Below are 56,278 nucleotides of genomic sequence, written 5' to 3'. Positions count from 1 at the left end.
CCTTGAAACGCTGCTGCTCCTGGGCCGGGGCGCCGGAGAGCGCCTGCTCGGGGGTGAGCGACGGACGGACCTCGTCCGCGCGCATGACGTTCGTCAGCGGGAGCGGGTGCGAGGTCGGCGGTACGTCCTGGTCGGCGACCTCACTGACGCGTGCGACCGCGCCGATGATGTCGTCCAGCTGTCCCGCGAAGTGCTCGAGCTCTTCGGGCTTCAGCTCCAGACGCGCCAGCCGTGCGAGGTGGGCGACCTCCTCGCGCGTGATGCCAGGCATGCAGCGATCCTCTGGGGTGAGTGCGTGTGGTTTGGGGCCAATCCTATGGGTCAAGGCCGGACGGCCGTTAAACGGTCGGCCGTGGCCGACGTCAACGGACGGTCCCCATACCGCGCCAAAGGATGCCGGGACGGGTCACTCCGCCGCCGGCAGCGCCGCCCTGGGCCGTTGCCAGCCCCTCGATCCCCGTGCCAGCAGCCACGCCGTCGTCTCCTCGGGCGGCATCGCCGCCGCCACCAGCCAGCCCTGTACGGCGTCGCAGCCCATGTCGCGCAGCCGCTCCCAGGTCTCGTCGTCCTCGACGCCCTCCGCCACGACCAGGAGGCCCAGGGAGTGGGCGAGGTCGACCGTGCAGCGGACGATCTCCGCGTCCTCGGTGTCGACGGCCAGCTTGGCCACGAACGAGCGGTCGATCTTCAGTTCGCTGACCGGCAGGCGGCGCAGATGGACCAGGGAGGAGTAGCCGGTGCCGAAGTCGTCCAGGGACATCTTCACGCCGTGCCCGGTCAGAGCGGCCAGAGTGTCCGCGGCCCGCGAGGGGTCCTCCAGCAGGACGTGCTCGGTGATCTCCAGTTGGAGCGCTCCCGCCGGGACTCCGTGCCGGGCGAGACGCGCGGCCACCGAGCCGGCGAAGCCCGGAGTGTGGACGTCACGCGGGGAGACGTTGACCGCCACCGGGACGTAGAGCCCCTGCGCCCGCCACTCGGCGACCTGGGCGAGGGCCGTGTCCAGCACGTACTCGGTGAGGTAGGGCATCAGCCCGGACGACTCGGCGATCGCGATGAACTCGTCCGGCGGCACCTTCCCGCGTTCCGGGTGTACCCAGCGCACCAGGGCCTCCAGACCGGCGACCTGCCCGTCGAAGCGGACCTTGGGCTGGTAGTGCAGTTGTACGTCGTGCGCGTCCAGGGCCCGGCGCAGATCGCCGAGCAACCCGAGCCTGTCGGGGGTGTTGGAGTCCCGCTTGGACTCGTAGACCTCTACGCCCGTACGGTCCCGCTTGGCCTGGTACATCGCCACGTCCGCCCGCCGCAGCAGCCCCTCGGCGTCCAGGGCGTGGTCGGGGAAGACGGCGACTCCGGCGCTGGCCTCCAGGACGAGGGTGAGCCCGTCGAGGTCGAGCGGGGAGCTGAGGGCCGCGACCAGGTTGCGGGCGACCCGGGTCGCGGAGGTCGTGGAGTCGGCGACCGGCAGTAAGACGGCGAACTCGTCGCCGCCGAGCCGCGCCGCCTCCGCCCCGCGCGGCAGTGCGATCCGCAGCCGGTCGGCGATCTGGAGGAGCAGCCGGTCACCGGCGAGGTGGCCCAGGGTGTCGTTGACCGAGCGGAAGCGGTCGAGGTCGATGAGCATCAGCGCGGACCGGGCGCCGATGCGCTCGGCGTCGTCCAGGGCGGTCCAGATGCGCTCCAGGAGCCACTGCCGGTTGGGCAGTCCGGTCAGCGGATCGCGCAACTGCTCCTCGGCGCGGGCCCGGGCCATCCACAGGGTGGAGTCGAGGGCGATGAGGGGGATCGCGAACAACGGGAGCAGTACGGGCTTGGCGGCGGCGACCACGCAGACCAGCGGGGCGATGCCGAGCAGGGCGACCGCGACCAGGCCCTGTCTGACCAGGGCGGTGCGGGCGACGGTGGGCAGACCGGCGTGCCGGGAGGAGTGCAGATACCAGCTCAGGGTGCGGGTGACCGCGAGATAGGCCACGGCGACCAGGACCACCTCGGGGCCGGTGTAGAAGGTCCAGGTGTCGGGGTTCCAGGGGGTCTCGACGGACGGCGACTGGCCGAACGCGGCGAGAACCAGGGCGCCGGCGGCTATGCCGAGGAGGTCCACCGCGCCGTGCAGGATGCCCTGCCGCCAGCGGTGGCGCCTGGCTATGCCGACCAGCAGCACCACGGTGAGGCTGACCAGGCCGGCGGCCACCCAGCCGTACAGCAGGAGGACGGCGAGGGTCAGGGCGGCGCCGGAGCCGGTGCCGCCCCACCAGCGGGCCCGGCCGAGGGCGACCAGATGGCCGACGATGACTCCGGTCAGCACGGCCAGCGACCAGCCGACGGTGCCGGACGGGAAAAGGGCGTGGCCCCCGGTGAAGGCCCGGTAGAAGCCCGCGCCCAGCACGAATCCGGCGGCCGAGACGATCCCTGTGGGAAGCGCGGGCCACGGCAGTTGCCGGTCGGACTCGGAGTCCGGCATACCGGGGGTGCGTTCGGCGGTGAGCTGCGCGGCCCGGGGGCCGCCGACCGGGGAGTAGGGTCCGGCGGCGCGGGTCTCCGTGCCCGGATGCTCCGAAGGCCGCCCGGCCCACCGGCTCGCCCGCCACGCGCCGGTGAGCCGGCGCAGCCGTGAGTCCGGGGCGGCGCTCTCGGTCGGTTCCATTCCCGTCCCTCTCACAGCCGGCGGTGCCCACGCCTCGCGGCTCGTTCGCCCGACAAAACCCTCGACGGCGCCGCGTTGGAAAACCCTTCCCCTTGCTCTTCAGGAGCAAGGGAATGCCCCGACCGCAGCTGGGCACGGCAGGCGCACATCTCAACAGTAGGCCGCAGAAGGCTTCCACGGGCAGCGGTCGTCGACGGTTGCCCGAATGCGCCCCGGCCACCCGTATGCCTCTGGTATGCGCCGATCGGGTGGCCTTCAACCGCCGCTTCCCGCTACTCCTCCGTGGGAAGCGCCACATCGGCGGCCGCTTCGGGGCCCTGTTCCAGCAGGACGTCGAAGCCGTCCTCGTTCAGAACAGGCACCTTGACTTGCATCGCCTTGTCGTACTTGGACCCCGGATTGTCACCTACGACGACGAAAGACGTCTTCTTCGAAACCGAACCGGTGACTTTCGCCCCTCTGGATTGCAGCGCCTCCTTGGCCCCGTCGCGGGTGAAGCGCTCCAGGGTGCCGGTGACCACGACGGTGAGCCCTTCGAGGGGACGCGGGCCCTCGTCCTCCCCCGAGCCCTCCTCCTCCATGCGCACGCCCGCGGCCTTCCACTTGCGCAGGATCTCCTGGTGCCAGTCCTCCGCGAACCACTCCTTGAGGGACTTCGCGATGATCGAGCCGACGCCGTCGGTGTTCGCCAGCTCCTCCTCGCTCGCCTGCTCGATGCGGTCGATGGAGCGGAAGTTGCGCGCCAGCGCCTCGGCGGCGACCGGGCCGACATGGCGGATCGACAGACCGGTCAGGACGCGGGCGAGCGGGCGCTCCTTGGCGGCGGCGATGTTCTCCAGCATGGCGACGGCGTTCTTCTTGGGCTCGCCCTGCTGGTTGGCGAAGACGGTGGCGATCTTCTCCTCGCCGGTCTTCGGGTCCCGCTTGGGCAGACCGCTGTCCTGGTCGAGGACGTACGCCTTGATGGGCAGCAGTTGCTCGATGGTGAGGTCGAACAGGTCGCCCTCGTCGGTCAGCGGCGGGTCCGAGGGCTCCAGCGGCTTGGTCAGGGCCGTGGCCGCGACATATCCGAAGTGCTCGATGTCCAGCGACTTGCGGCCCGCGAGGTAGAACAGGCGTTCGCGCAGCTGGGCGGGGCAGGTACGGGCGTTGGGGCAGCGCAAGTCGACGTCGCCCTCCTTCATGGGCCGCAGCGCGGTGCCGCACTCGGGGCACTCGGCCGGCATCACGAACTCGCGCTCGCTGCCGTCCCGCAGGTCCACAACGGGGCCGAGGATCTCCGGGATGACGTCACCGGCCTTGCGCAGCACCACGGTGTCGCCGATGAGGACACCCTTCGCCTTGACGACGTCCTGGTTGTGCAGGGTGGCGAACTCGACCTCCGAGCCGGCCACCGTCACCGGCTCCACCTGGGCGTACGGCGTGATCCGGCCCGTACGGCCCACGCCCACGCGGATGTTGATGAGCTTGGTGTTGACCTCCTCGGGCGCGTACTTGTACGCGATCGCCCAGCGCGGCGCCCTGGAGGTGGAACCGAGACGGCCCTGGAGGGGGATCTCGTCGAGCTTGACGACGACCCCGTCGATCTCGTGCTCCACGGAGTGGCGGTTCTCGCCGAAGTAGGCGATGAACTCCCGTACGCCGTCGAGTCCTTCGACCACCTTGTTGTGCTTGGCGGTGGGCAGGCCCCAGGACTTGAGGAGGTCGTAGCCCTGGGAGAGGCGGGTCATGCCGGTGAAGCCCTCCAGGACGCCGATGCCGTGGACGACCATGTGGAGGGGGCGGGTGGCGGTGACGCGCGGGTCCTTCTGGCGCAGTGAACCGGCCGCCGCGTTGCGCGGGTTGGCGAAGGGCTTGTCGCCGGCCTCGACCAGGCGGGCGTTGAGCTCCTCGAACTTCTCCATCGGGAAGTAGACCTCGCCGCGGATCTCCACGAGGTCGGGGACCTTGTCGCCGGTGAGGCGGTCCGGGATCTCGGCGATCGTGCGGACGTTGGGCGTGATGTCCTCGCCGGTGCGGCCGTCGCCGCGGGTCGCCGCGCGGGTCAGGCGGCCGTGCTCGTAGGTGAGGTTGACGGCGAGGCCGTCGACCTTGAGCTCGCACAGCAGGTGGTAGTCGGTGGTGCCGACGTCCTTGGCCACCCGCTCCGCCCAGGCCGCCAGCTCCTCGTCACTGAACGCGTTGTCCAGGGAGAGCATGCGGGAGCGGTGCTGGACGGACGTGAACTCGGTCTCGTAGGCCCCAGCGACCTTCTGGGTCGGCGAGTCGGGGGTGCGCAGCTCCGGGTACTCCTCCTCGAGGGATTCGAGGGAGCGCAGGAGCTTGTCGAAGTCGGCGTCGCTGATGACCGGCGCGTCGTTCACGTAGTACCGGAAGCGGTGCTCCTCGATCTGCTCAGCGAGCTGCGCGTGCTTCTCCCGTGCCTCGGCGGGCACCGTCGTCTCCGCTTGCTTGTCGCCGGCCACCGTGTTGTCCTCCCGTTACTCTGGGTTGTCCGCGAGGGACCTCGCCGCCTGGGCGCAGTGGGCGAGAGCCCGGCGCGCGTACTCGGGGGACGCGCCCGCGAGTCCGCACGACGGAGTGAGCGTGACCGCCTCCGCGAGAAGTCCCGGATGCAGCCCCAGCCTGCGCCACAGCGTCCTGACACCCATGACGCTACCGGCAGGGTCTGACAATGCCGTGTCCGTGCCGGGCACGACACCGGCGAAGAGCCTCGTCCCCCCTTCCACCGCCTCGCCGATCACGTCGTCGTCACGCTCGGTGAGGAGCGAGAAGTCGAAGGAGACCGCCGCCGCGCCCGCCCTCCGCAGCAGGGCGAAGGGGACGTCCGGTGCGCACGAGTGGACCACGACGGGGCCGCCCGCGTGAACCCCGACGACATCACGCAGGGTGGCCTCGACCACCTGCCGGTCCACGGCCCGGTGGGTCCGGTAGCCGCTGGCGGACCTCACGTGCCCCCGCAGTACGGCGATCAGGGAGGGCTCGTCGAGCTGGAGCACGATCTGCGCGCCGGGGACCCTGTTGCGGACCTCCGCCAGGTGCAGCCGCAGCCCCTCGGCGAGCGAGGCGGCGAGGTCCCGGCAGGCACCGGGGTCGGACAGGACGACCTCGCCGTTCCGCAGTTCCAGCGCGGCGGCGAGCGTCCAGGGCCCGACGGTCTGCACCTTCAGCTGCCCCTCGTACCCCTGGGTGAACTCCTCCAGCGCGTCGAGGTCCTGCCCGAGCCAGGACCGCGCCCGCTTGGTGTCCCGGCCCGGCCGGTCCCCGAGCCGCCACCCGCTGGGCTCCACGCGCGCGTACAGCTCGACGAGCATTCCGGCGGTGCGGCCGATCATGTCGGCGCCGGGGCCGCGGGCGGGCAGTTCGGGCAGGAAGGGGAAGTCCTCGAAGGAGCCGGTGGCGGTCCTGGCGGCCTCCCGGGCGTCGCCGCCGGGGAGGGAGCCGATGCCGGTGGCGGGGGCGAAGCGGATGTCTGCGGTCACGTAGGAAGCCTACGTAGGTGACCGGCGTGGTTCTCGCGCGGTTCCCGCGTGGTTCTCGCCCCGCCGGAACGTCAGCGACCGGGGCGGACCGTCAGGTCGTTGATCTCCGCGTCGCGCGGGAGGTCGATCGCCGTCACGATCGTCGTGGCGACCGACTCGGGGTCGATCCATCGTGCGGGGTCGTACTCCTTGCCCTCCTGCTGGTGGACCTTGGCCTGCATGGGGCTGGCGGTGCGGCCGGGGTAGACGGAGGTGACGCGGACGCCGTTCGCATGCTCCTCGTGGCGCAGCGAGTCCGCCAAAGCCTTCAGGCCGTGCTTGGAGGCGGCGTACGCGGACCAGTCGGCGTGCGCTGTCAGCCCCGCGCCCGAGTTCACGAACACCACCTGGCCCCGGGCCGCCCGGAGTTGGGGCAGGAAGTGGCGGGTCAGCTCGGCCGGAGCGATCAGGTTGACGTTCAGCTGGTGACGCCAGGACTTCGGGGTCAGGTCGCCGACCGGGCCCAGGTCGACCACGCCCGCGATGTGCAGCAGGGAGTCCACCCGCTCCGGGAGCCTCTGGTGGGAGAAGGCCCAGCTCAGCTTGTCGGGATCGGCGAGATCCCCGACCAGGGTCCGCGCTCCGGGGAACTGGGCCGCCAGCTCCTTGGCACGGCCCGCGTCACGCGCGTGCAGCACGAGTTCGTCCCCGCGCGCGTGCAGACGCCGGGCCACCGCCGCGCCGATGCCGGAGCCCGCTCCGGTGATCACATGTGTAGCCATGCCGCCATGCTCGCATCACGGCGTCAGCGCGTACCGAGCGACTCCTCCAGGTACGCCAGCGCCCCCACCGGCTCCTCGGCGAAGAACACCAGGTCGGTGAGCGGGCGGGGCAGGAAGCCCTCGTCCTCCATCCGCCGGAACTGCTCCTTCAGCCCGTCGTAGAAGCCCGCCGTGTTCAGCAGGACGACCGGCTTCTCGGTGTGCCCGTGCTTCTTCAGCTCCAGGATCTCGGTCGCCTCGTCGAGCGTGCCCGTGCCGCCCACCATGATCACCACGGCGTCGGCCTTCTCCAGGAGCAGCTTCTTGCGTTCGGCGAGGTCCTTCGCGATCACCATCTCGTCGACGCCCGGGCGGACCTTGGCGGCCAGGAACTCCACGGAGACCCCGACGAGCCGTCCGCCCGCCTCCTGCACCCCGTCGGCGACCACCTTCATGAGGCCCACGTCCGAGCCGCCCCACACGAGCGTGTGCCCGCCCTTGCCCAGCAGCTTCGCGAACTCCCGCGCGGGGCGCGTGTAGCGGTCGTCGAGGTCGGCGGCGGAGAGGAAGACGCAGATTCGCATGAGGTCACCGTACGCGGGAAGAACCAGGGGCCCGCGAGTGCTTTTCCGGTATGGCCGAAGGACACACGATCACCATCGAGCAAACCGACCAGCACGTGCGCGTGGTGCACGGCGACCAGGTCCTGGCGGAGAGCGAACGCCCCCTCGTGCTGCGCGAGACGGGCTCTCCCGTGCGGTACTACCTCCCCGACGAGGACGTACGACTCGACCTGCTGACCCCCTCCGACACCCACACCTACTGCCCCTTCAAGGGCACCGCGTCCTACTGGTCCCTGCCGGACGCCCCCGACCTGGTGTGGTCCTATCCCGAGCCGAAGCCCGCCGTCGCCGAGATCAAGGACCACCTCTGTTTCTACGAGGTCGACGTGTCCTGACCGATGATTTCCGTGCCGTGCGGCAGTCTCCTCAGGCATGGAAAAGAAGACCCTCTCACGCGACGGCACACCGATCGCGTACGAGCGCACCGGACACGGCCCCGCAGTCATCCTCGTCAGCGGCGCGATGTCCACCGGCGGCACGGTCGCGCCCCTGGCCGTGCCGCTGTCCGAACGGTTCGACGTCCTCGTGTACGACCGCCGGGGTCGCGGTGCGAGCGGCGACACGGCCCCCTACGCGGTGGCCCGTGAGGTCGAGGACCTCGCCGCGCTCATCGAGACGGCGGGCGGCGAGGCGTGCCTGTGCGGTATCTCCTCCGGCGGTGCGCTGGTCCTGGAGGCCGCGGCGAGCGGCCTGCCGGTCCGCCGGGTCGCCGTGTACGAGACGCCGTTCGCCGACTTCCTCGACGGGGGCGCCGAGTCGAACGCCGAGTACACCCGGAGCCTCGAAGCGGCGCTCGCCGAGGGGCGGCGCGGGGACGCGGTGGAACTGTTCCTGCGGCTCACCGGCATGGGCGAGGAGATGATCCAGGGCGCCCGCCAGTCCCCCATGTGGCCCGGCATGGAGACGGTCGCCCCGACGCTCGCCTACGACAACGCGGTCATGGCCGGCGGCCTGGTCCCCCGGGACCGCCTGACCTCGGTCACGGTCCCGGTACTGGCCGTCGCGGGCGGCGCGAGCCCCGAGTGGATGCGCGAGGGCACCAGGGCGGTCGCGGAGGCGGCCCCCAAGGGCTCGTACCGCGTCCTGGAGGGCCAGACCCACATGGTCGACCCGAGCGCCCTGGCCCCGGTCCTGACGGAGTTCTTCACGGACTGACGATCCGATCCCCCCGGTACGCGCGCGTGGCGGGGCCTGTCCGTGCGTGCGGGCGCGGGACGGTCGGAGTGCGCGCCGACACCGCACCGGACGCACAAGGGCCGGCGGCAGCCACCGGCACGCGCGCGTGCGCGCCCGCAATGTCACGGGCCGGACGCGGGCCCGGCATTCATCGCGAGCCGTGCGTCCGGCAGCGTCGGCGTCTGGCGGGTCGTCAGGCCACGCCTGCCGTCACCCGCACCGTGGACGCGATCGTCGCCGAGCCCACCACGCGCGTGTCGTCGTACAGGACGATCGCCTGGCCGGGGGCCACTCCGCGGACGGGCTCCGCGAACGACACCCGCAACTCCCCGTCCACCAGCTCCGCCGTGACCTCGGTCTCGCCACCGTGGGCGCGGAGCTGGGCGGTGTAGGTGCCGGGGCCGGTCGGGACAGCCCCGCACCAGCGCGGCTTGACGGCCCGCAGACCGGTGACGTCCAGCGCGGCGGCCGGGCCGACCGTCACCGTGTTGTCGACCGGCGAGATGTCGAGGACGTAGCGCGGCTTGCCGTCGGCGGCCGGGGTGCCGATGCGCAGCCCCTTGCGCTGGCCGATCGTGAAGCCGTACGCGCCCTCGTGGGTGCCGACCTTCGCGCCCGACTCGTCGACGATGTCGCCCTCGGCCCTGCCCAGGCGCGAGGCGAGGAAGCCCTGGGTGTCGCCGTCGGCGATGAAGCAGATGTCGTGCGAGTCGGGCTTCTTGGCGACCGCGAGGCCCCGGCGCTCGGCCTCGGCACGGATCTCGTCCTTGGTGGTGAGGGTGTCCCCGAGCGGGAACAGGGCGTGCGCCAGCTGCCTCTCGTCCAGGACGCCGAGGACGTACGACTGGTCCTTGGCCATGTCAGAGGCGCGGTGCAGCTCGCGGGAGCCGTCCTCGCGGACCAGCACCTTCGCGTAGTGGCCGGTGCACACCGCGTCGAAGCCCAGCGCGAGCGCCTTGTCGAGCAGGGCGGCGAACTTGATCTTCTCGTTGCAGCGCAGGCAGGGGTTGGGGGTGCGGCCGGCCTCGTACTCGGCGACGAAGTCCTCGACGACGTCCTCGCGGAAGCGGTCGGCGAGGTCCCAGACGTAGAACGGGATGCCGATGACGTCGGCGGCGCGGCGGGCGTCGCGCGAGTCCTCGATGGTGCAACACCCGCGCGCGCCCGTGCGGAACGATTGCGGATTCGCGGAGAGCGCGAGGTGGACGCCGGTCACGTCGTGGCCGGCTTCGGCCGCGCGGGCGGCGGCGACGGCGGAGTCCACTCCTCCGGACATGGCGGCGAGAACGCGAAGGGGGCGCTGCGTGGTGTCAGTCATAACCCTTCAAGAGTAAGGGGGCGCGGGAACCGGGGCAGCCGGGTATCCGTTGACGACCACATGGGGGCGACAGAGGGTTCCAAGGACGCCGACCGGCGCATCGGCCGGCGGGCCCTGCTCATCGGCGGGACGGCGGCCGCCGTGGGCTCGGCGGTGCTGGCCCGTGACGAGCTGGCGCGGCTGTGGTGGCGGACGCCGGGGGTGGAGAAGCCACGGGTCGAGGGCGCGGTCGACTTCAGCGGGGCGCAGTGGGTGGCGGCCTCCGACGCGAACTGGCGGCGCGCGGACCGGCCCGACGACTACGGCATAGACATGGTGATCATCCATGTCACCCAGGGCAGTTTCGCGAGCGCCGTGAAGGTGTTCCAGGACCCGGGGCACAAAGCGGCCGCGCACTACATCGTCCGCAAGGACGGGCACATCACGCAGATGATCCGCGAGCTGGATGTGGCGTACCACGCGGGCAACCGCGCCTACAACGAACGCAGTGTGGGCATCGAGCACGAGGGATTCGTGGACCGGCCCGAGGACTTCACGGATGCGATGTACGCGGCCTCGGCGCGGCTCACGGCCCGGATATGCGCGCGGTACGCCATCCCCGTCGACCGCGAGCACATCATCGGCCATGTGGAGGTGCCGGGGACGGATCACACCGACCCGGGCGAACACTGGGACTGGGACCGGTACATGAAGCTGGTGCGGCAGAGAACCGCGGCCGCCGACAGGGCCAGGGCCGGGGGCACTCCCTGACCCGTGCGGTCCTCGGTGGGCTCACCGGCGTGCAGCGCGACGACGCCGCGTCGGGGCCCGTTACGTCAGCCCCGCCGCGCGGGCGCGTTCCACCGCCGGGCCGATGGCCTTCGCGACCGCCTCGACGTCCGCCTCGGTGGAGGTGTGGCCGAGGGAGAAGCGCAGGGTGCCGCGGGCGAGGTCGGGGTCGGTGCCGGTGGCGAGCAGGACGTGGCTGGGCTGGGCGACGCCCGCGGTGCAGGCGGAGCCGGTGGAGCACTCGATGCCCTGCGCGTCCAGGAGCAGAAGCAGGGAGTCGCCCTCGCAGCCGGGGAAGGTGAAGTGGGCGTTGGCCGGAAGGCGGCCGCCCGGCGCCGGGTCGCCACCGAGGATCGCGTCCGGGACCGCCGTACGGACCGCCTCGATCAGGGCGTCGCGCAGGGCGCCGATCTCGGCCTCGAACCACTCGCGCTGCTCGGCGGCGAGGCGGCCGGCCACCGCGAAGGAGGCGATGGCGGGGATGTCGAGGGTGCCGGAGCGGACGTTGCGCTCCTGGCCGCCGCCGTGCAGGACCGGGACGGGGGTCCATTCGCGGCCGAGGACGAGCGCGCCGATGCCGTACGGGCCGCCGATCTTGTGGCCCGACACCGTCATCGCGGCGAGGCCGGAGGCGGCGAAGTCGACGGGGGCCTGACCGAAGGCCTGGACCGCGTCGGAGTGCAGCGGGACACCGAACTCGGCGGCCGCGTCGGCGAGTTCGCGGACCGGCATGAGGGTGCCGATCTCGTTGTTGGCCCACATGACCGTGGCCAGGGCGACGTCGTCGGGGCTCTGGGCGATGGCCTCGCGCAGGGCGTCGGGGTGGACCCGGCCGTGCTTGTCGACGGGGAGGTACTCGACGGTGGCGCCCTCGTGTTCGCCGAGCCAGTGGACGGCGTCGAGGACGGCGTGGTGTTCGACGGGGCTGGCCAGGACCCGCGTCCTTGCGGGGTCCGCGTCGCGCCGGGACCAGTACAGGCCCTTCACGGCGAGGTTGTCGGCCTCCGTGCCGCCGGAGGTGAAGACGATCTCGCTGGGCCGGGCGCCGAGCGCCTCCGCGAGGGTCTCGCGGGATTCCTCGACCGTGCGGCGGGCCCTGCGGCCGGAGGCGTGCAGGGAGGAGGCGTTGCCCGTGGCGCCGAGGTGCGCGGTGAGTGCCTCGACCGCCTCGGGGAGCATCGGGGTGGTCGCGGCGTGGTCGAGGTATGCCATGGTGACGCCGATTCTACGGGTCGCGGGTGAGCGCCCTCGGGCCAGGACCGGCCGGTGCCGACGGCCTCAGAAGCTCCAGGACGGCGTGCTGTCCAGCTGCATGAAGGCCACCAGGACCAGGAGGTCGGCCACTCCGAGGCCGAGGCCCAGGTAGGCGCGGCCGCGGCGGGCGGTGCCGCGCCACAGGGCGACCGAGGCCAGGACGATGGCGATCGGGCCGAGGAAGACGTTGAGGACGAGCAGGCCGATGAGGCCGAGGATGAAGGACGCCACGGCCATGCCGTCGGCGTCACGGGCGCCGGTTCGGTTGGTGGCCTGCGCGGTGAGCTGCATGGTGATCAGTGCTCCTGGGGACGATGGGGCGGCGGTCAGTGGCTCGGGGTGCGGCGGCGCGAGTGACGCTCGCGGAGCGCGAAGACGCCCAGCCAGACGGCGATCACGGCGGCGGCGACGGCGGTGAAGGTGAGCGGCGCGTGGGCGACGGTGCCCAGGACGACGCCGAGCAGCATGAGTGCGGCGACGAGGAACAGCATGGGACGGATCCCCCTCCGAGACGGCTGTCGTTACGTTTGGGTGAACAGTTGTGGTTACAGTTGTTCACTGACTCTGAAGTCTAGCGTGTCGCACGGCTTTTCAATTACGGAGAACAGTTGTTAACTGGATGACATGAGTCACACCCTCGGCATTCGGCAGGCACAGAAGCAGAAGACCCGGCAGGCGCTCCTGGACGCGGCGCTGACCCTGCTGGAGGAGCAGAGCCTGAGCAGCCTGGGCCTGCGCGAGGTCACGCGTGCCGTCGGCGTCGCGCCCACTGCCTTCTACCGGCACTTCCGCTCCACCGCCGACCTCGGCGTGGCCCTCGTCGAGGAGGCGCTGGGCAGCCTGCACCCGATGATCCGGACGACGGTGTCCGCGGCCGACGACCACGCTCAACGGATCACGCGCGCCATCGAGTTGATCGCCGGTCACGTAGACGCGTACCCCGCTCATGTCCGTTTTATCGCCCGGGAACGACATGGCGGTGTCCAGCCGGTCCGGGAGGCCATCCGGGAGCAACTCGCGCGGTTCGGGCAGGAGGTGAAGGACGAGCTGGCCAAGGACCCGGTGTCCGAGGGCTGGAGCGAGGACGACCTGCTGATGCTGGCGAACCTCTACGTCGACCAGATGCTGATCACGGCCTCACTGTTCCTGGAGGCCCTGGAGGCGTCGCCGGAGGAGCGGGAGCGCGCCTGCCAGGTGGCGGAGCGTCAGCTGCGACTGATCAGCATCGGCCGCGAACACTGGCTGGACTAGGGCGAGTCCGGCAACGCACAGGGGCGGCAACCCCGTTCACCGGGAATGCCGCCCCTGTCGTACGACGTCCTGCGCCGTGTCAGCTCTTCGTCGCCGCCGCGCTGGGCGCACCGCTGGGCGCACCGCTCGGAGCCGCGCCGCCCCCGCTGCCGCCGGGGCCGCCGCAGCCGCCCATGCCGCCGCCGGGGCCGCCCTGACCGCCCTGACCGCCGCCGGGCCCGCCGCTCGGCATGCCGGAGGGGTTGCCGCTGGGCGCGCCCGACGGCCGCGCGGTCGCGTTGCCGGTGGGGGCACCCGAGGCGGCGCCGGTGGGCATGCCGGACGCGTTTCCGGTGGGGGCCTGACAGTTCTGCTGCCCCGAGGTGCCGCTGTTCGAGGTCGACGACGAGTCGCCCGAGCCGCAGGCCACCAGGGCGAGGGGCGAGAGCGCCAGCAGGGCCACGGCGGGGAGGAGACGCACACGCTTCATGAGAGACAGCTCCAGGGAGGATGAGGAAGTCCTGAGGCCGGGAACTCTCGCAACGGTCCCTGAGCCTTCGTTGAGTCCGGCCTGTCCCCCGCCTGTGCGGCAGGCAAAGCGCGACCAAAGCAGCCCCTCTGAGCTGGGGTTCCGCACGGATCGCTCACCTACTGGCTGGTACAAGCCCGTGACAGAAGCGAGCGCTCGTCGACCTGACGGCGCAACACCTCCCGGGGCGTGGGCGAGTTCACCCCCGGGCTACACCTGAGGGGTCGTCCGACTCCCCGCCGTGCCGGTAGCGCAGCCGCAGCCGCGAGGTGGCCTCCGCAGCCGGGCGGAACGGGCGAGCAGCGCGGCCATCACCTGCACGGCGCCAAGCCGAGGGCGCCGGCGGTCAGGCCGGTGACGTCCGCGCGGAAGTCGGCGAGGGGTTCGGTGCCGCCGTGTCGCTCGCGCTCGGCGTAGACCGGGACGCTCGAGGCGGAGAGTGCATCGATGTCCTGGACCGAACAGGAGACGGTCGGGCTTCATGCCACCAGGGCCCCAAGACCCCAAGACCCCAGGGCTTCGCTCAGCCCAGCCTCACCCGTGCCAACTGCCGTGACTGGGCGACCAGTCGGTCCTTGCTGTCCCAGACCTCGGCGTCCTCCTCCAGGAAGCCGCCGGCGAGGTTGCGGGTGGTGATGGAGACGCGCAGCGGGCCGGGGGCCGGGCGGCAGCGGACGTGGACGGTCAGTTCGACCGTGGGTACCCAGCCCTTGAGGCCGATCTCGAAGGCCGTGGGCGGCAGCGCGTCCACCGCGAGGAGCAGGGAGAAGGGGTCGGCGTCCCGGCCGTCGGCGAGCCCGAACCAGGACCGCATCTCGCCCTTGCCGGAGGGCGCGCCGAGGGCCCAGCCCAGGGTGGAGGGGTCCAGCTTGAGCATCAGCCGGTCGGTGATGGCGGAGCTGCCCTCGACGGGGGCGGGCCCGTCCTCGGGGCCGAAGCACTGGTCCATCGGCGGGATCACCGGCGGCTTCGCCGTCGTACGGACGTCGTCGGGGAGGGCGTCGAGGTCGCCGTAGGAGGCGAGGACGCGGATGCGCTCGACCTCCTTGCCCTCGTCGTCGTACTGGAAGAGCGAGGCCTGGCCGGTGGAGAGGGTGCGGCCGGTGCGGACGACGTCCGTGCGGATCACCGCGGGTCCGGGCTGGGACGCGGTCAGGTAGTGCGCGGAGATCGTGAACGGGTCGGCGTGCGGCAGGGCGTCCGCGAGGGCGCGGCCCAGGACGGCCAGGAGGTAGCCGCCGTTGACGGCGCTGATGATCGTCCAGCCCGCGGACAGGTCGATGTCGTAGACGCCGGGCGCGCGGCGGGTGACCGCGGTGTCGCGGTCGAACTCGCTGTCGCCGATCCGGGCACGGGTGACGGAGGCTGCTTCTGGCATGGCTGAACGGTACAACAACTCACTACTAAGCGGTAGCTTTGCCAGCTCGACCCCACCTGTCGTCCCAGGTGAGACCCGCGCTATTTCTCGGTAAGTGTCCGTACTCGTCCGTGACCGATGTCCGGGCCTTCCCCTCTACAGGGACATGAGCCTCACCGGGACCGCGTTCCTCTACACGCTGATCGTGCTGTCCGTCGTCACCCTCGTGCTGCCGCTCGCCCTGTGGTCGCGGCTGCGGGGACCCCGGGTCGCCCGCGCCGCCGCCCGCGTACTGATGGTGCTGTTCGCCCAGGGCACGGCCGTCGCCCTCGTCTTCGTGCTGGTCAACAACGAGAACAGCCTGTACGACAACTGGGCCGACCTGCTCGGCACCGGCAACCACGTCCAGCAGGCCGCGAACCTGGGCGCCGACGGCACCGGCGGGATCTCGCTGAAACGGTTGCCCAGGGTGAGGCAGCACTTCACCCACGCCTCGGGACCCGGTATGACGGGCGTGCGGGTCACCCAGCTCAAGGGCCGGGTCTCGGGGGTGAACGCCGAGGTCTACGTCTGGCTGCCGCCGCAGTACGCCGAACCCGCCTACCGGCACCACGAATTCCCCGTGGTGGAGCTGCTGTCGGGCTATCCCGGCTCGGCGAAGGCCTGGTTCGGATCACTGCACGCGGTCGGCCGGCTGCGGCCGCTGATGCGGGACGGCCGGGTGGCGCCGTTCATCCTGGTCGCCCCGCGCATGAACCTGCTGGCCGGGGTCGACACCGGGTGCGCCAACATCACCGGCACGGTCAACGCCGACACCTGGCTCAGCGTCGACGTGCCGAAGATGGTCACGGACAACTTCCGCGCCCAGTCGGGTCCCGGGGGCTGGGCCGCGGCCGGGTACTCGGCGGGCGGGCACTGCGCGACGAAGCTCGCGGTCGCGCACCCCGACCGCTACCGGGCCGCGGTCAGCATGTCCGGCTACAACGACCCGATCGGCGAACGCAACTCGCTGGCCGCCGAGACCCCCGCCCTGCGGCGCGCCAACAACCCCTACGTGCTGCTGCGCGACGCCCGCACCCCGCCCGCGATCGCGCTCTACCAGTCCGGCCAGCCGGGCGACGGGTACGAGGCAGCCATGGGCCTCGAACAGGTCGCGAAGGCACCGACGACCGTGCACGTGGTCTACATCCCGAAGAGCGCGGGCGGCCACAACATGGCGCTGTGGAAGCCGCAGGTGGTGCCGGCCTTCCGCTGGCTGACCGAGGAGATGGGGCTGTTGCACGGCCGGGCGGGCCCTACTCCTCACGCACGGTCGACCGGCGGTTCCACGCCCGCGGAGCTCGCCAGTGGAACCGCATCGCGAGCAGGCGCAGCACGAAGGCGGTGAGCGCGGCGAGCCCGCTGGTGAACGGGGAGAGAACGTCGTAACGGATGCACAGGGCGGCCATGGTGGCGCCGACGATCGCCGGGACCGCGTACAGGTCGCGGTCCCAGCGCAGCAGGGACGGGACCTCGTTGGCGAGCACGTCCCTGAGCACACCGCCGCCGACGGCGGTGGCGAGGCCGAGGGTCGCCGACTGGGTGAGGCCGAGCCCGTACTCGTACGCCTTCGTCGTCCCGGCGACGCAGAACAGGCCCAGGCCGGCCGCGTCGAAGACGTTCACGCCGGCCTGGATGCGCTCCACGTGCGGGTGCAGGAAGAAGACCAGGAGGGCGGCGAGCAGCGGGGTGATGAAGTAGCCCAGGTCCGTGAAGGCGGCGGGCGGTACCGCGCCGATGATCAGGTCCCGGAACAGCCCTCCGCCCAGCGCGGTGACCTCGGCGAGGACGGCGATGCCGAAGACGTCGAAGTTCTTGCGGACGGCCAGCAGCGCGCCGGAGATGGCGAACACGAAGATGCCCACGAGGTCGAGCGTGTGCTGGACGGAGGGACTGAACAGTTGCTGGAGCACACCGCATTCTTGCGCAGGGCTCCTACCGGACCGGTTTGCCCGTCGTGAAGAGCCAGGTGTGGAACAGGTCGTCCAGCTGCTGTCCGCTGACCTTCTCCGCGAGGCGGACGAAGTCGGCGGTGTCGGCGTTGCCGTAGCGATGGAGCTTGGTCCAGGCCGGCAGCAGCTTGAAGAACGCCTGGTCGCCGATCCGTTCGCGCAGCACCTGGAGGGTCATCGCGCCGCGCTGGTAGACCGCGGACGCGAACATCGTGTCGCGCTGCGGGTCGCCGACGGTGATCTGCCAGAACGGGTTGTCGGCGGGGCGGGCCTCGTAGCCGGCGAGGAAGGAGTCGTGGGCGCTGCGAGTGCCCTTGTGCTCGGCCCACAGCCACTGGGCGTAGGTGGCGAAGCCCTCGTTGAGCCAGATGTCCTTCCAGTGCGCGACGGAGACCGAGTCGCCGAACCACTGGTGGGCGAGCTCGTGCACGATCGTGGTCTCGTTGCGCACCGCCGAGTACACCGGCTTCGACTGCACCTCCAGCGAGAACCCCGCCTGCGGCATGTCGTCGACGATCGCGCCGGTCTCCTCGAAGGGGTACGGCCCGAAGACCTGCGACCAGTAGTCGGTGGCCTCGGCGGTGACGCCGTACACGTCGACGTTGCTGCTGTTCTCCAGGACCGGGTCGATGGCCGTGTAGATGGGGATCCCGCCGGGGGTCCTCCCGGTGCGGACGTCGAACTTGCCGATGGTGGCGGTCGCCAGGTAGGTCGCCATCGGCTTCTTCTCGCGCCAGTGGGTGTACGTCGAGCCGCCCTTGTCGTACGTCGACACGAGCCGGCCGTTGGAGACCGCGGTCAGGCCCTTCGGGGTCCGGATGCGGATGTCGTAGGTCGCCTTGTCCGCGGGGTGGTCGCTGGACGGGAACCAGGTGGAGGCGGCGTTGGGTTCACAGGCGACGAAGACGCCGTCGGGGGTCTTCATCCAGCCGTAGTCCGAGCCGAAGACGATGGGCCCGTTGAGGGGCTCGGGTATCCCGCCGTAGGTGACGGCGACCGTGAAGTCGCGGCCCTTGCGCAGGGATTGGCGGGGGCTGATGCGGATCTCGTCGCCGTCCCGCGTGAACCGGGCCCGTCTGCCGTCCACTTCGACTCTCGTGACCTGCAACTTCTGCAGATCCAGGTCGAAGGACGAGAGGTTCTGGGTGGCGCGGGCGGTGAGTGTCGTACGGCCGTCCAGCCGGTCGGTGTCCGGGTTGTACGCCACGTCGAGGGTGTAATGGCGGGCGTCGAAGCCGCCGTTGCCGAGGTTCGGGAAGTAGGGGTCGCCGATGCCGGGGGCGCCGGGTTTCGGGCCGGGGGCGGCGGCGATGACAAAGAAGGAAGCCGCCGCGGTCGCGACGGCTCCTAAACGTGCCGAACGGGAGAGTGCCATGGGTGTCGTCCCTTTCGAGCGTGTGCCGATAAGTCGGACACGGACGACTCTTCACTCTCCCGTTCGGGCATGTGCATGACTTTGCCAACTTGTCATGCGCTACTTGCCGGTTGGCTCCTGACGGTCGTCTTCCGCTTCGGGTGAGCCGGGGGTGTCGGAGACGGGCACCTCGGCGGGGGCAGGCACCTGGGCGCCGGCGGCAGGCGTGGTCCTCGCTCCCGGACCGGTCTTCCCGGCCGTGGTCTCGGCGTCCGCCGTGACTTCGACTGCGGGCTTCTCGGCCGCGGGCTTCTCGGCCGCACCCTCGGAGGGCGCTGCCTCCTTGGGGCCCTTCACCTCCGCCGCCACCGCCGCCGACGTCTCGGCCGACTCCGCCAGGACCTCCTCGGCGACCAGTCCGGCCGCCTCCTTGGCGACCGACAGGAGCACGGTGTCCTGCGGGGCCTGGTCCTCGAAGTTCTCGGGGTGGTGGCAGGCCACGCGCTGCCCGGGGCGCAGCTCGATCAGCGGCGGCTCCGTCGTCTTGCAGATCTCCGTCGCCTTCCAGCACCGCGTGTGGAAGCGGCAACCGGAGGGCGGGGAGATCGGGGACGGGACGTCGCCGCGCAGCAGGATGCGCTCGGACTTGGCGCCCCGGCGCTTGGGGTCCGGCACCGGGACGGCCGACATCAGGGCCTTGGTGTACGGGTGCATCGGCGCCTCGTACAGCGAGGTGCGGTCGGCGAGTTCGACGATCTTGCCGAGGTACATCACCGCGATGCGGTCCGAGACATGGCGGACGACGGACAGGTCGTGCGCGATGATCACGTAGGTGAGACCGAGCTCGGACTGGAGGTCGTCCATCAGGTTCACGACCTGCGCCTGGATCGACACGTCGAGGGCAGAGACCGGCTCGTCCGCCACCACCAGCTTGGGCTTCAGGGCCAGGGCGCGCGCGATGCCGATGCGCTGGCGCTGGCCGCCGGAGAACTCGTGCGGGTAGCGGTTGTAGTGCTCGGGGCTCAGGCCCACCAGCTCCAGCAGGCGCTGGACCTCCTTCTTCACCCCGCCCTCGGGCTCCACGCCCTGGAGCCGGAACGGCGCCGAGACGATGCCGCCGATGGTGTGCCGGGGGTTCAGGGAGCCGTAGGGGTCCTGGAAGATCATCTGTATGTCCCGCCGCAGCGGACGCATCCCGGCCGAGTTCAGCCGCGTGATGTCCTGGCCCTCGAAGTGGATCGAGCCGCCGGTCGGGTCCTGGAGGCGGGTGATGACCCGGCCCATGGTCGACTTGCCGCAGCCCGACTCGCCGACCACGCCGAGGGTCTCGCCCTTGCGCACCTCGAAGTCGATGCCGTCGACCGCCTTGACCGCGCCGACCTGGCGCTGGAGGACGCCCTTGCGGATCGGGAAGTGCTTCTGGAGACCCTCGACCTTGAGGAGGACCTCACGCTCTTCCGGAGCGACGTCGGTTTTCTTCGTCTCACTCACAGCTTCGGCGCAATCTCTTCGGTCCAGATCCGCGTGCGGTCCTCCAACGAGAGGTGGCACGCGGAGAAGTGCCCGCCGCCGACCTGCTGGAGCTCCGGGCGCACGGTACGGGTGACATCGCCCTTGGGGATGTCCGCGTACGGGCAGCGGGGGTGGAAGGCGCAGCCCGAGGGGACGTTGATGAGGCTCGGCGGCTGGCCCTTGACGGGGATGAGCCGCTCGGAGGTCTCCCGGTCGATACGCGGCATCGAGCCCAGCAGACCCCAGGTGTAGGGGTGCTGCGGCCGCTCGAAGACATCGTCGACGCTGCCCCGCTCCACGCACCGGCCGCCGTACATCACCAGGACGTCGTCGGCGATCTCGGCGACCACACCCAGGTCGTGGGTGATGAGGACGACCGCGGAGCCGAACTCCTTCTGCAGGTCCCGGATCAGGTCGAGGATCTGCGCCTGGACGGTGACGTCCAGGGCGGTCGTCGGCTCGTCCGCGATCAGCAGCTCGGGGTTGTTGACGAGCGCCATGGCGATCATCGCGCGCTGGCGCATACCGCCGGAGAACTCGTGCGGGTAGCCGTCCACGCGCTTGGCCGGCTCGGGGATGCCCACCCTGTCGAGCATCTCTATCGCACGCTTGCGCGCGATCTTCTTGCTGACGTTGTGGTGGACCCGGTACGCCTCCACGATCTGGCTGCCGATCGTGTAGTACGGGTGCATCGCGGACAGCGGGTCCTGGAAGATCATCGCCATCTCGCGGCCGCGCAGCCTGCGCACCTCGTCCGGGTCGGCGGAGACCAGTTCCTTGCCGTCCAGCCAGATCTCGCCTGACATCCGGACGTGCTTGCCCTGTGCCCCGAGCCGGTGCAGTCCCATGATCGCCAGCGAGGTGACGGACTTGCCGGAGCCCGACTCGCCCACGATGCAGAGGGTCTTGCCCTTCTCCACCTGGAAGCTGAGCCCGTCCACGGACTTGACCAGTCCGTCGTCGGTCGGGAAGTGCACCTTGAGGTCGCGGACCGCGAGGAAGGCGTCGGGGGCGTTCCCCGGAGCCGGCTCGCCCAGGGCGGCACCGGTCTTGGAGAGTTCGGTCACGAGAGCCTCACCCGCGGGTCGGCGGCGGCGTACAACAGGTCCACCAGGAGATTTGCGATCACGACGAAGAGAGCGGCGAGCAGGGTGACCCCGAGGATCGGGGGCAGGTCGTTGTCGGTGATGCCCTGCACCGCGTACTGGCCGATGCCGGGCAGCGAGAAGACCGTCTCGGTGATCACGGCACCGCCGAGCAGCAGACCCAGGTCCATGCCGAAGACGGTGATGATCGGGGTCAGTGCGGCCCGCAGCCCGTGCCGGGCCACGACGTTGCGCTCCCGCAGGCCCTTGGCGCGGGCCGTGCGGATGAAGTCCTCGTTCATCGTCTCCAGCATGCCCGAGCGGGTCAGCCGCGCGTAGATGGCGGAGTACAGGAGCGCGAGCGAGCACCAGGCCGGGAAGAGCGTGTTGGCCCACTGGGCCGGATTCTCGGTGAACGGTACGTAGGTCCGCCCGAAGATCGGCCACTGGTAGGTGAAGAGCAGCAGCGCCAGGTTGCCCGTGAAGAACATGGGCAGCGAGACACCGGCGAGCGCGACGCCCATGAAGGTGCGGTCGAAGAAGCTGCGGGGCTTGAGTGCGGAGATCACACCGATCACCACACCGGACACCAGCCACATCACGGCGGCACCGGCGGCCAGCGAGACGGTCACCGGGATGCGCGAGGTGAGCTGTGGCCAGACCGCCTGGTGGTTCTTGAAGGAGTAGCCGAAGCAGGGCGCATCGCAGTGCGCCGTCGTGGGGCCCAGGTTGTAGGTGGCGCCGGTCACGATCCCCTTGATGAAATGCCAGTACTGGGCATACAGGGGCTCGTCCAGACCGAGGTTCTGCTTGACCGCGAGGATGTCGGCCTTCGTCGGACTCTTTCCGATGTACTGCTGCGCGAGCTGGTCGGCGGTCTGGCCGGCCATCCGCGGCAGCAGGAAGAAGATCGCGAAGGTGACCGCGGTGACGACCAGCAGCAGGATCACTGCCGCGAACGTCCGACGGAGGATGTACGAGATCACGGGGATCGGCGCTGGTGCCCGCGGGCCGCGAGGCCCACGGGCACCAATGCCTTCACCTGCCTTCCGGGGCTACTTCTTGGTCGTGCCGATGTTGAGGTAGTCGTACTGACCGCTGAAGGCCGCCGTGGACACCAGGTTGGTGAAGCCCGCCGGGCGGTACAGCAGGACCTTGAAGTAGGTCAGCGGAACGAGCGCGGCCAGGTCCATCGCACGCTTGTCGACCTGCCCGTACAGGGCGTTGCGGGCGGTGTCGTCCTCGGTGGCGATGGCCTTCTCCAGCATCTCGTTGATCTGCTTGTCGTTCAGATACGAGAGGTTGGTGTTGCCGGAGGCACCGATCGCGTCACCGTGCAGGATCTGCTGCAGGAAGCCGTAGCCGGAGGGCCAGTCGGCACCCCACTGCATCATGTGCAGACCGATGTTCTGCTTCTTGTCGAAGGTCGGCACACCGGCGTAGTCGGTGAAGTACTTGCCCGACGGGTACTGCTTCAGGCTGGCGTTGATGCCGACCTTCTTCAGCGAGGCGATGATCGCGGTGGCCGCGTCGATCTCCTGCGGACGGTCGCTGCGCGCCGAGAGGTTGGTGTTGATCGTCGTCTTGCCGCAGGCCTTCAGCTGCTCCTTGGCCTTGGCGACGTCACCCTTGTTGCCGGTCGTCTCGTAGACGTTGGCCTTCTGGTAGCCGGTGATGTCCGGCGGCAGAACGGTGGTGGCGATGTCACCGCGGATCGGGCCGCCCTCGGCGGTCTGCACGGAGACCTTGTCGATGGCGTACTCGACGGCCTTGCGGCACTCGACCTTGTCGAACGGCGCGACCTGGTTGTTGATCGCCATGTAGACCAGACGGCCACCGTAGGTGTTGTCCGTGTTGGACTTCAGGTCGGCGCTGTTGACGACCTTCGCCTGGGTCGCGGCCTGAACACCGGTACCACCGAGGTCGATCGCGTCACCGGCCTGGACGTCCTGGTCGATGGTCTCCGGGCTGACCTTCAGCTTGACGACGATCTTGTCCGGGTACTGCTTGCGCAGCGGGTCGCTCTTCGCGTCCCAGTTCTCGTTCTTGACGAGGACGGCCTGCTTGCCCTCGTCGTAGCTCTGGAACTTGTACGAGCCCGAGGACACGATGCTCTTGACGTAGTCGATACCGGTGTCCTTGGCCTGCGGGACCGGAGCCGTCTGCGGCGTCGCGACCAGGTAGTCGAACTCCTGGAAGGGGCGGTTGAGCTTGAAGACGATCGTGGTGTCGTCCGGCGTCTGGATGGACTTCAGACCCTCGGCGCTCTTGTCCTTGTAGGGACCCTTGTACGCCTTGCCGCCCTCCATGAACTGCTGGAAGTAGTTCGGGCCGAGGGAGAGCACGTCACGCGCGAAGTTGGAGCGCTCGACGGCGTACTTGACGTCCTTCGAGGTGATCGGGGTGCCGTCCTGGTACTTCAGACCCGAACGGATCTTGTACGTCCAGGTCTTGCCGCCGTCGCTCGGCTCGCCCGCCTTCTCGGCGAGGTCCGGGACCAGCTTGTTGCCCTCCTCGCCCGGACCGGGCTGGAAGGTCATCAGCGGGCGGGCGTACAGCCGGCTGAGGTTGTACATGTAGGCGTAGTACGTGTTGCCGGGATCGAAGGAGTCCGGCACGTCCGAGAGCTCGTACGTGACCGTCCCACCCTTCTGGGTGGAGGCATTGACGACGCCCTTGGTCGCTGCGTTGGCCCCAGCCGACTTGTTCCCGTCTCCACCGTTGTCATCGGCTTTGCTGCAAGCCGAGAGCAACAGGCTCGCACTGCCGATGGCCGCCACTGCGGCCAGCGCTGACCTTCGCATGATGGTCTGCTTCCCCTTCAATTGTCGGAAATCTTGTGGACTCTCACCGCGGCCGCGGGTCAGCGGCTGCGCGGGTCGAGAGCGTCGCGGAGACCGTCGCCGAGCAGATTGAACGCCAGCACGGTCACGAAGATGGCCAGACCAGGCACGATCATGAACTGCGGGTCGACCTGGTAGAAGTCGACGGCCTGGTTGAGCATGCCGCCCCAGGAGGCCTGGGGGGGCTGAATGCCGACGCCGAGGAAGCTCAGCGACGCCTCGAAGAGGATGTTGGTCGGAATGAGCAGCGTCGAGTAGACGATGATCGGGCCGACGAGGTTCGGCAGCAGCTCCCGGAACAGGATGTACGGCCCCCTGGCCCCCATCCCGCGCGAGGCGTCGACGAACTCCCGCTCGCGCAGGGCCAGCGTCTGGCCGCGCACGATGCGGCCCAGGTAGGGCCAGTTGAAGAAGCCGATGACGAAGATCAGCACACTGATGTGCAGCGGCAGACCCTCGAGGCCGAAGGCGCCGCCCTGGAGCGTGGCCGAGATGGCGATGGCGAACAGCAGGAGCGGGAACGCCAGGAAGGTGTCCATCAGCCGGCTGATGATCGTGTCGACCCGTCCGCCGTAGTAGCCGGCGACCACGCCGAGCACGGCGCCGATCGTGTTGGACAGGATCGTGGCGCCGAAGGCGACCACCAGCGAGACCCAGGAGCCCTCGAGGATGCGGGTGGCGATGTCGCGGCCGAACTTCGGCTCCACACCGAGCGGGTGCGACCAGCTCATGCCGCCGAAGTCGCCCTTGGGCAGCGAGGTGTTCGGGTCGATCAGGTCCTGGTGCAGGGCGTTCGGGTCCAGGCCGAACATGGCCTGGATGGGCCGGGAGAGCACCGCGAGCAGGATCAGCAGGATGACGATCACGCCACCGGCGACCGCCACCTTGTCCTTCTTGAACCGGGACCAGGAGATCTGCCCCAGGGAACGGCCCTCGATCTGCCCCTTGTCGACGCCGACGAGGACAGCCTCCGGCTGCGCCTCGGCCTGCGCCCCGGTGGTCTCGATCGGTGCGGTCACAGTGACCCGACCCCTCTCGCCGGTGGTGACCGGCCTACACCTGCCGTGGATTACGGCTTTGTCGACTTGCTCAGCGCACAGGAACGTCTGATCCTGCGTCTGCCTGGGGAGTCTTCAGCTTCGCTGCGATCACCCGCCAGGCCTGACGAAGAAAGTATGCGTAACCGTGATGCAGTACGAAGGATTCCGTTATCCGAACAGCGGGTAACGCCTCCCGGACGCATGCCAGTTGGGACAGAACGGCACAATAGGCGACGATCGTGATGATCCGCCGCTATCTACGCGCGAAGAAATGTGGCCGTTACGTAAACGAGGCGAACGGGTTGTCATCGCTCTCAGTAACCGCCACGGGCCGGCGGGTAGCCGTACCCGGCTGCCGGCGCCTGGGCCGGGGATCCGTGCGCCTCACGGTCGTAGAACGGACGGGCCCCGGCGCGCATCCACAGCGCCACCGGGTCGTACTCGTCGGACATCGCCACGGTCGACACCGGCAGCCCGTCCGGGACGGCGCCGATGGACTGCTGCATCATCGCGCGCACCGAGTCCACGGCCGAGGGGCTGGTGTCGTACACGTCCAGGCCGATGGCCAGATACGGCGCCCCGAGCGCCGGCTGCACCCAGGCGCGGCGCAGCGAGCGGACCGCCGGGGTGCGGTGGGCGTTCTGCACCAGCAGGGCGTAGAACTGGGGGATCTCGATGCCGGGTTCCGACAGCCTGAGCGGCCCCGCGGGCTGGCGCTCCAGGCCGGTCGCGATGCGCCGCAGGTCGAGCCAGGGGATGCCGACCCCGCCGCCGGGGGCGTGCGGATTGAGCCAGAGTCCGTAGTGGTCGGGGTAGAGCGTGCGGGCCACGTCGATGCCGTCGACCACTTCGTACGAACGGTTCCAGCCGCTGGCGCTCAGCTCCTGGGCCGAGGTCACACAGGGGGCGTAGCCGTAGCCGCCGACCTCCATGTTCGCGTACTGGGCGTCCGGGGAGCCGGACTGGCCGTGCCACAGGAGCATCCAGATCTGGCCGGATCCGGGGGTCGCGAGTGCCTTGAGCAATGCCTCGTAGGCGTCGTAGCGCCCGGGCGTCACCTGGCGCAGCATGTGCTCGACCGTGCCGGTCGCGGTGCCGCTGGCGCTCACGTCGTATCGCCCCTTCTTGAAAGTTCCCCGAGTATGAAACCAGCTTAAGCGCCCACCAGCTCGGGACCTGTGCGTCGTCGGCGAGTGCGGGTCGTCCGTGCCTTGTCGCGCTAGGGCCCTTCTGATGGATCTCCGTGGAAGAAGGAGCGGCGTTCGGTGCGTGCGATCGGCGTGCGGCGTGGAGGGTCATGTGGCGGAGCCACCTGGCCCTTCGCGCCGTGCGGTGAGCGTGCGTGCCGGGCGTCGCGACGCCGCGGAGATCCATCAGAAGGGCCCTAGCCCCGCGTGTAGAAGGGCCGTACCTGCCCCCGCATCCAGTGGCCCACCGGGTCGTCCGCCACGTCGAGCAGGACCAGGTTGACCGGCCAGTGCACCGGGGTCCGCCCCAGGGCCCGGCCGAGGGCGTCCATCGGCAGGGTGCGCAGGTCGCCCTCCCACTGGGAGAGTTCCACGCCCACGAACATGACCGGGTCGGCGGTCTCGATGGCGGCCAGGCAGCGGCGGGCCGTGAGGACCACTCCCGTGGCCGCGAACTCGGCGGACGCGGCTGCCAGGAAGTCGACCGGGTCGTCCTGCCAGTCCGGCTCGTAGAGCTTGACCCGGCCGCCGGTGTTGGGCCCGTCCAGCGGGGTGCGGCCCACCCGGCACAGCTCGGCGACGGCGGCGGGCGGGAGGGGGACGCCGACCACGCCGTCGGGGTTCACCGCGACGCCCACGTGCGGGGGCAGGCCGCGGGCGAACTCGACCGCCGGGGCGATGGTGTACGACAGATGGCTGCCGACGACCTGGCGGAACTGCTCCTCGGAGCTGAAGACCGGGACGTACGCCTGGCCCTCGATCTCCAGGGTGGGCAGGTCGAGGGGGCCGCTGTGCGGGCCGCCGCCGTTCGGCAGGGGGATCCAGACGAAGCTGCGGCCGAGCACCTCGATGATCCGGGCGCCCGCCGAGGGCATGCCGAGGGAGGCCGAGAGCACCTCCTCCAGCTCGTTGCCGGGCCATCCGCCGTGCGGATGGGGGTGTGCCGACTGTGCCGGGAAGTGCGCGGGAAGATCCGCCGGGAAGTCCATCTGTGTGACCGCCTGCTGTGAACCGCTGATGTGGCTGAAAGGCTAGCGGGTGCGGAGGATGTGTGGCTCAGCCCGTGAACCCGATCCGCCGCAGGACGTCCGCCGCGTCCCGGTCGATCAGCACCGCCGAACCGCAGCCCTGGGGCAGGTCGCCGCGCTCCACGGAGCGGATCAGCCGGGCGGCCGCCCCCCGGTGCCGCAGGAAGGCGTACCGCGAGACCCCCCGGCCGCGCTCGCGCTGACCCTCCAGCGCGGTGTCCGCGGTGACGTCGAGCAGCAGCAGGTGCAGGGTGCCGCCCCGGCGCCGCGCCTCGCGGGCCAGCCAGCCCCGCACCCAGGCCTGCGTCCCGCAGTCGTGCACCACCACTCCCTCGCCGGAGCGCAGGGCGCGGCGCAGTGCGGCGTAGTGCGCGAGCCGGACCAGGGGGCGGTAGGCGGCGTACGGCAGTAAGCGGGCCAGCCGGCCGTCCCAGCGGTCGCGGGTGTCCTGGGAGTCGATCCGGATGCCTTTGACCGCACGCCTCATCAGCGTGGACTTGCCGCTGCCGGGCAGGCCGGTGATGACGACGAGGTCCCCGGGGCCGAAGAGCAGGGCGTGCGGACTGCGGCCCGCGCGGTCGCGCAGGTCACGGACGACCGGGCGGGCCCCCGGGGTCTCGACCGCCGGGGCCGCGGGCTGCTCGGGCAGCGCGAGCCCCGAGGTCGTCGCGTACGCCGTGGTCCTGTTCACCGTCATCGTCCTCCTCCGGGGTCGGGCTTCCCCTCCCCACCGAGCGTAAAGAGAAGGTAATGGATGATCTCTCGTGTTTCTGTACGCGTACCGTCACGAGCCGGTTACAGAAGGGAGGGGCCGAGGCGGCCCTGCCGTGGGCGTCGGATGCGTGCAATGATGTCGGCGCCAACTGCATACCGGCCGCTTGAATCCGCGCGGGAGAGTCCCGGGGTACGTGTACCCGGGCGCCGAAGGAGCAAGTCCCTCCCTTGAATCTCTCAGGCCCCGTTACCGCGCGGGCGAGGCACATCTGAAAAGCGGGCCGCCGACTCGACGGTGGCCCCACCCACGGTGCAAGCCACCGGCCACTCGTGTGGCCGGGGCGAACCTCTCAGGTTCCGATGACAGATGGGGAGGAATACCTCGCCCGTCACACCCATGTCCTGGGATCCTTGGAGACGACCGTCCGATGAGCAGTTCTGAACTCCGTCTCACCGCGCTCGATGCCCTGCACCGCTCGCTCGGTGCGACGATGACCGACTTCGCCGGCTGGGACATGCCCCTGCGGTACGGCTCCGAGCGCGACGAGCACACCGCGGTACGCACGAAAGCCGGGCTCTTCGACCTCTCCCACATGGGCGAGATCACCGTGACCGGGCCGCAGGCGGCCGGGCTGCTGAACTTCGCCCTGGTCGGCAACATCGCCTCGGTCGGTGTCGGCCGGGCCCGCTACACCATGATCTGCCAGGCCGACGGCGGCATCCTCGACGACCTGATCGTCTACCGGCTCGGCGAGACCGAGTACCTGGTGGTCGCCAACGCCTCCAACGCCCAGGTCGTGCTGGACGCGCTGACCGAGCGCGCGGCCGGCTTCGACGCCGAGGTGCGCGACGACCGGGACGCCTACGCGCTGATCGCCGTACAGGGACCGGAGTCCCCCGGCATCCTCGCGTCCCTGACCGACGCTGACCTGGACGGCCTCAAGTACTACGCCGGTCTGCCGGGCACGGTCGCCGGGGTGCCCGCGCTGATCGCGCGCACCGGGTACACCGGCGAGGACGGCTTCGAGCTGTTCGTGAAGCCGGAGCACGCGGTCGAGCTGTGGCAGGCGCTGACCAAGGCCGGCGAGGGCGTCGGGCTCGTCCCCTGCGGGCTGTCCTGCCGGGACACGCTCCGCCTGGAAGCGGGCATGCCGCTGTACGGGCACGAACTCTCACGGGAGCTGACCCCCTTCGACGCCGGGCTCGGGCGGGTCGTGAAGTTCGAGAAGGAGGGGGACTTCGTGGGGCGCGAGGCGCTCGAGGCAGCCGCCTCCCGCGCCGCCGAGAACCCCCCGCGCGTCCTGGTCGGGCTCGTCGCCGAGGGGCGCCGCGTCCCGCGGGCCGGGTACGCGGTCGTCGCGGGCGGCGAGGTGATCGGCGAGGTCACCTCCGGTGCCCCCTCGCCCACGCTGGGCAGGCCGATCGCGATGGCGTACGTCGACGCCGCGCACGCGACGCCCGGCACGACGGGTGTCGGTGTGGACATCCGGGGCAGCCACGAGCCGTACGAGGTCGTGGCGCTGCCGTTCTACAAGCGCCAGAAGTAGCCGCCGTAGGTGATGCTGGGCACAGAGTCACTGCTCACGCACGCCTTCCGCAGTCCCCCCTTCACCAGCACTCCCCCGCGTACAGGAGAATTCAGGCCATGAGCAACCCCCAGCAGCTGCGCTACAGCAAGGAGCACGAGTGGCTGTCGGGCGCCGAGGACGGCGTCTCGACGGTCGGCATCACCGAGCACGCGGCCAACGCGCTCGGCGATGTCGTCTTCGTCCAGCTCCCGGAGGTCGGTGACACGGTGACCGCCGGCGAGACCTGCGGCGAGCTGGAGTCGACCAAGTCGGTCAGCGACCTGTACTCCCCCGTCTCCGGTGAGGTCACCGAGGTCAACGAGGACGTCGTGAGCGACCCGGCACTGGTCAACTCCGCCCCCTTCGAGGGTGGCTGGCTGTTCAAGGTACGCGTCTCGGAGGAGCCGGCCGACCTGCTCTCCGCCGACGAGTACACCGCCTTTTCCGCCGGCTGAGGAGTCCGCACCCGATGTCCGCACTGAACACCCCCCTGCACGAACTCGACCCGGAGATCGCCGCCGCGGTCGACGCCGAGCTGGACCGTCAGCAGTCCACCCTCGAGATGATCGCCTCGGAGAACTTCGCTCCGCTCGCGGTCATGGAGGCACAGGGCTCGGTCCTCACCAACAAGTACGCCGAGGGCTACCCGGGCCGCCGTTACTACGGCGGCTGCGAGCACGTCGACGTGGCCGAACAGATCGCGATCGACCGGGTCAAGGAGCTGTTCGGCGCCGAGTACGCCAACGTGCAGCCCCACTCCGGGGCCTCCGCGAACCAGGCCGCCCTGTTCGCGCTGGCCCAGCCCGGCGACACGATCCTGGGCCTGGACCTGGCGCACGGGGGTCACCTGACCCACGGGATGCGGCTGAACTTCTCCGGCAAGCAGTTCAATGTCGTCGCCTACCACGTGGACGAGTCGGGCCTCGTCGACATGGCCGAGCTGGAGAAGCTCGCCAAGGAGCACCGGCCCAAGGTGATCATCGCGGGCTGGTCGGCGTACCCGCGGCAGCTGGACTTCGCGGAGTTCCGCCGGATCGCCGACGAGGTCGAGGCGTACCTGTGGGTCGACATGGCCCACTTCGCCGGCCTGGTGGCGGCCGGGCTGCACCCGAACCCCGTCGAGTACGCGGACGTGGTCACCTCCACCACACACAAGACGCTGGGCGGACCGCGCGGCGGGATCATCCTCGCGAAGAAGGAGTTCGCGAAGAAGTTGAACTCCTCCGTCTTCCCGGGCTTCCAGGGCGGCCCCCTGGAGCATGTGATCGCGGCGAAGGCGGTGTCCTTCAAGGTCGCGGCCTCGGAGGAGTTCAAGGAGCGCCAGCGGCGTACGGTGGACGGTGCGCGCATCCTCGCCGAGCGTCTGACGGCCGACGACGCCCGGGAGGCCGGGATCGACGTGCTCTCCGGCGGCACCGACGTCCACCTCATCCTCGTCGACCTGCGCGAGTCCGAGCTGGACGGCCGGCAGGCCGAGGACCGTCTCCACGAGGTCGGCATCACGGTCAACCGCAACGCCGTCCCCAACGACCCGCGCCCGCCGATGGTGACGTCGGGGCTGCGGATCGGCACGCCCGCCCTGGCCACCCGCGGCTTCACGGCCGAGGACTTCGCCGAGGTCGCGGACGTCATCGCGTCGGCGCTGAAGCCGTCGTACGACGCGGAGTCGCTCAAGGCCCGGGTGAAGGCCCTCGCCGACAAGCACCCGCTGTACGCCGGCCTGAACAAGTAGTTCCACGGTGGGGGCACCCGACGACGTGTGCCCCCACCCTTTGTGAAGGAGTTCCCGTGGCCATCTCGGTCTTCGACCTGTTCTCGATCGGCATCGGCCCGTCGAGCTCCCACACGGTCGGCCCGATGCGCGCGGCCCGCATGTTCGCCCGCCGCCTGCGCAATGAGGACCTGCTGTCCTCCGTCGCCTCGGTGCGCTGCGAGCTCTACGGCTCCCTGGGCGCGACCGGCCACGGCCACGGCACCCCGAAGGCGGTGCTGCTCGGCCTGGAGGGTGCCTCCCCGCGCACGGTGGACGTGGAGAACGCGGACGAGCGGGTGGCGGAGATCAAGGCCGCGGGCGTCCTGAAGCTGCTCGGCGAGCGCGAGATCCCCTTCTCCTTCGACGACGACCTGGTACTGCACCGCCGCAAAGCCCTCCCGTACCACGCGAACGGCATGACGGTGTGGGCGTACGACGCCTCGGGCGCCGAGCTCATGTCGAAGACGTACTACTCGGTGGGCGGCGGGTTCGTCGTCGACGAGGACGCCATGGGCGCGGACCGGATCAAGCTGGACGACACGGTCCTGAAGTACCCCTTCCGCACCGGCGACGAGCTGCTGCGGCTGGCGAAGGAGACCGGTCTGTCGATCTCCGCCCTGATGCTGGAGAACGAGCGGGCCTGGCGCACCGAGGACGAGATCCGGGCCGGGCTGCTGGAGATCTGGGAGGTCATGCGGGCGTGCGTGTCGCGGGGCATGTCCCGTGAGGGCATCCTGCCGGGCGGGCTCAAGGTGCGCCGCAGGGCCGCCGTCACCGCCCGCCAACTGCGCGCCGAGGGCGATCCGTTGGCGCACTCCATGGAGTGGATCACGCTCTACGCGATGGCGGTGAACGAGGAGAACGCGGCGGGCGGACGGGTGGTGACCGCCCCGACCAACGGGGCCGCCGGCATCATCCCCGCGGTGCTCCACTACTACATGAACTTCGTGCCCGGCGCCGACGACGAGGGTGTCGTCCGGTTCATGCTGGCGGCCGGCGCCATCGGCATGCTCTTCAAGGAGAACGCCTCCATCTCCGGCGCCGAGGTCGGCTGCCAGGGCGAGGTCGGCTCGGCCTGCTCGATGGCCGCGGGCGCCCTCGCCGAGGTCCTCGGCGGCTCCCCCGAACAGGTCGAGAACGCCGCCGAGATCGGCATGGAGCACAACCTGGGCCTGACCTGCGACCCGGTCGGCGGCCTGGTCCAGATCCCCTGCATCGAGCGCAACGGCATGGCCGCGGTGAAGGCGGTCACGGCGGCCAAGATGGCGCTGCGGGGCGACGGCTCGCACAAGGTGTCCCTGGACAAGGTCATCAAGACCATGAAGGAGACCGGGGCCGACATGAGCGTGAAGTACAAGGAGACGGCCCGGGGCGGGCTCGCGGTGAACATCATCGAGTGCTGAGGCGGGCGAGGTTCGCCCCGGCGCGAGCGAGCAGTAGCGACACGTTCCCCCTGTCGACAGTTCACTGCATTCCGGTCATGACAGACCAGTACGGCGTGTCCCGCGGTCGGCGCAGGTTGCCGTGCCGCCCGGACCGGCGCCCGCGCGCAGTCGAGGTTCCTCCGCCGACATGTGGGGCATCATCAACTCCCGTCCCCCCACCCACACTTCAGGGAGCCCCCACATGCTCCGAGGTATCGATGTCAGCGCCTACCAGTCCTCCTCCTACAGCACGGAGGGCCTCTCCTTCGTCTTCGTCAAGGCGACGGAGGGCCGCTCCTACACCAACCCGAAGCTCTCCGCCCAGACCAAGCACGCCCGCGACGCCGGGCTGGTCGTCGGCTTCTACCACTTCCTGTGGCCCGGCAACCTCACCGCCCAGGCCGAGTACTTCGTCAAACACGCCCCCGAGAAGGGCGGCGACATCCTCGCGGTCGACTGGGAGACGACAGGCGACGGCACCCACGCCAGCAACGCGGAGAAGGACAGCTTCATCCGCAAGGTGAAGCAGCTGCGCCCGAACAACCGGGTCGTGCTCTACACGAACCGGCACTACTGGCTGACGGTCGACACCACGTCGTACGCCGGCGACGGCCTCTGGATCGCCGACTACGTCACGGCCGGCAAACCCCGCATCAAGGCCAAGTGGCGCTTCCACCAGTACACCGACGACCCCGTGGACAAGAACGTCGCCGACTTCGCGAGCAAGGCGGCCCTGCGCGAGTGGGCCACCGACGCCTGACCCCGGGGCCGCGCATAGGCTTCGGGCATGGGTAGGACGATCACTGCGGTCAGCAGCAACGGTACGTACTCGTTCACGAAGCCGAACCGGGAGAGCATCACCTTGCTCGCCGGGTTCGGGGTGGAGGGGGACGTCCACGGCGGGGCGACGGTCAAGCACCGGTTCCGGATGAGGAAGGACCCCTCGCAGCCGAACCTCCGGCAAGTACACCTGATGCACGAGGAGCTGTTCGAGGAACTCCGTGAGGCCGGGTTCGAGGTCGGCGCCGGGCAGCTCGGGGAGAACGTCACGACGCGTGGCGTCGATCTGCTGGGGCTGCCGGTGGGGACCCTGCTGCACCTGGGCGACGAGGCCGTCGTGGAGGTGACCGGGCTGCGGAATCCGTGCGCGCAGATCGACGGGTTCCAGAAGGGGCTGCTGAAGCAGGTCGTGGGCCGGAGTGACGACGGCCGGGCGCTGTTCCGGTCCGGGATCATGAGTGTGGTGGTCAGCGGGGGTGTGGTGCGGGCCGGGGACGCCGTGGGGGTGGAGCTGCCCGAGGGTCCGCACCGGGCGCTGGACATCGTCTAGCCCGCGAACGGATCCTCCAGCTCCCCCCGCAGGATCTCCGCCGCCCCCTCCGCGTCCCCGTCGGCCACCGCCCGGACCAGCGCCGCGTGGGCCTCGTCCGCGGTGTGGGGGCGTCGTCGCGCAGGCCGGTCAGGGCCAGCAGCTCGACCAGGCCCTCGCGCAGGACCGGCGTGAACTCCCCACTCTCATCGCCCGCGCGCTGATGCCCGAGCCGCGGCTCCTGCTGCTCGACGAGTCGGCGACCGGTCTCGACCTGCCGGGCCGCGAGCAGCTGATCGACGCCCTGGACGGTACGGATCCGGGGCCGGGGCCGGGCATGACGAAGGGGGCGCCCGTCGGGGCGCCCCCCTCACCGTCGGCTCTACTTGTTCAGGTAGGCCCAGAACTCGTCGAACGACAGGAGCTTGTCGCCGTTCAGGTCGCGGCTCTTGATGATCGCCTCGGCGACCGACTCGGTCACGTTCCAGTCGCCGCCCTGGGCCAGGGCGGACTTGAACTCGGCGGCGGTGATGGAGCCGTCACCGTCCGCATCGATCCGCTCGAACTGCTTGCGTGCTTCCTCGATGTCGATGTGCGCCACCGGTCCGCCCCTTTTCTTGCCTTTGTCGTGTCCTGCTGGCTTGCTGCCGCAGGTCAGATTAGCGGCCCGCCCGGACCTCCAGTACGGCGACCACCGGGGAAAACCGCGGTGCCGTCCTCGATCGTGTCTGCGAGGGTGGGCCATCCACTGGGTGGCGACTCGAGGAGCGGTGTGATGGAGACCTTGCGGGACATTCTCGACGCGGCGGCCCGCGGGGTCTTCCCGCCCGCGGACGGCGGCACGACGGTCGTACCGCAGGAGTGCCACCGGGACGCGGGCGTGCTGTCCTTCACTGCGCACTCGGTCGTCTTCACCGACGAGGACCCGGAGTGGGTGCACGCCACCCTGCGCGGCCTGGACTGCGACGCGCTGGCCGCGACCATGAACCCGCGGTTCCTGACCGCCTTCCTGGACCGGACCGGGCGCAGGTCCGAGACCATCGACGCGATGCTGGTCGGCGACCCGCTCCCGGGCGAACCGCCGCTCACGCTGAGGGAGATCGAGGACCCCGACCACCCCCGGGTCGTCTACGCCCGCAGGCGGCGTGACGGCATTCGTGCCTGGACGGCGCCGGGCGGCGTGCTGGTGACGGGGCGCGGGGTCGGCGGCCGTCTTGAGGTCTCGGTCGAGGTGGACGAGGACGTACGGCACCGGGGTCTGGGGCGTGCGCTGGTGAACGCGGCGAGGCATCTCGCCGAGGAGCCGCTGTGGGCCCAGGTGTCCCCGGGGAACGCCCGCAGCATGCGGGCGTTCCAGGCGGCCGGTTACCGTCCGGTGGGCGCGGAGGCGGTGCTGCTCGCCGCGGCCCCACAGCTCCTCGACCGCTCAGCGGAAGATGCCGGTGTGACCGAGTGAGTACCGCCCCGGCTGGGGGTACACCGCGAGCCCGTGCGGTCCGCTGCCGACCCTGATACGGGCGAGCTGGGCGCCGGTTCGGGTGTCGATGGCGTAGACCTCGGAGTTGTAGCGGCCGGACAGCCACAGGACCTTGCCGTCGGCGGAGACGCCGCCCATGTCGGGGCTGCCGCCGCCGGGGAGGCGCCACTTCGTGGTGAGCCGGTTCTCGGTGAAGTCGAAGACGGAGACGGTCCCCTCGCCGCGGTTGGAGACGTACATCTCGCGGGAGTCGCGGCTGACGTAGAGGCCGTGGGCGCCCTTGCCGGTGGGCAGCAGGGCCGGCTTGCCGAAGGTGTCGCCGTCCAGGACCCACATCCCGTCGGCCATCATGTCCGCGATGTAGAACCGCTTCCCGTCCGGTGAGACCTTGACGTCCTGCGGCATGGCCCCGTGGAAGGGGAGCTTCTGCTGTCCGACCACCTCCATCTTCTCGGTGTCGACCTTCAGCAGCTCACCGCTGAACTCGCAGGACACGATGAAGTACCTCCCGTCCGGGGAGAAGTCGGCGTGGTTGACGCCGTAGCAGCTGACCGGCACGGTCTTCCTGCGCTCCATGGTGTGCGGGTCGCGGAAGACGAGCTCGCGGTCGAGGGAGGCCATCACGACCGCGTACTTGCCGTTCGGCGTGAAGTACAGGTTGTACGGGTCGTGCACGTCGACCGGCCTGCCCGCCTTCCCGGTGCTCGGGTCGATCGGGGTGAGGGTGTTCCCGCGGTCGTTGTTGACCCAGAGGGTCTTCATGTCCCACGAGGGAACGACATGCTGGGGCTGCCGCCCGACCCGGATCGTCTCGACGACCTCGTACGTCCTCGGGTCGATCACGGAGACGGTGTCGGACTCGGTGTTGGGCACGTAGACCCGCGACGGGAAGTCCTTGACCACCGGTGACAGCCTGTTCGGCCGGTCCGCCGCGTAGACGTCCTTCGGGTCGAGGACGGGCGGCATCCCGGGCAGCCCGTCGACCGTCTTTCTCACCGGTTTCACCGGCTTCACGGGGGCGGGGACTGCCGCCTTGGTGCCGACGGCCTCATGCACCCCGCTCTCGGTCCCGGTACCGCAGGCGGCGAGGGCGACGAACGCGGCACCCGCGATCAGGGTGCTCCGCACGAGGCGGCGCTTCAGGAGGGTGGGGGGCATCAGCTGAACAACTCCGTGGTGGTCACCGCGGCCAGGCCGCGCCGGTCGAGTTCTTCCAGTACGACGGGGAGGGCGGCGACCGTGTCGGCGTACCCGAAGTGCAGGCTCACCACGGATCCTTCGCGGATCTCGGCGAGTACCTTGCGGGCGACGGCGGTGGCGCCGGGCGAGGTGAAGTCGAGGGAGTCGACGTCGTAGGAGAGGACGTGGGGGTAGCCGGCCTCCCGGGCCAGCCGCGTGACGAGCGGGGAGGCGGTGGGCGTACGGGAGGGGCGGAACCAGGTCCCGACCGACCCGGTGAGCCGCCGGATCCGTTCGGCGCAGCCGACGATCTCCGCTCTGGCCTGGGCCTCGGACATCGCGTTGATGTCGAGGTGGTGGAGGGTGTGGTTGCCGAGGTCGTGTCCGCCGTCGAGGACGCGCCGGGCGATGTCGGGATGCGCGTCGAGCCAGGTGCCGACGGCGAGCACGGTGACACGGGCGCCGTGCTTCTCGGCCTCGGTGAGCAGGGCGCGGGCGGTGGCGGGATCGCCGTTGCCGTGGAAGGTGAGGGCGACACGGGGGCGGTCGCGGGGACCGTGGGTGAGCTGGGCGTTCAGGGCGGGCAGGGCGGAGGCCGTGGCGGCGGAGTGGGCCGGGTGAGCGACGGCGTTCCTGGTCGCACATCCCGCGGCCAGCGTCAGCCCAGCGGTGGCGAGGAGCACGGCCCGACGATCGGTAGCGGTCACTCGCCCCATTTAAGGGGTTATGCCGGAGATTGACGCTGATCGACCCACCGGCTACCCACCGACTACCTATCGGCCACCCGCATCTCGAACCATGTCGTCTTTCCACGAGGCAGCAGGTCGACGCCCCATCGGTCCGACAGCTTGTCCACGAGGAACAGTCCGCGCCCGCTGAGATCCATCTCCTGCACCGGCATCAGACAGGGCAGTCCGCGTGACGGGTCCCGGACCTCTATCCGGATCCACCCCCGCCGACGCCGCATCCGCAGACCGAACACCCGCGCGCCCGTGTGCCGTACCGCGTTGCCGACCAGCTCGGACACGAGTAACACCGCGTCCTCGGCCATCTTGGGAGTGAGTCCCCAGTGACGGAGGACGATCACCTGGGTCAGGCGCCGCGCGGCCGCCGCGGACTCCGGCCGGGACGGCAGCGGGACCTCGGCCTCCGTGGGATTTCCGAACAGTTCGAGCGCTTTCAGTGCGTGCTCGTCCTCGACCGCCGGAGACCAGCGCGCCGCCGTCGTTCGGCTGTCTCCCCGCGGCTGTTCGAAACCCTCCAGCCCCGCCATGCCCCCATCATGGCCGCCCACAGCGCCCTCCGGGGCCGTTCCCGACGAATACACCCCCCGGAATGCTTCGTTCCGTTGGCGGTGATCGGCATATGCCATTGGCACTTCGACGCCTTCGACAGCCCTTCTGAGCTGCGGCGGAGGCTCGCTGGGAGGCAATCCACGGACTCCCTCGACAAGGCAGACTTAAGGGTGTGTTAAGGCTCCCATAAACCGCCCCATCGAGGGACCCGGATCAGACGTCGCGTCAATTGCAAGGGGTTCAGAGGAATTTCGCCTTGCCGGGGCCCTCCTCGACGAAGCTCTTCATGCCCCGCTCGCGGTCCTCCGTGGCGAACAGACCCGCGAACCAGTTCCGTTCCACCGCGAGGCCCGTCTCGATGTCGGTCTCGAGTCCCGTGTCGATCGACTCCTTCGCGGCGCGCAGCGCGATCGCCGGTCCCTTCGCGAGCTTCGCCGCCCAAGCGTGCGCCTCGGCGTACACCTCTTCGGCGGGCACGACCCGGTCCACGAGGCCGAGCGTCAGCGCCTCGTCGGCCTTGACCATACGACCCGTGAAGATCAGGTCCTTCGCCCTGGACGGGCCGATCAGCCGGGCGAGGCGCTGGGTGCCGCCGGCGCCGGGGATCAGGCCGAGCAGGATCTCCGGCTGCCCCAGCTTGGCGTTCTCCGCGGCGATCCGGAAGTCGGCGCACAGCGCGAGCTCGCAGCCGCCGCCCAGGGCGTAACCGGTGATGGCCGCGACCACCGGCTTGGGGATGCGAGCCACCGCCGTGAACGAGTCCTGCAGGGCGCGGGCGCGCAGGACCATCGCGGTGTGGTCCATGGCCTGCATCTCCTTGATGTCCGCACCGGCCGCGAACACCTTCTCCCCGCCGTACACGATCACCGCGCGCACGTCCTCGCGCCGGGTCGCCTCCTCGGCGAGCTCCTTCAGCCGGTCCTGGACGGCCACGTCCAGCGCGTTCATGGGCGGTCGGTCGAGACGAATGGTGCCGACACCTTCGGCGACTTCGAGATTCACGGTCATGCCAGCAGGTTAACGGCGGCTAACGACGACGGGCCGGTGCGGTCGCCCACATTCGGCCGGAGGTCCGGAGGGTGCCCGCAAACAAACACAGCGCGGCGGCCAACGACCGGCCGGGTACGGTCGCCCGCACCCGGCCGGAGGTCAGGGGTCGCCGTCGGACAGACACAGCACGCGGCTGACGACGACCGGCCGGTGCGATCGCCCACCTTGACGGCATCGTCGCAGCGGCCCCGGTGCCGTACCGCGCACCGGGGCCGCTGGTCGTCGTGCGGGCTATGCCTTCCACTTCTCCCACGACATGTTCCAGCCGTTGAGGCCGTTCTCCGGTGCGACCGTCGCGTCGTCGGAGTTCTTGACCACGACCACGTCGCCGATCATCGAGTGGTTGAAGAACCAGGCGGCCGGGACACCGCTGTCGTAACCGCCCTTGACGTCGCGCAGGCCCACGCAGCCGTGGCTGGCGTTGTAGTTGCCGAAGGCGTCGCCGCCCCAGTAGTTGCCGTGGATGAAGGTGCCGGAGTCGGTGAGGCGGGCGGCGTGCGGGACGTCCTTGATGTCGTACTCGCCGCCGTAGCCGACCGTTTCGCCGTTCATCCGGGTCACCGCGAGCTTCTCGCTGATGACCATCTGGCCGTTCCAGGTGTCGTAACCGGGCTTGCCGGTGGTGACCTTGAGGGTCTTGATGGTCCGGCCGTCCTGGGTGATCTTCATCGTGTGCTTCTTGGCGTCGACGACGGAGACCTGGTCGCGGCCGATGGTGAAGGAGACGGTCTTGTTCTGCTCGCCGTAGACGCCGTCGCGGCCCTCGACCCCGTTGAGGTTGAGGTCGACGGTGACCTTGGTGCCTTCCTTCCAGTACTTCTCGGGACGGAAGTCCAGGCGGTCGTTGCCGAACCAGTGGCCCTCGACGTCGACGGCCGGCGAGGTCTTGATCGTGATGGCCTTCTCGACGTCCTCGGGGCTGGTGATGCCCCGGGTGAAGCGGACGGAGAACGGCATTCCGACGCCGACCGTCGAGCCGTCCTCGGGCGTGAACGTGCCGATGAAGGTGTTCTTCGGGGTCAGGGTGGTGAAGCTGGAGTCCTCGGCGGCCGTGCGGCCCTCGGCGTCCTTCGCGACCGCGTGCACCGAGTACTTGGTGCCGGAGGCGAGATGGGTGGACGGCGTCCAGGAGGCGCCGTCGGCGGCTATCTTCCCGGCTATCGCGGTGCCCTTGGCGTCCTTGACCTGCACCTCGGTCAACTTGCCCTTGGCGGCGCCGACTTTCAGGGCACCGCTGGTGTCGACGGACTTCGCCCCGTCCTTCGGGGTGATGGAGACGACCGCCTCGGACTGCTTGGTCCCGGTGGCGGACGAGTTGCCCTTCTCGGCCTTGGAGTCACCGGAACCGGAACCGGAATCCCCCCCGCCGCAGGCGGTGACGCCCAGCAGCAGAACGCCGAGTATCAGCGCCGACAGTCCCTTGGCCCCGCGCCCCCGCGCGTCAACCGACGCCCCCGATATCGGTCGCACGTTCAAGTGTTTCTCCCCTCGAAGGGCCTGGTCAGGCCCGCTCCCCTACGCGTTCTACCGACGCGTCGGCGAATATTAACCGCAGACTTTTGAGCATCGTGTAAGTCCAAGGTCACCATTCCGTCCCAACTCCGAGGGAGAGTCGGGACGGGCCGCCCCCCTGCCCGGTTACTTCACCGCGCTGCCCGCCTTCCACTCCTTCCAGCCCATATTCCATCCCCCGAGGCCATTGTCGGGAGCGACCTTTTTGTCATTGCTGTGGACGACCTCGACGACGTCCCCGACAAGGCTGCGGTCGAAGAACCAGCCCGCGGGCGTGTCCGAACTGCCGCCCTTCACGTCCCTGAGGCCCACGCAGCCGTGGCTGACATTGACCCTGCCGGGGGCGGTGGGCGCCCAGTAGTTGCCGTGCAGGAAGGTGCCGGAGTCGGTCAGCCGCAGGGCGTGCGGGACGTCCGGGATGTCGTACTCGCCGCCGAAGCCGACCGTGCGGCTGTTCATGCGGGTCACTTCGAGCATCTCGGTGACGACCATCTTGCCGTTGTAGGTGGTCGTCTTCGGGGCGCCGGCGGTGATCGGCACGGTGGCGAGCAGTTCGCCGTCCCGTCTGACCTGCATGGTGTGCCGGGCCGCGTCGACGAGGGAGACCTGGCTGCGGCCGACGGTGAAGGAGAAGGTCCGGTCCTGCAGGCCGTAGACGCCGGACGCGCCCTCCACATCACGCAGTCGCAGCGCGACCGTCACGCGGGTGCCCGGCGTCCAGTAGTGCTCGGGGCGGAAGTCGAGGCGGCCGTGGCCGAACCAGTGCGGGCGGATCTCGACGGGCGGCTTCGAGGTGACGTGTACGGCGCGCTCGACGGCTGCGCGGTCCTCGATCTCCCGGTTGAACTCCAGGGAGACGATCATCCCGGTGCCGACGGTGGAGCGGTTCTCCGGGCTGACGTACCCGACGAAGCGCTCTTCGGGGACGTAGGTGGTGAAGGTGGTGTGCCGGGCCGAGCGGCGGCCGTGGGCGTCGAGCGCGACCGCGTCGACGGTGTACTCGGCGGCCAGCGCCAGCTGTGCCTCGTCGGGCTCCCAGCGCAGGCCGTCGTCGGAGATGTGCCCGGGCACCGGGAAGTCCTGCGCGTCCTGGGACTTGACGACGGTGACCGACTCCAGGCGGCCGCCGGGCACCCGGACCCCCAGCCGCTCCTCGGGCGGCACGCCCTTGGTGCCGTCGTCGGGTACGACCCTGATCACGTCCTCGGGTGCGGGCGGCTTCCCGAACCCACCGACACCCCCGATCCCGCCGTCCCCGCCCGCCGTACAGCCGACGGCCCCGGCCAGCAGTCCCGCCCATGTCACTACGGCGGCCAGAGCGGCCCCTGCGCGCCGAGCGCGCCCATGTCCATGCCTCACGGGAACCCCAACGACCGGGGCCACCCGGGAGAAACGTCGGCGCGCCGCACCCCTACGAGAAAACGCCCCGTAAAGTCCGACCACCACCCCGTCCAGGGAAACGTGAGTGCGAGGCGCGGGTTGGGCAGAACAGTGGGGAGAACGACGTGAGGGGTGCCGCGGCTGGGACGCCGTGCGCTCTTTTCCACCTCGTTCCACGAGCCGTGGGAGGCCGACCGGTGTCCAGCGCAGCCGAGCAGGAGGCGGTGACGGAAGCCGCCGAGGAGCGCCCCGCCGCGCTGGTGAACGGCGAGCGGCGGGGGGTACCGCCCGTGCCGGTGTGGCCCGGTGCGCCAACCCCGCTGGGCGCCCGGTTCCGGGTCGGCCCGGACGGGGTCGCGGGAACCAACTTCGCGCTGTGGGCGGGTGGCGCCGAGTCCGTGGAGCTGTGTCTGTTCGACGCGGACGGCAAGGAGACCCGGGCCCGGCTGACCGAGCTGACCCACGAGATCTGGCACGGCTTCGTCCCCGGCGTCATGCCCGGCCAGCGCTACGGCTTCCGGGTGCACGGCCGCTGGGACCCGTGGACCGGCGGCCGCTGGAACCCGGCCAAGCTGCTCCTCGACCCGTACGCCCGCGCGGTGGACGGCGACTTCAGCCTGCCGCCCGAGGTGTACGGCCATGTCCGCGACTGGCCCCAGCAGCAGGTCGCGGACACCGTACGGGACGACCGGGACTCGGCGCCGTACGTCCCGAAGGGCGTGGTCGTCCACGATGACGACGACTGGGCGGAGGACCACAGGCCGAAGACGCCGTGGGCGGACTCGGTGATCTACGAGGTCCATGTGCGGGGGTTCACCGCGCTGCACCCCGGCATCCCCGAGGAACTGCGCGGGACGTACGCCGGGTTGGCGCACCCGGCCGCGATCGAGCACCTCGTGAAACTCGGCGTCACGGCCGTGGAACTGCTCCCCGTCCACCAGTTCGCGCACGAGGACCATCTGCTGCGGCGCGGTCTCAAGAACTACTGGGGCTACAACTCCATCGGCTACTTCGCGCCCCACGCCACCTACGCCGCCTCCGGTACGACGGGCCAGCAGGTCGGCGAGTTCAAGCGCATGGTGCGCGCGCTGCACGCCGCCGGGATCGAGGTCATCCTCGACGTGGTCTACAACCACACGGCGGAGGCGGGCGAACTGGGACCCACGCTGTCCCTGAAGGGCATCGACAACCGCGGGTACTACCGGTTGCAGTCCGACGCCCGGCGCTACGCGGACTACACGGGCTGCGGCAACACCCTGCACGTGGTCCAGCCGCATGTGCTGCGGCTCATCACCGACTCCCTGCGCTACTGGGTGACGGAGATGGGCGTGGACGGCTTCCGCTTCGACCTGGCCGCCGCGCTGGCCCGTTCCATGCACGACGTCGACATGCTGTCCCCCTTCCTCGCGGTCATCGCCCAGGACCCGGTGCTGCGGCGCGTGAAGCTGATCGCCGAGCCGTGGGACGTGGGCTCCGGGGGCTACCAGGTGGGCGCCTTCCCGCCCCTGTGGACGGAGTGGAACGACCGCTACCGCAACGCCGTACGCGACTTCTGGCGGGGCGCCCTGCCGGACGTACGGGACCTCGGCTACCGGCTGTCCGGCTCCAGCGACCTGTACGCGTGGGGCGGGCGGCGGCCGTACGCCTCGGTCAACTTCATCACCGCGCACGACGGTTTCACCCTGCGGGACCTGGTGTCGTACGAGAGGAAGCACAACGAGGCGAACGGCGAGGGCAACCGGGACGGCACGGACGACAACCGGGCGTGGAACTGCGGGGCGGAGGGGGAGACGGACGACGAGCGCGTACGGTCCCTCAGGCGGCGGCAGCTCAGGAACCTGCTGACCACCCTCCTGCTGTCGACGGGTGTGCCGATGCTGGTCGCGGGTGACGAGCTGGGCCGCACCCAGCGCGGCAACAACAACGCCTACTGCCAGGACAACGAGATCAGTTGGGTGGACTGGGGGCTGCTGGAGGACCCCGGCTGGAAGGCCCTGTTCGACCTCACCGCCCGCCTGATCGACCTGCGTCACCGGCATCCGGTGCTCAGGCGCCGGGCGTTCTTCTCGGGCCGGGCGCACTCGGCGGACGGGCTGCGGGACCTGGCCTGGTTCACGGCCCGCGGCACGGAGATGACGGAACGGGACTGGTACGCGCCGGCCGCCACGCTCGGCATGTATCTGTCGGGGCGGGACATCCCCGGCCGGGACGAACGCGGCGCCCCGATCGTCGACGACAGCTTCCTCGCCGTCCTGCACGCCGGCGACCGCCCGGCGCCCTTCCTGCTGCCGGGGCCGCCGTGGGCGGAGCGGTACGAGGTGGTCGTCGACACGTCGAGGGAGGAACAGGGGGAGGCGCCGGGAGTGGTGCACCGGGCGGGGACGTCGATCACGATTCCGGCGCGGGCGGTGCTGTTGTTGCGGGTGCATTAACTCCCGGCGTGATCCCTGGCCATGGCACCGACCCGCTGATCAGACTCGGTCGCATGCCCGAGATATCCCGCCGTGCCTTCGGTGGTCTCGTCGGCGGCGGTGCCGTGACCGCCGTCGCCGGTACGGCCACTGCCGCTGAAGCCGCACCCGCCGAGCGCCCGTTCAGGGCCCGTGCCGCCTCCGGGTCCGGGAAGCGGCCCAACCTTCTGGTCATCCTCGGCGACGACCTCGGCTGGGCCGACCTCTCCTCGTACGGCGCCCCGCACATCAGGACGCCGAACCTGGACCGGCTGGCCCGGCAGGGGGTGCGGTTCACCGACGCCTACTCGGGGTCGGCGACCTGCTCGCCGACGCGGTTCAGTCTGTACACCGGGCGGTATCCGGGCCGTACGAGGGGCGGCCTCGCCGAACCGATCGCCAACAGGACGCAGGGGCTCGACCCGAACCACCCGACGCTGGCCTCGCTGCTGAAGCAGGCCGGTTACGCCACCGCGCTCATCGGCAAGTGGCACTGCGGCTGGCTGCCCGACCACAGCCCGACCAAGTCGGGTTGGGACGAGTTCTTCGGCAACCACGGCGGCGTGCTGGAGTACTTCTCCAAGCTCGGGCAGCTCGGTGATTACGACCTCTACGAGGGCGACGCCGAGTACACGGACCTGCGCTACTACACGCAGGTCCTGACCGAGCGGGCCGTGGAGTACGTGAGCCGCGACCATGACAGGCCGTGGCTGCTCAACCTCAACTTCACCACCCCGCACTGGCCGTGGCTCGCGGAGGGCGACGAGGAGACGGGTGCCGAGATCGCGGAGAGGATCCGCCACGCCGGCAGCCAGGCCGAGGTGACCGCCGCGCTCCTGCACAACGACGGCGGCTCGGTCGCGAAGTACACCGAGATGGTCGAAAGCCTGGACGCGGCCGTCGGCGAGGTGCTCGGCGCGCTGCGCCGCTCCGGTCAGGAGGAGCACACGCTGGTGTACTTCGCCAGCGACAACGGCGGCGAACGCTGGTCGTACCTGTGGCCACTGAGCGGCGAGAAGGCCTCCTTGTTGGAGGGCGGCATCCGCGTTCCGACGATCGTGCGCTGGCCGCACCGCATCGACGGCAACCAGGTCAGCCACGAGCCGAACTTCTCCCCGGACTGGACGGCGACCTTCCTGGAGCTGGCCGGCGCCCGCCCCGACCCGGCGTACCCGCTGGACGGCAGGAGCCTGGCCGGGTACCTGCTGCGGAACGAACGGCTGCCGGAACGGGACCTGTTCTGGCGGGTCAGGGCCAACCGGGCGCTCAGACGCGGACGCTGGAAGTACTACCAGGACTCGGCCGGCCAGGACCACCTCTACGACCTCGGCGCGGACCTGCGCGAACAGGCCGACCTGGCCCCGGACGAGCCGGAGTTGCTCGCGGAACTGAAGGCCGCATGGGAGAGGACGGCCGCCGGGCTGCTGCCGTATCCCGGTTAGCCGAGGATCCCCCGCTCGTACGCCGCGGCGACCGCCGCCGCGCGGTCCTTGACGGCCAGCTTGGCGTACAGGTGGGTGAGGTGGGTCTTCACGGTCGCCTCGCTGATGAACAGTTCGCGGGCGATCTCGCGGTTGGACGTGCCCTTGGCGACCAGGGCCAGCACCTCGCGCTCACGGGCGGACAGGGGCTCGTTGCCGGAGGCCCTGGGGGCGCGGACCGCCGAGACCAGCCGGGACGCCACGGCCGGGGAGAGCACCGTGCGGCCCTGCGCCGCGGCCCGCACGGCGGTGAACAGTTCGTCGCGCGGGGCGTCCTTGAGGAGGTAGCCGGTCGCTCCCGCCTCGATGGCGGGCAGGGTGTCGGAGTCCGTGTCGTACGTCGTCAGGACGAGGACCTTCGCGCGGGTCCGGGCGCGGGTCAGCTCGCGGATGGCGTCCACCCCGCCGCCGCCCGGCATCCGCAGGTCCATCAGGATCACGTCGGGGTCGAGCTCGGCGGCCCGCTCGACGGCCTCGACGCCGTCGGACGCCTCGCCGAGGACGGTGAATCCGGGCGCGGACGCGAACATGCCGCGCAGACCGTCCCGTACGACGGGATGGTCGTCGACGATCAGCACCGAGATGTCACCGGTCATGGCGGACCAACGGTACGCGAGCCGACAGCGCGGTGCCGTGGCCCGGTTCGGACTCGACGGTGAGGGAGCCCGCGACGCGTTCGGCGCGGGCCCGCATGCCGTCGAGGCCGAAGCCGCCGGTGCGGGTGCGGGCGGGCAGGGCGAGCGGGTCGAAGCCGACGCCGTCGTCGCGGATGTCGAGGATGACCTCGTCGCCCAGGAAGGTCAGGGTGACGCCGAGGCGGCCGGCCCGGGCGTGCCGGGAGGCGTTGGAGAGGGCCTCCTGGGCGATGCGCAGCAGGGTGGCCGCGATCTCCTCGTGGAGCTGCTGCGCGGTGCCGGTGGCGGTGAACTCGGCGCGGACACCGGTGCGTTCGCCCCAGTCGGTGACCGTCTGCTTCAGGGCCTCGGGGAGCCCGGCGTCGTCCAGGGCGACCGGGGCGAGGTTGTGCACCGAGCGGCGCGCCTCGCCGAGGCTGTGGCGGGCGAGGTCCATGGCCCGGTGGACGTGTGCGCGGGCCTGGTTCTCGTCGGGTGTGTTCGCCACGACCTGGAGCTGGGCGATGATCCCTGTCAGTCCCTGGGCGAGGGTGTCGTGGATCTCGGCGGCGAGCCGCCGGCGCTCGTCGGCGACGCCCGCTTCGCGTGCCTGGACGAGGAGTTGGGCGTGCAGGGCGGCGTTCTCGTCGAGCGCCTGTTGCAGGGCCTCGATGGTCGAGGTCCGCTCGCGGGAGCGCTGCTCCTCCTGCTCGGTGATGTGGGCGACCACCGACTGGAGGCCGAAGTTGGCGGCCAGGAGCGCGGCGAACCCGAGCCACTGGGCGGTGCTTTCCGGCATCAGTCCGCCGGCCTGCGCGCCCGCGACAGTGACCGCGCTGGCGAAGAGTCCGAGCCGCCGCCACCGGCCCGGGATCAGCTCGTCGGCGTCCATGTAGCCGCTGGCCGCGAAGAACGCGAAGAACGGGTTGAGCCAGGTGAGGAGGAAGGCGATCGCCCAGCGGGCGGAGTAGTAGAGGGTCCCGGCCGGGGAGGGGCTGCGGCCACGGCGGACGCGGCGGCGCCGGGTGCCGTGCCACCACGTCTGGAGCAGGAGCGCGGCGCCGACCAGGGCCCCGACGAGATACCAGTCGACGGGGCCGTCCATGATGCCCGCGGAGACGACCGCGAGGACGAGGCCCGTGCCGAGCAGTCCGTACGGTCCCCAGACGTGCAGCCGCTCCCAGTACCGGTCGATCCTGGCGTCCGACGCGTTCATCTGCCCAGTCTGCACGGCCTGTTCCTCACTCCCAGCGGAACCAGCGCGACGCGGCGGCCGTGAGCAGCACCGTCCAGGCGACGAGGACGCCGAGGTGGGTCCAGCCCGGCCAGTCGCCGGCCGCGGCCCGGTTCAGTGCCTCGGCGGCCGCGCCGAACGGCGTGTACCCGACGATCCGGGCGAGGAGGTCCGGCATGGTCTGCACCGGCGCCCACACGCCCGCGCAGAACATCGACGGGAAGAACACGGCCGATCCGATGGCGCCGGCGATCTTCGTCGTGCGGGACAGGGCGGAGATCACCGCGCCGAGCGCCAGGGCAGCCGGCACGGCCAGGACCAGCGCCAGCAGATATCCGGCGAGCTGATCGGGCAGCCGTACGGCGAAGGCGAACCGGCCGACGAGGAGGGCGAGCAGCGCGGACGCCAGGGCGGCACCGCCGTAGACGGTCATCTGCGCGGTGAGCAGGGCGGACGGCCGGACGGGGGTCGTGGCCATGCGGCGCAGGATGCCGCGCTCGCGGTAGCCGGTGAGGGTCTGGGGCATGGACTGGAGGCCGGCGACGATCAGGCCGAGGAGCACGGCCACCGGGACGTAGACGTCGATGGTCCTGAGGCCGCCGAGGTCGGGGTCGTGGTCCCGGAAGGACGGGATCGAGCCGAGGATCACCAGGAGCAGGGTCGGGAACAGCAGGATCCAGAAGAGGGCGCCGGGTTCGCGGCGGAAGAGACGGACCTCGGTCCGCAGTACGGCGGTGTTCATGCCGTGGCCTCCTGGGTCAGGTCGAGGAACGCGTCGTCGAGGGTGGCGTCGACGACGCGGAGCTGGTGGGCGGTGACGTGGCGGCGGGCGAGCAGGGTGATCACGGCGTTCACGGTCTCGTCGGTGCCGGACAGGGTGAGGTGGCCGTCCCGGTCCTCGATCGAGGCGAGGGCGGGCAGCGCGTTGAGCTCGTGCGCGTCGAGCGGGGCGGACGGCGTGAAGGTGATGACGGTGGCGCCCGCCGAGCGCCGGACGAGCCCGGCCGGGGTGTCCAGGGCGGCGACCCGGCCCTTGTCGATGACGGCGATCCGGTCGCAGAGCCGCTGCGCCTCCTCCATGAAGTGGGTGACGAGCAGCACGGTGACGCCGTTCGCGCGGACGTCCTCGATGAGCTCCCAGGTGTCGCGGCGGGCGCGCGGATCGAGGCCGGTGGTCAGCTCGTCCAGGACGACGACCCGGGGGTTGCCGACGAGGGCGAGCGCGATGAACAGGCGCTGCTTCTGGCCGCCGGAGAGCTTGCCGAACCGGGTAGTGAGCTTCTGGGTGAGCCCCAGGCGCTCGGCGAGCGGCCGCCAGTCGAGGGGCCTGTCGTGGAACGCGGTGTACAGCTCCAGGGCCTCACGGACGGTGAGCTTGGCCTGGAGTTCGCTCTCCTGGAGCTGGGCGCCGAGGACGCGGGCCACCCGCGCGTGGTCGGCGACGGGGTCGAGGCCGGTGACCCGGACGCGGCCCGCGTCGGGAGTCCGCAGCCCCTCGACGCACTCGACGGTGGTGGTCTTCCCGGCGCCGTTCGGGCCAAGAATTCCAAAAATCTCGCCCTCCTCGACGGCGAAGGAGACACCGTCGACGACGGCCCGGCCGCCGTAGGACTTGCGCAGTTCGCTGACTTCGATGACGGACATGGCCCCAGCGTCCCGGGCCGGACCCCGCCGCCACATCGCCCGTCGCGCTCGACCCGGCATCAACCGATCGGTGGATGCGGCCGTACGACCCCTCGAACATGCAGGTCGTAGGACCAGCGGCCGATCCAGGTCCGGCCAAAACCAGGTGGGCGTTGTCAGTGCCGGTCCGTAGGCTCGCTGTTGATGTCCCTCACACATGCAACCACCAAGAACCGATCGGCCGTGAGGTCCCTGCTGCGCCTGTGGCCGTACGTCCGCCCGGTCCGCGCGCGGCTGTTCACCGCCGCGTCCGTCGCGATCCTCGCCTCCTGTACGGGCCTGGTGATCCCGCTCGTCCTGAAGTGGATGGTGGACGGCCCGGTCGCCGACGGGGACACGGCGGGCGTATGGCGCGGGGCGCTGTACCTGCTGCTGCTCGGGTTCGCGGAGGCACTGCTGTTCGGGCTGCGGCGGTGGCTGGTGGCGAGACCGCTCTCCCACGTGGAGGCGGAGATGCGGGCGGGCCTGTACCGGCACCTCCAGCGCCTCCCGGTGACCTTCCACGACCGCTGGGCATCCGGCCAGCTGCTGTCCCGGGCCACCACCGACCTCATGCTCCTGCGCATGTTCCTGGCCTTCCCGCTGACCTTCCTGCTGGTCAACGCCGTGACGATCATCGTCGGCGTGACCATCATGCTGCTCCAGGACTGGACGCTGGGGCTGGTGATCCTGGGTCCGGCCATCCCCGTGATGATCACGTGCGTGGTCTTCGAGAAGCGGTACCACCGGGTGGCGCGGCTCGCCCAGGACCAGGTCGGCGACCTCACGACGGTCGTCGAGGAGAGCGTGCTCGGCATCCGCATCATCAAGGGGTTCGGGCGACACCGGTCGCAGGCGCGGGCGTTCCGCGAGCTGACCGGGAAGCTGCGGGGAACCGAGCTGCACAAGGCGCGGCTGCTGGCCACGATCTGGGGCGTGATCACCACCCTCCCGGAGGTGGCCATCGGCGCGGCCCTGGTGCTGGGCTGTGTGCAGGTGGCGGACGGGGAGTTGTCGGCCGGAACGCTGGTCGCCTTCCTGTCGACGGCACTCGCGCTCAGGTGGCCGGTGGAGTCCATCGGCTTCCTCCTGGCGATGACCCAGGAGGCGGTGACGGCGACGGAGCGCTATTTCGAGGTGATCGATGAATCACCGGAGCAGGAAACCTACTCAAGGGGCGCGGGGAACGGCGCGACCAGCCCCCACCGGCCGTCATCCGACAACGATGGCCTCCGGTTCCGAAACGTCCGGTTCCGCTACCCCGACGCCCCCTCCGATTCCCCGCCCATCCTCGACCTCATCGACCTCCACATCCGCCCCGGCGAGTCCATGGCCCTGGTCGGCACGACGGGCAGCGGCAAGACGACCCTCACCGCCCTCGTCCCCCGCCTCCACGAGGTGACATCCGGCCACATCACCCTGGACGGCGAGGACATCACCGCCATGTCCAGAGAAGAGCTGCGCTCAAAGGTCGCTGTCGCCTTCGAGGAGCCCACCCTCTTCTCGGCCAGCGTCAAGGACAACGTCCTGCTGGGCATGGACGAAGAGGAACTGGACCGCGCCCTCGCCGTGGCACAGGCCGACTTCGCGCACGCTCTCCCCCACGGCACCGACACCCGGGTCGGCGAGCAGGGCCTCAGCCTCTCCGGCGGCCAGCGCCAGCGCCTCGCCCTCGCGCGGGCCGTGGTCGGCAAGCCCCGGTTCCTCGTCCTCGACGACCCCCTGTCCGCGCTGGACGTGCACACCGAGGCCGCTGTGGAGGCGGCGCTGCGCGACGTCCTCGCGGAGACCACCGCGCTCATCGTCGCTCACCGCCCCTCGACCGTGCTGCTCGCCGACCGCGTCGCGCTGCTGTCCGACGGCCGTATCACCGCCGTGGGCACCCACCACGAACTGCTGCGCACGAACGCCGAGTACGCCCACCTCATGTCCGGTACCGGGGAAGCGGAGGACGACCGATGACGGCCCCCACCACCAAGGCCCCCACCAACGCCCCCACGGCGGACGACGAGCCGGAAGCGAGCCACCGCGAGGACGCGGTGGACGCCTTCGACCACGACGTCCTGCCCACTCCCCCGCGCGCCACCTCCCTCCTGCTGCGCTCCCTGCTCGCCCCGATGCGGGCGCGGGTCACCCTCACCACGTTCCTGCTGCTGCTTCAGCAGGCGGCCGTGCAGGCGGGTCCGCTGCTGGTGGCGTACGCCATCGACCGCGCGGTGCCCGCGTTCCGCGACCACGACAACGGCCCGCTGATCGCCGTCGGCGCCGGCTATCTGCTGTGCTCGCTGGCCTCCGGCGGGCTCCAGTACGCGTTCATCCTGGCCTCCGCGCGCGTCAACCAGGATGTGCTGCTCGACCTGCGCGGCCGGATCTTCCGCCATGCGCAGGCGCTGAGCATCGACTTCCACGAGCGCTACACCTCGGGCCGGCTGATCTCCCGCTCGACGACGGACGTGGAGTCGTTGCGCGAACTGCTCAACGAGGGGCTTCAGGAGCTCGTCACCGTCATCCTGTCCTTCCTCTACATCTCCGCCCTGCTGCTCTGGCTGGACCTCGGGCTCGGCGCGGTCGCGGTGGCGTCCTTCGTGCCGCTGTATCTGCTGGTGCGGGTCTACCGGCAGCGTGCGGGCCGGGTGTACCGGAAGCGGTCGACCGCGATCGCCGCTGTGATCGTGAAGTTCGTGGAGACGATGAACGGCATCCGGCCGGTGCGTGCGTTCCGTCGCGAAGCGGCCAACGACGCCGAGTTCGCCGTACTGAACAAGCGGCACGAGCGGGTCAACGGCGACGCGCTCCTGGAGATGGCCCGCTATGTCGTCGGGTCCCGGCTGGTCGCCAACACGGCCGTCGCCGGGATCGTGCTGTGGGGTGCCTACCGGGTGGCGCAGGACTCGCTGGAGCTGGGTGTGCTGGCGGCCGCGGTGCTGTACCTGCGGCGGCTGTACGACCCGATCGACCGGCTCGGGATGTTCCTGAACTCCTACCAGTCGGCGGCGGCCTCCCTGGAGAAGATCGCGGGCCTGCTCGCCCAGACCCCGACCGTGCCCGAGCCGTCGACGCCCAGGCAACTGCCGGCACTGGAGTCCGCGGACCGTCCCGGCCGTGAGGTCGTCTTCGAAGGGGTCTCGTTCGCCTACCGCACCGGCGGCGAGGTACTGCCCCGCTTCGACCTCACCCTCCCCGCCGGACAGACCGTCGCGGTGGTCGGCTCGACCGGCGCCGGGAAGTCGACGCTCGCCAAACTCCTCGCCCGTTTCTACGACCCCTCGCAGGGGCGCGTCCTTTTGGACGGCGTGGACCTGCGCGAGCTGGCCGTGCCCGAACTGCGGCGCGGGGTGGTCACGGTGACGCAGGAGGCGTTCCTGTTCTCCGGCACGGTCGCCGAGAACATCGCGCTCGGCCGCCCGGACGCCACGCGCGAGGAGATCGAGCAGGCCGCGAAGGCGATCGGTGCGCACGACTTCATCAGCGCGCTGCCCGACGGGTACGACACGGACGTACGCAAGCGCGGCGGTCGCATCTCGGCGGGTCAGCGTCAACTCGTGGCGTTCGCGCGGGCGTTGCTCGCCGATCCGGCGGTGCTGATCCTGGACGAGGCGACCAGCTCGCTCGACATCCCGGGCGAGCGGGCGGTGCAGCGGGCGATGGCGACGGTCCTCAAGGGCCGTACGGCCGTGGTGATCGCGCACCGGCTGTCGACCGTGGCGATCGCCGACCGGGTGCTCGTCATGGAGCACGGCAGGATCGTCGAGGACGGCACACCGGCCGAACTCGTCGCGGGCACGGGCCGGTTCGCGGATCTGCACCGGGCGTGGCGGGACAGTCTGGCGTGAGCGACCAGGGGGACGTGTGATCGACGCGTACGAGGACCCGGGTACGCCCGATGTCCGGGGCGGCTGGCGGTATCTGTGGTGGCTGGTGCGCTGCCAGCCGGGGCGGTCGGTGGCCGGCGCGCTGCTGGGCAGTACCTGGATGGTGCTGCTGGCGGCGACGCCGTATCTGATGGCGAAGGCGATCGACGAGGGGCTGGAGCCGGGGAACTGGGCGGCGCTGGCCGGCTGGAGCTGCGCGCTGTTCGTGGTCGGTTCGTTCAACGCCTGGCTGAGCATCATGCGGCACCGCACGATGACCCGGGTGCGGATGGACGCCAACTTCCGCACGGTCAAGGTGGTCGTCGGACAGGCGGTCCGCCTCGGCGCCGCGCTCTCGCGCCGCACCGGGGCCGGTGAGGTCGTCACGATCGGGGTGGGCGACGTGCAGACGATCGCGGGCGCCCTGACCGTCGTCGGCCCGGGCGTCGGAGCGTGCGTCGCCTATCTGACGGTCGCCGCCCTGCTGGTCTCGGTCTCCCCGGTCCTCGCGGCCGTGGTCCTCCTCGGCATCCCGGCGATCGTCCTCCTGGTGGGCCCCTTCCTGTCCCGCCTCCAAGGTGCCGAGACGGAGTACCGCGACCGCCAGGGTGTCCTCACCGCCCGTATCGCCGACCTCGCGGGCGGTCTGCGGGTCCTCAACGGTCTGGGCGGCAAGGGCCTGGTCGCCGACGCCTTCCACCGCGACAGCCGGCACCTGCAGGAGCAGGGCTACCGGGTCGGCGCGGTCACCAGCTGGGTCCAGGCCCTCGGCGTGGGCCTGCCCACCCTGTTCCTCGCCGTCGTCACCTGGCTCGCGGCCCGGCTGGCCGCCCAGGGGGACATCACCGTGGGCGAGTTGGTGGCGGTGTACGGCTATGTCGCGGTCCTGGTGGGGCCGGTGGCGTTCTGGGTGGAGTGCGGGTACCAACTGAGCCGGGGCGTGGTGGCGGCGCGGAGGGTCGTCGCCTTCCTGCGCCTGGAGCCGCTGGAGGACCGGGGCACACGGGACGCCCCGGCGGAGCCCTCGGTGCTGCACGATCCGGAGTCGGGCGTACGCATCCTCCCGGGCCGTCTGACGGCGCTGGCCTCGGCCCACCCCGCGGACACGGCGGCGGTGCTGGACCGGGTGGCCCGCTACACGCCGTCGCAGGCGACCTGGGCCGGAGTCCCCCTGGACGAGATCCGGTTGCCCCACGTCAGAGAGCACATCCTGATGGCGGACCACGAGGCGGACCTGTTCGCGGGCACCCTGCGCGAAGTGATCACGGGCTCGGACCGCGACCCCGCGGCCGCCCTGCACGCGGCCGTGGCGGACGACATCGTCCAAGGCCTCCCGGACGGCCTCGACTCACCGATCGACGCCCAGGCCCGCAACCTCTCGGGCGGTCAGCGCCAACGCGTCCGGCTGGTGAGGGCCCTCCTCGCCGACCCGCAGGTCCTGCTCGCCACCGAACCCACCTCGGCCCTGGACGCCCACACGGAAGCCCTCGTGGCCGAGCGCCTGCGCGAGGCCCGCAAAGGCCGCACCACGGCCGTCACCACCACCTCGCCCCTCGTCCTCGACCACGCCGACACGGTCCTGTACCTGGTCGACGGCAAACTCGCGGCGACCGGCACCCATCAGCAACTGCTCGCGACGGAACCGGGATACCGCGCACTGGTCGCCCGGGACGTGGAGGTCATGAAGTGAGCAGGGGCCATCTGCCGGTCGCCGATCAGGCCACCGTACGGCGCGCGTCCGCCCGGCTGATCCGCGAGGACGCCCGCGCCTTCACCGCCGTCCTCGCCCTGAACGCACTCGCCGCCGTCACCGGCCTCGCCGGTCCGTGGCTGCTCGGCCGGATCATCGACGAGGTGCGCGCCGGTGAGGGGGTGGGCGCGGTGGACCGGCTCTCCCTCGTCCTCGTGGGGTGCGCGGGCACCCAGCTCCTGCTGGCCCGCTGGGCCCGCTATGTCGGCCACCGCTTCGGCGAACGCACCCTGGCCCGGGTCCGCGAGGAGTTCGTGAACCGTACGCTCGCGCTGCCCGCCTCCGTCGTGGAACGCGCCGGCACCGGTGACCTCACCGCCCGCGGCACCGCCGATGTCGCCACCGTCGGCACCACGCTCCGCGACGCGGGCCCCGAACTGCTCATCAACTCGGTGCAGTTCGTGTTCCTGCTCGCCGCGGTGTTCGTCCTGGACCCGCTGCTCGGCGCGGTCGGCGTGTTCGGTCTGCTGCCCATCTGGTTCGTCCTGCGCTGGTATCTGCGCCGGGCCAGGGACGGCTATCTGGCCGAGGGCGAGGCCACCTCCGACGTCGCCGAGATCCTCGCGGCCACCGCGTCCGGCGCCCGCACGGTCGAGGCGCTGCGCCTCGAGGAGCGGCGCGTCCGGGCGAGCCGGGAGGCCCTCGACACGTCCCGCCGCACCCGCCTGTACACCCTCTACCTGCGCAGTGTGTTCTTCCCGGTGGTGGAGGTGGCGTACATCCTGCCCGTGGCCGGTGTGCTCCTGGTCGGCGGAATGCTGCACGCGCGGGGCGCGATGAGCCTGGGCTCGGTCGTGGCGGCCGCCCTGTATCTGCAGCAACTGGTCACTCCGCTCGACCAGATCCTCGTGCGGGTCGAGCAACTCCAGTCCAGCGGCGCCTCGTTCGCCCGCGTCGAGGGTCTCGCCGCGGCCCCGCGGGCCGACTCCGGGGACTCCCCCGTCCCCGCCGACGACCGCATCGACGTGACCGGCGTGCGCTACTCCTACGGCCGCGGCGGCGAGGTCCTGCACGGCGTCGACCTGACCGTTCGCCCCGGTGAACGGCTTGCGGTGGTCGGCCCGTCCGGCGCCGGGAAGACCACCCTGAGCAGGCTGCTCGCGGGCGTCGACGCGCCGACTTCCGGATCGGTGACCGTCGGCGGGGTCCCCGTCGTGGGCCTGGGCCCCGAGCAACTGCGCCGCCAGGTCGTCCTGGTCACCCAGGAGCACCACGTCTTCCTGGGCACGGTCCGCGACAACCTCCTCATCGCCGAACCCGGTGCCGGGGACGAGGAGTTGTGGGCAGCCCTGACCGCCGTAGGGGCCGACGGCTGGGTGCGGGAGCTGCCCGAGGGGCTCGACACCGCGCTCGGCCAGGACGGTCACCGTACGGACGGCTCGCAGGCGCAGCAACTGGCCCTGGCCCGGGTGGTGCT

51 protein-coding genes, 1 pseudogene and 1 riboswitch (2 of these 53 only partly in view) are annotated in these 56,278 nt (G+C 70.7%); of the genes and pseudogenes, 18 read left to right on the top strand and 34 right to left on the bottom strand.

What is annotated here, in order from left to right; genetic code table 11:
- The 6 genes from gatC to ACGFWE_RS40015 all read right to left on the bottom strand — a co-directional run.
- Positions 1–271, bottom strand: partial view of an Asp-tRNA(Asn)/Glu-tRNA(Gln) amidotransferase subunit GatC gene (gatC, locus tag ACGFWE_RS40040; RefSeq protein WP_007384860.1) — the 5' portion only. Its footprint begins 26 nt before the window's first position; 271 of the gene's 297 nt are visible here — the first part of the coding sequence; the start codon lies at positions 269–271; its stop codon lies beyond the left edge, outside the window.
- 135 nt (positions 272–406) lie between these two features.
- Positions 407–2,641 (bottom strand): putative bifunctional diguanylate cyclase/phosphodiesterase, encoded by a 2,235-nt coding sequence (locus ACGFWE_RS40035; RefSeq protein WP_393605193.1) that lies wholly within the window; start codon positions 2,639–2,641, stop codon positions 407–409.
- A gap of 272 nt (positions 2,642–2,913) precedes the next feature.
- Positions 2,914–5,106, bottom strand: a complete 2,193-nt coding sequence (ligA, locus tag ACGFWE_RS40030) for an NAD-dependent DNA ligase LigA (RefSeq protein WP_352389339.1) — start codon at positions 5,104–5,106, stop codon at positions 2,914–2,916.
- A gap of 15 nt (positions 5,107–5,121) precedes the next feature.
- Positions 5,122–6,123, bottom strand: a complete 1,002-nt coding sequence (locus ACGFWE_RS40025) for a methionine synthase (protein WP_393605191.1) — start codon at positions 6,121–6,123, stop codon at positions 5,122–5,124.
- A gap of 71 nt (positions 6,124–6,194) precedes the next feature.
- Positions 6,195–6,884 carry an SDR family oxidoreductase gene (locus ACGFWE_RS40020; RefSeq protein WP_393605189.1) on the bottom strand — a complete coding sequence of 230 codons (690 nt, stop codon included), beginning with the start codon at positions 6,882–6,884 and terminating at the stop codon, positions 6,195–6,197.
- Between the two features lie 23 nt (positions 6,885–6,907).
- Complete coding sequence (locus ACGFWE_RS40015; RefSeq protein ID WP_057616347.1) at positions 6,908–7,447, bottom strand: TIGR00730 family Rossman fold protein; 540 nt, start codon at positions 7,445–7,447, stop codon at positions 6,908–6,910.
- Positions 7,448–7,497: 50 nt separating this feature from the next.
- Between ACGFWE_RS40015 and ACGFWE_RS40010 the strand changes: the two genes are divergently transcribed.
- Together ACGFWE_RS40010 and ACGFWE_RS40005 are read left to right on the top strand one after the other, a co-directional pair.
- The gene (locus tag ACGFWE_RS40010; protein ID WP_393605187.1) at positions 7,498–7,821 is read left to right on the top strand and encodes a DUF427 domain-containing protein; all 324 of its coding nucleotides are present in this window, start codon (positions 7,498–7,500) and stop codon (positions 7,819–7,821) included.
- Between the two features lie 37 nt (positions 7,822–7,858).
- Positions 7,859–8,641 (top strand): alpha/beta hydrolase, encoded by a 783-nt coding sequence (locus ACGFWE_RS40005; protein ID WP_352389335.1) that lies wholly within the window; start codon positions 7,859–7,861, stop codon positions 8,639–8,641.
- 214 nt (positions 8,642–8,855) lie between these two features.
- On the opposite strand, the gene mnmA is transcribed toward ACGFWE_RS40005, so the two are convergent.
- Positions 8,856–9,980 carry a tRNA 2-thiouridine(34) synthase MnmA gene (mnmA, locus tag ACGFWE_RS40000; protein WP_352389334.1) on the bottom strand — a complete coding sequence of 375 codons (1,125 nt, stop codon included), beginning with the start codon at positions 9,978–9,980 and terminating at the stop codon, positions 8,856–8,858.
- 60 nt (positions 9,981–10,040) lie between these two features.
- On the opposite strand from mnmA, the gene ACGFWE_RS39995 reads away from it, so the two are divergent.
- Positions 10,041–10,730 carry an N-acetylmuramoyl-L-alanine amidase gene (locus tag ACGFWE_RS39995; protein ID WP_393605184.1) on the top strand — a complete coding sequence of 230 codons (690 nt, stop codon included), beginning with the start codon at positions 10,041–10,043 and terminating at the stop codon, positions 10,728–10,730.
- Between the two features lie 60 nt (positions 10,731–10,790).
- Here the strand turns inward: ACGFWE_RS39995 and ACGFWE_RS39990 are convergent, their stop codons facing one another.
- The 3 genes from ACGFWE_RS39990 to ACGFWE_RS39980 form a co-directional block, all read right to left on the bottom strand.
- Positions 10,791–11,960, bottom strand: coding sequence for a cysteine desulfurase family protein (locus ACGFWE_RS39990; protein WP_393605182.1), 1,170 nt, complete (start codon positions 11,958–11,960; stop codon positions 10,791–10,793).
- 66 nt (positions 11,961–12,026) lie between these two features.
- Positions 12,027–12,293, bottom strand: coding sequence for a DUF4190 domain-containing protein (locus ACGFWE_RS39985; protein ID WP_352389331.1), 267 nt, complete (start codon positions 12,291–12,293; stop codon positions 12,027–12,029).
- Between the two features lie 35 nt (positions 12,294–12,328).
- Complete coding sequence (locus ACGFWE_RS39980) at positions 12,329–12,493, bottom strand: hypothetical protein (RefSeq protein ID WP_352389330.1); 165 nt, start codon at positions 12,491–12,493, stop codon at positions 12,329–12,331.
- A gap of 133 nt (positions 12,494–12,626) precedes the next feature.
- Here ACGFWE_RS39980 and ACGFWE_RS39975 point away from each other — a divergent pair, with 133 nt between their 5' ends.
- Positions 12,627–13,253, top strand: a complete 627-nt coding sequence (locus tag ACGFWE_RS39975; protein WP_352389329.1) for a TetR family transcriptional regulator — start codon at positions 12,627–12,629, stop codon at positions 13,251–13,253.
- A gap of 79 nt (positions 13,254–13,332) precedes the next feature.
- Here ACGFWE_RS39975 and ACGFWE_RS39970 read toward each other — a convergent pair whose 3' ends face one another.
- The 3 genes and pseudogenes from ACGFWE_RS39970 to ACGFWE_RS39960 form a co-directional block, all read right to left on the bottom strand.
- The gene (locus ACGFWE_RS39970) at positions 13,333–13,722 is read right to left on the bottom strand and encodes a hypothetical protein (protein ID WP_352389328.1); all 390 of its coding nucleotides are present in this window, start codon (positions 13,720–13,722) and stop codon (positions 13,333–13,335) included.
- Positions 13,723–13,972: 250 nt separating this feature from the next.
- Positions 13,973–14,216: pseudogene (locus ACGFWE_RS39965) on the bottom strand (DNA-binding transcriptional regulator); the annotation flags it as partial.
- Between the two features lie 68 nt (positions 14,217–14,284).
- Entirely contained in the window at positions 14,285–15,139 is an 855-nt protein-coding gene (locus ACGFWE_RS39960) for a thioesterase family protein (protein WP_352389327.1), read from the bottom strand.
- 145 nt (positions 15,140–15,284) lie between these two features.
- On the opposite strand from ACGFWE_RS39960, the gene ACGFWE_RS39955 reads away from it, so the two are divergent.
- A complete protein-coding gene (locus ACGFWE_RS39955) occupies positions 15,285–16,505 on the top strand; it encodes an alpha/beta hydrolase (RefSeq protein ID WP_393605179.1) in 1,221 nt (406 codons plus the stop codon).
- Here the strand turns inward: ACGFWE_RS39955 and ACGFWE_RS39950 are convergent.
- From ACGFWE_RS39950 to ACGFWE_RS39905, 10 genes are all read right to left on the bottom strand, one after another.
- Positions 16,414–17,070: a trimeric intracellular cation channel family protein gene (locus ACGFWE_RS39950; protein WP_352389325.1), complete on the bottom strand. Its 657-nt coding sequence runs from the start codon at positions 17,068–17,070 to the stop codon at positions 16,414–16,416. The two genes, ACGFWE_RS39955 and ACGFWE_RS39950, sit on opposite strands and share 92 nt — an antisense overlap.
- Positions 17,071–17,092: 22 nt before the next feature.
- The gene (locus tag ACGFWE_RS39945) at positions 17,093–18,484 is read right to left on the bottom strand and encodes a M1 family metallopeptidase (RefSeq protein WP_393605177.1); all 1,392 of its coding nucleotides are present in this window, start codon (positions 18,482–18,484) and stop codon (positions 17,093–17,095) included.
- Positions 18,485–18,583: 99 nt separating this feature from the next.
- Complete coding sequence (locus tag ACGFWE_RS39940) at positions 18,584–19,954, bottom strand: dipeptide ABC transporter ATP-binding protein (RefSeq protein WP_393605175.1); 1,371 nt, start codon at positions 19,952–19,954, stop codon at positions 18,584–18,586.
- Positions 19,951–21,042 carry an ABC transporter ATP-binding protein gene (locus ACGFWE_RS39935; protein WP_352389322.1) on the bottom strand — a complete coding sequence of 364 codons (1,092 nt, stop codon included), beginning with the start codon at positions 21,040–21,042 and terminating at the stop codon, positions 19,951–19,953. Before ACGFWE_RS39935 ends, ACGFWE_RS39940 begins: the two co-directional genes overlap by 4 nt.
- Complete coding sequence (locus ACGFWE_RS39930) at positions 21,039–22,046, bottom strand: ABC transporter permease (RefSeq protein ID WP_352389321.1); 1,008 nt, start codon at positions 22,044–22,046, stop codon at positions 21,039–21,041. Before ACGFWE_RS39930 ends, ACGFWE_RS39935 begins: the two co-directional genes overlap by 4 nt.
- A gap of 69 nt (positions 22,047–22,115) precedes the next feature.
- Positions 22,116–23,864, bottom strand: a complete 1,749-nt coding sequence (locus tag ACGFWE_RS39925; protein ID WP_352389320.1) for an ABC transporter substrate-binding protein — start codon at positions 23,862–23,864, stop codon at positions 22,116–22,118.
- A gap of 59 nt (positions 23,865–23,923) precedes the next feature.
- Positions 23,924–24,922 carry an ABC transporter permease gene (locus tag ACGFWE_RS39920; protein ID WP_393605172.1) on the bottom strand — a complete coding sequence of 333 codons (999 nt, stop codon included), beginning with the start codon at positions 24,920–24,922 and terminating at the stop codon, positions 23,924–23,926.
- A 335-nt stretch (positions 24,923–25,257) separates the two neighbouring features.
- Positions 25,258–26,052, bottom strand: coding sequence for an enhanced serine sensitivity protein SseB C-terminal domain-containing protein (locus ACGFWE_RS39915; RefSeq protein ID WP_352389319.1), 795 nt, complete (start codon positions 26,050–26,052; stop codon positions 25,258–25,260).
- A 275-nt stretch (positions 26,053–26,327) separates the two neighbouring features.
- Positions 26,328–27,119, bottom strand: a complete 792-nt coding sequence (locus tag ACGFWE_RS39910) for an enhanced serine sensitivity protein SseB (protein WP_352389318.1) — start codon at positions 27,117–27,119, stop codon at positions 26,328–26,330.
- Positions 27,120–27,186: 67 nt separating this feature from the next.
- Positions 27,187–27,855, bottom strand: coding sequence for an AAA family ATPase (locus tag ACGFWE_RS39905; RefSeq protein WP_352389317.1), 669 nt, complete (start codon positions 27,853–27,855; stop codon positions 27,187–27,189).
- 182 nt (positions 27,856–28,037) lie between these two features.
- Positions 28,038–28,135, top strand: a riboswitch (glycine riboswitch).
- Between the two features lie 165 nt (positions 28,136–28,300).
- Between ACGFWE_RS39905 and gcvT the strand changes: the two genes are divergently transcribed.
- The 6 genes from gcvT (at position 28,301) to ACGFWE_RS39875 (ending at position 33,947) form a co-directional block, all read left to right on the top strand.
- Positions 28,301–29,419: a glycine cleavage system aminomethyltransferase GcvT gene (gene gcvT, locus ACGFWE_RS39900; RefSeq protein WP_352389316.1), complete on the top strand. Its 1,119-nt coding sequence runs from the start codon at positions 28,301–28,303 to the stop codon at positions 29,417–29,419.
- A gap of 98 nt (positions 29,420–29,517) precedes the next feature.
- A complete protein-coding gene (gene gcvH / locus ACGFWE_RS39895; protein ID WP_031058756.1) occupies positions 29,518–29,895 on the top strand; it encodes a glycine cleavage system protein GcvH in 378 nt (125 codons plus the stop codon).
- Positions 29,896–29,909: 14 nt separating this feature from the next.
- Positions 29,910–31,172 carry a serine hydroxymethyltransferase gene (gene glyA, locus ACGFWE_RS39890; protein ID WP_352389315.1) on the top strand — a complete coding sequence of 421 codons (1,263 nt, stop codon included), beginning with the start codon at positions 29,910–29,912 and terminating at the stop codon, positions 31,170–31,172.
- A 56-nt stretch (positions 31,173–31,228) separates the two neighbouring features.
- The gene (locus tag ACGFWE_RS39885; RefSeq protein WP_352389314.1) at positions 31,229–32,596 is read left to right on the top strand and encodes an L-serine ammonia-lyase; all 1,368 of its coding nucleotides are present in this window, start codon (positions 31,229–31,231) and stop codon (positions 32,594–32,596) included.
- A 223-nt stretch (positions 32,597–32,819) separates the two neighbouring features.
- Positions 32,820–33,377 (top strand): glycoside hydrolase family 25 protein, encoded by a 558-nt coding sequence (locus tag ACGFWE_RS39880; protein ID WP_352389313.1) that lies wholly within the window; start codon positions 32,820–32,822, stop codon positions 33,375–33,377.
- A 27-nt stretch (positions 33,378–33,404) separates the two neighbouring features.
- Positions 33,405–33,947, top strand: coding sequence for an MOSC domain-containing protein (locus ACGFWE_RS39875; RefSeq protein ID WP_352389312.1), 543 nt, complete (start codon positions 33,405–33,407; stop codon positions 33,945–33,947).
- 361 nt (positions 33,948–34,308) lie between these two features.
- Here ACGFWE_RS39875 and ACGFWE_RS39870 read toward each other — a convergent pair whose 3' ends face one another.
- Positions 34,309–34,527: an EF-hand domain-containing protein gene (locus ACGFWE_RS39870; protein WP_330264349.1), complete on the bottom strand. Its 219-nt coding sequence runs from the start codon at positions 34,525–34,527 to the stop codon at positions 34,309–34,311.
- A gap of 174 nt (positions 34,528–34,701) precedes the next feature.
- Here ACGFWE_RS39870 and ACGFWE_RS39865 point away from each other — a divergent pair, with 174 nt between their 5' ends.
- Complete coding sequence (locus ACGFWE_RS39865) at positions 34,702–35,382, top strand: GNAT family N-acetyltransferase (protein WP_352389310.1); 681 nt, start codon at positions 34,702–34,704, stop codon at positions 35,380–35,382.
- Here the strand turns inward: ACGFWE_RS39865 and ACGFWE_RS39860 are convergent.
- The 6 genes from ACGFWE_RS39860 to ACGFWE_RS39835 form a co-directional block, all read right to left on the bottom strand.
- Complete coding sequence (locus ACGFWE_RS39860; RefSeq protein ID WP_393605167.1) at positions 35,353–36,561, bottom strand: YncE family protein; 1,209 nt, start codon at positions 36,559–36,561, stop codon at positions 35,353–35,355. The two genes, ACGFWE_RS39865 and ACGFWE_RS39860, sit on opposite strands and share 30 nt — an antisense overlap.
- Positions 36,561–37,298 carry a polysaccharide deacetylase family protein gene (locus tag ACGFWE_RS39855; RefSeq protein ID WP_393605165.1) on the bottom strand — a complete coding sequence of 246 codons (738 nt, stop codon included), beginning with the start codon at positions 37,296–37,298 and terminating at the stop codon, positions 36,561–36,563. Before ACGFWE_RS39855 ends, ACGFWE_RS39860 begins: the two co-directional genes overlap by 1 nt.
- A gap of 53 nt (positions 37,299–37,351) precedes the next feature.
- Positions 37,352–37,855: an ATP-binding protein gene (locus tag ACGFWE_RS39850; protein ID WP_393605163.1), complete on the bottom strand. Its 504-nt coding sequence runs from the start codon at positions 37,853–37,855 to the stop codon at positions 37,352–37,354.
- A gap of 262 nt (positions 37,856–38,117) precedes the next feature.
- The gene (locus ACGFWE_RS39845) at positions 38,118–38,885 is read right to left on the bottom strand and encodes an enoyl-CoA hydratase-related protein (protein WP_352389306.1); all 768 of its coding nucleotides are present in this window, start codon (positions 38,883–38,885) and stop codon (positions 38,118–38,120) included.
- Positions 38,886–39,158: 273 nt separating this feature from the next.
- Positions 39,159–40,403, bottom strand: coding sequence for an Ig-like domain-containing protein (locus ACGFWE_RS39840; RefSeq protein ID WP_393605161.1), 1,245 nt, complete (start codon positions 40,401–40,403; stop codon positions 39,159–39,161).
- A gap of 162 nt (positions 40,404–40,565) precedes the next feature.
- Complete coding sequence (locus ACGFWE_RS39835; RefSeq protein ID WP_393605159.1) at positions 40,566–41,798, bottom strand: Ig-like domain-containing protein; 1,233 nt, start codon at positions 41,796–41,798, stop codon at positions 40,566–40,568.
- Positions 41,799–42,016: 218 nt separating this feature from the next.
- On the opposite strand from ACGFWE_RS39835, the gene glgX reads away from it, so the two are divergent.
- Together glgX and ACGFWE_RS39825 are read left to right on the top strand one after the other, a co-directional pair.
- A complete protein-coding gene (gene glgX, locus ACGFWE_RS39830; protein ID WP_393605157.1) occupies positions 42,017–44,251 on the top strand; it encodes a glycogen debranching protein GlgX in 2,235 nt (744 codons plus the stop codon).
- Positions 44,252–44,304: 53 nt separating this feature from the next.
- Positions 44,305–45,711 (top strand): sulfatase-like hydrolase/transferase, encoded by a 1,407-nt coding sequence (locus ACGFWE_RS39825; protein WP_352389302.1) that lies wholly within the window; start codon positions 44,305–44,307, stop codon positions 45,709–45,711.
- On the opposite strand, the gene ACGFWE_RS39820 is transcribed toward ACGFWE_RS39825, so the two are convergent.
- The 4 genes from ACGFWE_RS39820 to ACGFWE_RS39805 are packed head-to-tail and all read right to left on the bottom strand — an operon-like array spanning position 45,708 to position 49,242.
- Positions 45,708–46,346 carry a response regulator transcription factor gene (locus tag ACGFWE_RS39820; RefSeq protein ID WP_352389301.1) on the bottom strand — a complete coding sequence of 213 codons (639 nt, stop codon included), beginning with the start codon at positions 46,344–46,346 and terminating at the stop codon, positions 45,708–45,710. The two genes, ACGFWE_RS39825 and ACGFWE_RS39820, sit on opposite strands and share 4 nt — an antisense overlap.
- Positions 46,336–47,580, bottom strand: a complete 1,245-nt coding sequence (locus tag ACGFWE_RS39815; protein ID WP_352389563.1) for a sensor histidine kinase — start codon at positions 47,578–47,580, stop codon at positions 46,336–46,338. Before ACGFWE_RS39815 ends, ACGFWE_RS39820 begins: the two co-directional genes overlap by 11 nt.
- A gap of 25 nt (positions 47,581–47,605) precedes the next feature.
- Positions 47,606–48,340: an ABC transporter permease gene (locus ACGFWE_RS39810; RefSeq protein WP_393605155.1), complete on the bottom strand. Its 735-nt coding sequence runs from the start codon at positions 48,338–48,340 to the stop codon at positions 47,606–47,608.
- Positions 48,337–49,242 (bottom strand): ABC transporter ATP-binding protein, encoded by a 906-nt coding sequence (locus tag ACGFWE_RS39805; RefSeq protein WP_352389299.1) that lies wholly within the window; start codon positions 49,240–49,242, stop codon positions 48,337–48,339. The genes ACGFWE_RS39810 and ACGFWE_RS39805 overlap by 4 nt, the downstream gene beginning before the upstream one ends.
- Before the next feature lie 183 nt (positions 49,243–49,425).
- On the opposite strand from ACGFWE_RS39805, the gene ACGFWE_RS39800 reads away from it, so the two are divergent.
- The 4 genes in view from ACGFWE_RS39800 to ACGFWE_RS39785 are tightly spaced (at most 16 nt apart) and all read left to right on the top strand, a layout consistent with a single transcriptional unit that may run on beyond the window.
- Complete coding sequence (locus ACGFWE_RS39800; protein WP_393605153.1) at positions 49,426–51,222, top strand: ABC transporter ATP-binding protein; 1,797 nt, start codon at positions 49,426–49,428, stop codon at positions 51,220–51,222.
- Positions 51,219–53,093, top strand: a complete 1,875-nt coding sequence (locus tag ACGFWE_RS39795) for an ABC transporter ATP-binding protein (protein WP_393605151.1) — start codon at positions 51,219–51,221, stop codon at positions 53,091–53,093. The genes ACGFWE_RS39800 and ACGFWE_RS39795 overlap by 4 nt, the downstream gene beginning before the upstream one ends.
- 16 nt (positions 53,094–53,109) lie before the next feature.
- Positions 53,110–54,801 (top strand): ABC transporter ATP-binding protein, encoded by a 1,692-nt coding sequence (locus tag ACGFWE_RS39790; RefSeq protein WP_393605149.1) that lies wholly within the window; start codon positions 53,110–53,112, stop codon positions 54,799–54,801.
- Positions 54,798–56,278: the 5' portion of an ABC transporter ATP-binding protein gene (locus ACGFWE_RS39785; RefSeq protein WP_393605147.1), read on the top strand. It continues 274 nt past the right edge of the window; the window shows 1,481 of its 1,755 coding nt (coding positions 1–1,481); the start codon lies at positions 54,798–54,800; its stop codon lies beyond the right edge, outside the window. The genes ACGFWE_RS39790 and ACGFWE_RS39785 overlap by 4 nt, the downstream gene beginning before the upstream one ends.

Origin of the sequence: Streptomyces sp. NPDC048523 (genome assembly GCF_043199815.1) — a bacterium.
In the GTDB taxonomy this organism is placed as follows: domain Bacteria; phylum Actinomycetota; class Actinomycetes; order Streptomycetales; family Streptomycetaceae; genus Streptomyces.
This window is presented reverse-complemented; position numbering and strand designations above follow the sequence as displayed.

Excerpts from the sequence above, each read along its gene's own strand:
- ACGFWE_RS39955 (WP_393605179.1), top strand. The coding sequence starts at position 15,285 with ATGAGCCTCACCGGGACCGCGTTCCTCTACACGCTGATCGTGCTGTCC.
- ACGFWE_RS39860 (WP_393605167.1), bottom strand. The coding sequence starts at position 36,561 with ATGCCCCCCACCCTCCTGAAGCGCCGCCTCGTGCGGAGCACCCTGATC.
- ACGFWE_RS39875 (WP_352389312.1), top strand. The coding sequence starts at position 33,405 with ATGGGTAGGACGATCACTGCGGTCAGCAGCAACGGTACGTACTCGTTC.
- ACGFWE_RS39905 (WP_352389317.1), bottom strand. The coding sequence starts at position 27,855 with ATGACGGTGAACAGGACCACGGCGTACGCGACGACCTCGGGGCTCGCG.
- ACGFWE_RS39795 (WP_393605151.1), top strand. The coding sequence starts at position 51,219 with ATGACGGCCCCCACCACCAAGGCCCCCACCAACGCCCCCACGGCGGAC.
- ACGFWE_RS39825 (WP_352389302.1), top strand. The coding sequence starts at position 44,305 with ATGCCCGAGATATCCCGCCGTGCCTTCGGTGGTCTCGTCGGCGGCGGT.
- ACGFWE_RS40005 (WP_352389335.1), top strand. The coding sequence starts at position 7,859 with ATGGAAAAGAAGACCCTCTCACGCGACGGCACACCGATCGCGTACGAG.
- ACGFWE_RS39910 (WP_352389318.1), bottom strand. The coding sequence starts at position 27,119 with ATGGACTTCCCGGCGGATCTTCCCGCGCACTTCCCGGCACAGTCGGCA.
- ACGFWE_RS39800 (WP_393605153.1), top strand. The coding sequence starts at position 49,426 with ATGTCCCTCACACATGCAACCACCAAGAACCGATCGGCCGTGAGGTCC.
- ACGFWE_RS39990 (WP_393605182.1), bottom strand. The coding sequence starts at position 11,960 with ATGGCATACCTCGACCACGCCGCGACCACCCCGATGCTCCCCGAGGCG.
- ACGFWE_RS39980 (WP_352389330.1), bottom strand. The coding sequence starts at position 12,493 with ATGCTGTTCCTCGTCGCCGCACTCATGCTGCTCGGCGTCGTCCTGGGC.
- ACGFWE_RS39970 (WP_352389328.1), bottom strand. The coding sequence starts at position 13,722 with ATGAAGCGTGTGCGTCTCCTCCCCGCCGTGGCCCTGCTGGCGCTCTCG.
- mnmA (WP_352389334.1), bottom strand. The coding sequence starts at position 9,980 with ATGACTGACACCACGCAGCGCCCCCTTCGCGTTCTCGCCGCCATGTCC.
- ACGFWE_RS39850 (WP_393605163.1), bottom strand. The coding sequence starts at position 37,855 with ATGGCGGGGCTGGAGGGTTTCGAACAGCCGCGGGGAGACAGCCGAACG.
- ACGFWE_RS39845 (WP_352389306.1), bottom strand. The coding sequence starts at position 38,885 with ATGACCGTGAATCTCGAAGTCGCCGAAGGTGTCGGCACCATTCGTCTC.
- glyA (WP_352389315.1), top strand. The coding sequence starts at position 29,910 with ATGTCCGCACTGAACACCCCCCTGCACGAACTCGACCCGGAGATCGCC.
- ACGFWE_RS39945 (WP_393605177.1), bottom strand. The coding sequence starts at position 18,484 with ATGGCACTCTCCCGTTCGGCACGTTTAGGAGCCGTCGCGACCGCGGCG.
- ACGFWE_RS39805 (WP_352389299.1), bottom strand. The coding sequence starts at position 49,242 with ATGTCCGTCATCGAAGTCAGCGAACTGCGCAAGTCCTACGGCGGCCGG.
- ACGFWE_RS40010 (WP_393605187.1), top strand. The coding sequence starts at position 7,498 with ATGGCCGAAGGACACACGATCACCATCGAGCAAACCGACCAGCACGTG.
- ACGFWE_RS40015 (WP_057616347.1), bottom strand. The coding sequence starts at position 7,447 with ATGCGAATCTGCGTCTTCCTCTCCGCCGCCGACCTCGACGACCGCTAC.
- ACGFWE_RS39995 (WP_393605184.1), top strand. The coding sequence starts at position 10,041 with ATGGGGGCGACAGAGGGTTCCAAGGACGCCGACCGGCGCATCGGCCGG.
- ACGFWE_RS39880 (WP_352389313.1), top strand. The coding sequence starts at position 32,820 with ATGCTCCGAGGTATCGATGTCAGCGCCTACCAGTCCTCCTCCTACAGC.
- ACGFWE_RS39815 (WP_352389563.1), bottom strand. The coding sequence starts at position 47,580 with ATGAACGCGTCGGACGCCAGGATCGACCGGTACTGGGAGCGGCTGCAC.
- gcvT (WP_352389316.1), top strand. The coding sequence starts at position 28,301 with ATGAGCAGTTCTGAACTCCGTCTCACCGCGCTCGATGCCCTGCACCGC.
- ACGFWE_RS39975 (WP_352389329.1), top strand. The coding sequence starts at position 12,627 with ATGAGTCACACCCTCGGCATTCGGCAGGCACAGAAGCAGAAGACCCGG.
- ACGFWE_RS39855 (WP_393605165.1), bottom strand. The coding sequence starts at position 37,298 with ATGGGGCGAGTGACCGCTACCGATCGTCGGGCCGTGCTCCTCGCCACC.
- ACGFWE_RS39865 (WP_352389310.1), top strand. The coding sequence starts at position 34,702 with ATGGAGACCTTGCGGGACATTCTCGACGCGGCGGCCCGCGGGGTCTTC.
- ACGFWE_RS39985 (WP_352389331.1), bottom strand. The coding sequence starts at position 12,293 with ATGCAGCTCACCGCGCAGGCCACCAACCGAACCGGCGCCCGTGACGCC.
- ACGFWE_RS39960 (WP_352389327.1), bottom strand. The coding sequence starts at position 15,139 with ATGCCAGAAGCAGCCTCCGTCACCCGTGCCCGGATCGGCGACAGCGAG.
- ACGFWE_RS39810 (WP_393605155.1), bottom strand. The coding sequence starts at position 48,340 with ATGAACACCGCCGTACTGCGGACCGAGGTCCGTCTCTTCCGCCGCGAA.
- ACGFWE_RS39925 (WP_352389320.1), bottom strand. The coding sequence starts at position 23,864 with ATGCGAAGGTCAGCGCTGGCCGCAGTGGCGGCCATCGGCAGTGCGAGC.
- gcvH (WP_031058756.1), top strand. The coding sequence starts at position 29,518 with ATGAGCAACCCCCAGCAGCTGCGCTACAGCAAGGAGCACGAGTGGCTG.
- ACGFWE_RS40035 (WP_393605193.1), bottom strand. The coding sequence starts at position 2,641 with ATGGAACCGACCGAGAGCGCCGCCCCGGACTCACGGCTGCGCCGGCTC.
- ACGFWE_RS39820 (WP_352389301.1), bottom strand. The coding sequence starts at position 46,346 with ATGACCGGTGACATCTCGGTGCTGATCGTCGACGACCATCCCGTCGTA.
- ACGFWE_RS40020 (WP_393605189.1), bottom strand. The coding sequence starts at position 6,884 with ATGGCTACACATGTGATCACCGGAGCGGGCTCCGGCATCGGCGCGGCG.